At 62.9% G+C, this 55,154-nt stretch carries 57 protein-coding genes, 1 tRNA gene and 1 other RNA gene (2 of these 59 cut by a window edge); 19 read left to right on the plus strand and 40 right to left on the minus strand.

Going from position 1 to position 55,154, the window contains the following annotated elements; translation table 11 throughout:
• Positions 1-66: the 5' portion of an ArsR/SmtB family transcription factor gene (locus NKK50_RS21705; RefSeq protein WP_023668739.1), read on the minus strand. It extends 258 nt beyond the left edge of the window; the window shows 66 of its 324 coding nt (coding positions 1-66); its start codon is at positions 64-66; its stop codon lies beyond the left edge, outside the window.
• A 50-nt stretch (positions 67-116) separates the two neighbouring features.
• Here NKK50_RS21705 and NKK50_RS21710 point away from each other — a divergent pair, with 50 nt between their 5' ends.
• Genes NKK50_RS21710 through NKK50_RS21720 form a run of 3 tightly spaced genes read left to right on the plus strand, consistent with a single transcriptional unit; the run spans position 117 to position 1,494 of the window.
• A complete protein-coding gene (locus NKK50_RS21710; RefSeq protein WP_023668738.1) occupies positions 117-599 on the plus strand; it encodes an SRPBCC domain-containing protein in 483 nt (160 codons plus the stop codon).
• Entirely contained in the window at positions 596-982 is a 387-nt protein-coding gene (locus NKK50_RS21715; RefSeq protein ID WP_460221647.1) for a VOC family protein, read from the plus strand. Before NKK50_RS21710 ends, NKK50_RS21715 begins: the two co-directional genes overlap by 4 nt.
• 29 nt (positions 983-1,011) lie before the next feature.
• A complete protein-coding gene (locus NKK50_RS21720) occupies positions 1,012-1,494 on the plus strand; it encodes an SRPBCC family protein (RefSeq protein ID WP_023698429.1) in 483 nt (160 codons plus the stop codon).
• A 21-nt stretch (positions 1,495-1,515) separates the two neighbouring features.
• On the opposite strand, the gene NKK50_RS21725 is transcribed toward NKK50_RS21720, so the two are convergent.
• The 6 genes from NKK50_RS21725 to ssrS form a co-directional block, all read right to left on the minus strand.
• Positions 1,516-2,277: a TerC family protein gene (locus tag NKK50_RS21725; protein ID WP_023694576.1), complete on the minus strand. Its 762-nt coding sequence runs from the start codon at positions 2,275-2,277 to the stop codon at positions 1,516-1,518.
• Between the two features lie 73 nt (positions 2,278-2,350).
• Positions 2,351-3,175 carry a TIGR00282 family metallophosphoesterase gene (locus NKK50_RS21730; protein WP_023668734.1) on the minus strand — a complete coding sequence of 275 codons (825 nt, stop codon included), beginning with the start codon at positions 3,173-3,175 and terminating at the stop codon, positions 2,351-2,353.
• A 56-nt stretch (positions 3,176-3,231) separates the two neighbouring features.
• Entirely contained in the window at positions 3,232-3,474 is a 243-nt protein-coding gene (locus NKK50_RS21735) for a hypothetical protein (RefSeq protein ID WP_155923592.1), read from the minus strand.
• Positions 3,471-3,770: a hypothetical protein gene (locus tag NKK50_RS21740; RefSeq protein ID WP_023834631.1), complete on the minus strand. Its 300-nt coding sequence runs from the start codon at positions 3,768-3,770 to the stop codon at positions 3,471-3,473. Before NKK50_RS21740 ends, NKK50_RS21735 begins: the two co-directional genes overlap by 4 nt.
• 70 nt (positions 3,771-3,840) lie before the next feature.
• Positions 3,841-4,425 (minus strand): 5-formyltetrahydrofolate cyclo-ligase, encoded by a 585-nt coding sequence (locus tag NKK50_RS21745; protein WP_023698428.1) that lies wholly within the window; start codon positions 4,423-4,425, stop codon positions 3,841-3,843.
• 92 nt (positions 4,426-4,517) lie between these two features.
• Positions 4,518-4,673, minus strand: a non-coding RNA gene (ssrS, locus tag NKK50_RS21750) — 6S RNA.
• A 149-nt stretch (positions 4,674-4,822) separates the two neighbouring features.
• Here ssrS and NKK50_RS21755 point away from each other — a divergent pair.
• Positions 4,823-5,662 (plus strand): AAA family ATPase, encoded by an 840-nt coding sequence (locus NKK50_RS21755; protein WP_023694573.1) that lies wholly within the window; start codon positions 4,823-4,825, stop codon positions 5,660-5,662.
• 43 nt (positions 5,663-5,705) lie between these two features.
• Here NKK50_RS21755 and NKK50_RS21760 read toward each other — a convergent pair whose 3' ends face one another.
• Positions 5,706-7,244, minus strand: coding sequence for an MFS transporter (locus NKK50_RS21760; RefSeq protein WP_023834630.1), 1,539 nt, complete (start codon positions 7,242-7,244; stop codon positions 5,706-5,708).
• A 141-nt stretch (positions 7,245-7,385) separates the two neighbouring features.
• Here NKK50_RS21760 and NKK50_RS21765 point away from each other — a divergent pair, with 141 nt between their 5' ends.
• From NKK50_RS21765 to msrB, 6 genes are all read left to right on the plus strand, one after another.
• Positions 7,386-8,249 (plus strand): LysR family transcriptional regulator, encoded by an 864-nt coding sequence (locus tag NKK50_RS21765; RefSeq protein WP_023824273.1) that lies wholly within the window; start codon positions 7,386-7,388, stop codon positions 8,247-8,249.
• A 58-nt stretch (positions 8,250-8,307) separates the two neighbouring features.
• Complete coding sequence (locus NKK50_RS21770; RefSeq protein ID WP_023668728.1) at positions 8,308-8,754, plus strand: GNAT family N-acetyltransferase; 447 nt, start codon at positions 8,308-8,310, stop codon at positions 8,752-8,754.
• 35 nt (positions 8,755-8,789) lie between these two features.
• Positions 8,790-9,032 carry a type II toxin-antitoxin system HicB family antitoxin gene (locus NKK50_RS21775; protein ID WP_031204429.1) on the plus strand — a complete coding sequence of 81 codons (243 nt, stop codon included), beginning with the start codon at positions 8,790-8,792 and terminating at the stop codon, positions 9,030-9,032.
• Between the two features lie 26 nt (positions 9,033-9,058).
• Positions 9,059-10,249 (plus strand): vWA domain-containing protein, encoded by a 1,191-nt coding sequence (locus tag NKK50_RS21780; protein ID WP_023815246.1) that lies wholly within the window; start codon positions 9,059-9,061, stop codon positions 10,247-10,249.
• Between the two features lie 16 nt (positions 10,250-10,265).
• The gene (locus NKK50_RS21785) at positions 10,266-11,063 is read left to right on the plus strand and encodes an MBL fold metallo-hydrolase (protein ID WP_023704917.1); all 798 of its coding nucleotides are present in this window, start codon (positions 10,266-10,268) and stop codon (positions 11,061-11,063) included.
• Between the two features lie 100 nt (positions 11,064-11,163).
• Positions 11,164-11,568 (plus strand): peptide-methionine (R)-S-oxide reductase MsrB, encoded by a 405-nt coding sequence (msrB, locus tag NKK50_RS21790; RefSeq protein WP_013529102.1) that lies wholly within the window; start codon positions 11,164-11,166, stop codon positions 11,566-11,568.
• Positions 11,569-11,630: 62 nt separating this feature from the next.
• Here msrB and NKK50_RS21795 read toward each other — a convergent pair whose 3' ends face one another.
• The 13 genes from NKK50_RS21795 to NKK50_RS21855 all read right to left on the minus strand — a co-directional run bounded on the left by NKK50_RS21795 (position 11,631) and on the right by NKK50_RS21855 (position 26,546).
• Positions 11,631-11,942, minus strand: a complete 312-nt coding sequence (locus NKK50_RS21795) for a hypothetical protein (RefSeq protein ID WP_031196451.1) — start codon at positions 11,940-11,942, stop codon at positions 11,631-11,633.
• A 7-nt stretch (positions 11,943-11,949) separates the two neighbouring features.
• Complete coding sequence (locus tag NKK50_RS21800; protein WP_352462247.1) at positions 11,950-12,390, minus strand: hypothetical protein; 441 nt, start codon at positions 12,388-12,390, stop codon at positions 11,950-11,952.
• Positions 12,391-12,483: 93 nt separating this feature from the next.
• Positions 12,484-12,744 carry a DUF2312 domain-containing protein gene (locus tag NKK50_RS21805; protein WP_023668722.1) on the minus strand — a complete coding sequence of 87 codons (261 nt, stop codon included), beginning with the start codon at positions 12,742-12,744 and terminating at the stop codon, positions 12,484-12,486.
• A gap of 149 nt (positions 12,745-12,893) precedes the next feature.
• Positions 12,894-16,352, minus strand: coding sequence for a pyruvate carboxylase (pyc, locus tag NKK50_RS21810; RefSeq protein ID WP_352499925.1), 3,459 nt, complete (start codon positions 16,350-16,352; stop codon positions 12,894-12,896).
• Between the two features lie 279 nt (positions 16,353-16,631).
• Positions 16,632-17,753, minus strand: coding sequence for a branched-chain amino acid ABC transporter substrate-binding protein (locus NKK50_RS21815; protein WP_023668720.1), 1,122 nt, complete (start codon positions 17,751-17,753; stop codon positions 16,632-16,634).
• 137 nt (positions 17,754-17,890) lie between these two features.
• Positions 17,891-18,238: a DUF6867 family protein gene (locus NKK50_RS21820; protein WP_023668719.1), complete on the minus strand. Its 348-nt coding sequence runs from the start codon at positions 18,236-18,238 to the stop codon at positions 17,891-17,893.
• Positions 18,239-18,350: 112 nt separating this feature from the next.
• Positions 18,351-19,079, minus strand: a complete 729-nt coding sequence (locus tag NKK50_RS21825) for an ABC transporter ATP-binding protein (protein ID WP_023668718.1) — start codon at positions 19,077-19,079, stop codon at positions 18,351-18,353.
• Positions 19,079-20,206 carry an ABC transporter ATP-binding protein gene (locus NKK50_RS21830; protein WP_502896561.1) on the minus strand — a complete coding sequence of 376 codons (1,128 nt, stop codon included), beginning with the start codon at positions 20,204-20,206 and terminating at the stop codon, positions 19,079-19,081. The genes NKK50_RS21825 and NKK50_RS21830 overlap by 1 nt, the downstream gene beginning before the upstream one ends.
• Positions 20,206-21,801, minus strand: coding sequence for a high-affinity branched-chain amino acid ABC transporter permease LivM (livM, locus tag NKK50_RS21835; protein WP_023668716.1), 1,596 nt, complete (start codon positions 21,799-21,801; stop codon positions 20,206-20,208). The genes NKK50_RS21830 and livM overlap by 1 nt, the downstream gene beginning before the upstream one ends.
• A gap of 4 nt (positions 21,802-21,805) precedes the next feature.
• Positions 21,806-22,708, minus strand: a complete 903-nt coding sequence (locus NKK50_RS21840; RefSeq protein WP_023668715.1) for a branched-chain amino acid ABC transporter permease — start codon at positions 22,706-22,708, stop codon at positions 21,806-21,808.
• 459 nt (positions 22,709-23,167) lie between these two features.
• Entirely contained in the window at positions 23,168-24,169 is a 1,002-nt protein-coding gene (locus NKK50_RS21845) for a 4-hydroxyproline epimerase (RefSeq protein ID WP_023755542.1), read from the minus strand.
• Positions 24,170-24,182: 13 nt separating this feature from the next.
• Positions 24,183-25,601, minus strand: coding sequence for an NAD(P)/FAD-dependent oxidoreductase (locus NKK50_RS21850; RefSeq protein WP_352543844.1), 1,419 nt, complete (start codon positions 25,599-25,601; stop codon positions 24,183-24,185).
• A gap of 51 nt (positions 25,602-25,652) precedes the next feature.
• Complete coding sequence (locus NKK50_RS21855; protein WP_352543845.1) at positions 25,653-26,546, minus strand: dihydrodipicolinate synthase family protein; 894 nt, start codon at positions 26,544-26,546, stop codon at positions 25,653-25,655.
• A gap of 69 nt (positions 26,547-26,615) precedes the next feature.
• On the opposite strand from NKK50_RS21855, the gene NKK50_RS21860 reads away from it, so the two are divergent.
• A complete protein-coding gene (locus NKK50_RS21860) occupies positions 26,616-27,305 on the plus strand; it encodes a GntR family transcriptional regulator (RefSeq protein WP_050589759.1) in 690 nt (229 codons plus the stop codon).
• 36 nt (positions 27,306-27,341) lie between these two features.
• On the opposite strand, the gene NKK50_RS21865 is transcribed toward NKK50_RS21860, so the two are convergent.
• Together NKK50_RS21865 and NKK50_RS21870 are read right to left on the minus strand one after the other, a co-directional pair.
• Complete coding sequence (locus tag NKK50_RS21865; protein WP_023684132.1) at positions 27,342-27,641, minus strand: hypothetical protein; 300 nt, start codon at positions 27,639-27,641, stop codon at positions 27,342-27,344.
• A 202-nt stretch (positions 27,642-27,843) separates the two neighbouring features.
• Positions 27,844-29,340: a CoA-acylating methylmalonate-semialdehyde dehydrogenase gene (locus NKK50_RS21870; protein ID WP_023684131.1), complete on the minus strand. Its 1,497-nt coding sequence runs from the start codon at positions 29,338-29,340 to the stop codon at positions 27,844-27,846.
• 365 nt (positions 29,341-29,705) lie between these two features.
• Here NKK50_RS21870 and NKK50_RS21875 point away from each other — a divergent pair, with 365 nt between their 5' ends.
• The 3 genes from NKK50_RS21875 to NKK50_RS21885 all read left to right on the plus strand — a co-directional run bounded on the left by NKK50_RS21875 (position 29,706) and on the right by NKK50_RS21885 (position 33,298).
• On the plus strand, positions 29,706-30,587 hold the full coding sequence (locus NKK50_RS21875) for a LysR family transcriptional regulator (protein WP_023693153.1): 882 nt from the start codon (positions 29,706-29,708) through the stop codon (positions 30,585-30,587).
• A 123-nt stretch (positions 30,588-30,710) separates the two neighbouring features.
• A complete protein-coding gene (locus NKK50_RS21880; RefSeq protein WP_023693154.1) occupies positions 30,711-31,151 on the plus strand; it encodes a phospholipase A2 family protein in 441 nt (146 codons plus the stop codon).
• Positions 31,148-33,298, plus strand: coding sequence for a phospholipase D-like domain-containing protein (locus NKK50_RS21885; RefSeq protein ID WP_352543846.1), 2,151 nt, complete (start codon positions 31,148-31,150; stop codon positions 33,296-33,298). Before NKK50_RS21880 ends, NKK50_RS21885 begins: the two co-directional genes overlap by 4 nt.
• Before the next feature lie 103 nt (positions 33,299-33,401).
• On the opposite strand, the gene NKK50_RS21890 is transcribed toward NKK50_RS21885, so the two are convergent.
• The 3 genes from NKK50_RS21890 to NKK50_RS21900 form a co-directional block, all read right to left on the minus strand.
• Positions 33,402-34,658, minus strand: coding sequence for a D-amino acid dehydrogenase (locus tag NKK50_RS21890; RefSeq protein ID WP_023668705.1), 1,257 nt, complete (start codon positions 34,656-34,658; stop codon positions 33,402-33,404).
• A 93-nt stretch (positions 34,659-34,751) separates the two neighbouring features.
• On the minus strand, positions 34,752-35,861 hold the full coding sequence (alr, locus tag NKK50_RS21895) for an alanine racemase (protein ID WP_031197166.1): 1,110 nt from the start codon (positions 35,859-35,861) through the stop codon (positions 34,752-34,754).
• A 271-nt stretch (positions 35,862-36,132) separates the two neighbouring features.
• Entirely contained in the window at positions 36,133-36,645 is a 513-nt protein-coding gene (locus NKK50_RS21900; protein ID WP_023693158.1) for an RNA pyrophosphohydrolase, read from the minus strand.
• Positions 36,646-36,692: 47 nt separating this feature from the next.
• On the opposite strand from NKK50_RS21900, the gene NKK50_RS21905 reads away from it, so the two are divergent.
• Complete coding sequence (locus NKK50_RS21905) at positions 36,693-37,157, plus strand: DUF8220 family protein (protein ID WP_245261401.1); 465 nt, start codon at positions 36,693-36,695, stop codon at positions 37,155-37,157.
• Positions 37,158-37,176: 19 nt separating this feature from the next.
• Here NKK50_RS21905 and NKK50_RS21910 read toward each other — a convergent pair whose 3' ends face one another.
• The 5 genes from NKK50_RS21910 to rsfS form a co-directional block, all read right to left on the minus strand.
• The gene (locus tag NKK50_RS21910; protein WP_023815252.1) at positions 37,177-38,358 is read right to left on the minus strand and encodes a divergent polysaccharide deacetylase family protein; all 1,182 of its coding nucleotides are present in this window, start codon (positions 38,356-38,358) and stop codon (positions 37,177-37,179) included.
• 183 nt (positions 38,359-38,541) lie between these two features.
• Positions 38,542-39,867 carry a S41 family peptidase gene (locus NKK50_RS21915; protein ID WP_023668701.1) on the minus strand — a complete coding sequence of 442 codons (1,326 nt, stop codon included), beginning with the start codon at positions 39,865-39,867 and terminating at the stop codon, positions 38,542-38,544.
• 1 nt (position 39,868) lies between these two features.
• On the minus strand, positions 39,869-41,227 hold the full coding sequence (locus NKK50_RS21920) for a murein hydrolase activator EnvC family protein (protein ID WP_023668700.1): 1,359 nt from the start codon (positions 41,225-41,227) through the stop codon (positions 39,869-39,871).
• A 122-nt stretch (positions 41,228-41,349) separates the two neighbouring features.
• The gene (gene rlmH / locus NKK50_RS21925) at positions 41,350-41,832 is read right to left on the minus strand and encodes a 23S rRNA (pseudouridine(1915)-N(3))-methyltransferase RlmH (protein WP_023834623.1); all 483 of its coding nucleotides are present in this window, start codon (positions 41,830-41,832) and stop codon (positions 41,350-41,352) included.
• Positions 41,833-41,894: 62 nt separating this feature from the next.
• Positions 41,895-42,272 carry a ribosome silencing factor gene (gene rsfS, locus NKK50_RS21930; protein ID WP_023668698.1) on the minus strand — a complete coding sequence of 126 codons (378 nt, stop codon included), beginning with the start codon at positions 42,270-42,272 and terminating at the stop codon, positions 41,895-41,897.
• 241 nt (positions 42,273-42,513) lie between these two features.
• On the opposite strand from rsfS, the gene NKK50_RS21935 reads away from it, so the two are divergent.
• Positions 42,514-43,368 carry a mechanosensitive ion channel family protein gene (locus NKK50_RS21935; protein WP_023736854.1) on the plus strand — a complete coding sequence of 285 codons (855 nt, stop codon included), beginning with the start codon at positions 42,514-42,516 and terminating at the stop codon, positions 43,366-43,368.
• A 15-nt stretch (positions 43,369-43,383) separates the two neighbouring features.
• Here the strand turns inward: NKK50_RS21935 and NKK50_RS21940 are convergent, their stop codons facing one another.
• From NKK50_RS21940 to obgE, 5 genes are all read right to left on the minus strand, one after another.
• The gene (locus tag NKK50_RS21940; protein ID WP_502896562.1) at positions 43,384-44,652 is read right to left on the minus strand and encodes an MFS transporter; all 1,269 of its coding nucleotides are present in this window, start codon (positions 44,650-44,652) and stop codon (positions 43,384-43,386) included.
• 85 nt (positions 44,653-44,737) lie between these two features.
• Positions 44,738-45,370 carry a nicotinate-nucleotide adenylyltransferase gene (locus NKK50_RS21945; RefSeq protein ID WP_023700240.1) on the minus strand — a complete coding sequence of 211 codons (633 nt, stop codon included), beginning with the start codon at positions 45,368-45,370 and terminating at the stop codon, positions 44,738-44,740.
• Between the two features lie 203 nt (positions 45,371-45,573).
• Positions 45,574-46,860, minus strand: coding sequence for a glutamate-5-semialdehyde dehydrogenase (locus NKK50_RS21950; RefSeq protein WP_352543847.1), 1,287 nt, complete (start codon positions 46,858-46,860; stop codon positions 45,574-45,576).
• A 3-nt stretch (positions 46,861-46,863) separates the two neighbouring features.
• Entirely contained in the window at positions 46,864-48,042 is a 1,179-nt protein-coding gene (proB, locus tag NKK50_RS21955; protein WP_023744952.1) for a glutamate 5-kinase, read from the minus strand.
• Between the two features lie 2 nt (positions 48,043-48,044).
• Positions 48,045-49,076, minus strand: coding sequence for a GTPase ObgE (gene obgE / locus NKK50_RS21960; RefSeq protein WP_023693164.1), 1,032 nt, complete (start codon positions 49,074-49,076; stop codon positions 48,045-48,047).
• Between the two features lie 167 nt (positions 49,077-49,243).
• Here obgE and NKK50_RS21965 point away from each other — a divergent pair, with 167 nt between their 5' ends.
• Positions 49,244-50,107 carry an endonuclease/exonuclease/phosphatase family protein gene (locus NKK50_RS21965; RefSeq protein ID WP_023712015.1) on the plus strand — a complete coding sequence of 288 codons (864 nt, stop codon included), beginning with the start codon at positions 49,244-49,246 and terminating at the stop codon, positions 50,105-50,107.
• Between the two features lie 191 nt (positions 50,108-50,298).
• Here the strand turns inward: NKK50_RS21965 and NKK50_RS21970 are convergent, their stop codons facing one another.
• The 3 genes from NKK50_RS21970 to NKK50_RS21980 all read right to left on the minus strand — a co-directional run bounded on the left by NKK50_RS21970 (position 50,299) and on the right by NKK50_RS21980 (position 52,094).
• Positions 50,299-50,886, minus strand: coding sequence for a GNAT family N-acetyltransferase (locus tag NKK50_RS21970; protein WP_023684119.1), 588 nt, complete (start codon positions 50,884-50,886; stop codon positions 50,299-50,301).
• A gap of 131 nt (positions 50,887-51,017) precedes the next feature.
• A complete protein-coding gene (gene rpmA / locus NKK50_RS21975) occupies positions 51,018-51,287 on the minus strand; it encodes a 50S ribosomal protein L27 (protein ID WP_015315190.1) in 270 nt (89 codons plus the stop codon).
• A 99-nt stretch (positions 51,288-51,386) separates the two neighbouring features.
• Complete coding sequence (locus NKK50_RS21980) at positions 51,387-52,094, minus strand: 50S ribosomal protein L21 (RefSeq protein ID WP_023684118.1); 708 nt, start codon at positions 52,092-52,094, stop codon at positions 51,387-51,389.
• Positions 52,095-52,463: 369 nt separating this feature from the next.
• On the opposite strand from NKK50_RS21980, the gene NKK50_RS21985 reads away from it, so the two are divergent.
• Positions 52,464-52,553: transfer RNA gene (locus tag NKK50_RS21985), tRNA-Ser, on the plus strand.
• Between the two features lie 140 nt (positions 52,554-52,693).
• Here the strand turns inward: NKK50_RS21985 and NKK50_RS21990 are convergent.
• Positions 52,694-54,673, minus strand: a complete 1,980-nt coding sequence (locus tag NKK50_RS21990) for a putative bifunctional diguanylate cyclase/phosphodiesterase (protein ID WP_352543848.1) — start codon at positions 54,671-54,673, stop codon at positions 52,694-52,696.
• A 267-nt stretch (positions 54,674-54,940) separates the two neighbouring features.
• Here NKK50_RS21990 and NKK50_RS21995 point away from each other — a divergent pair, with 267 nt between their 5' ends.
• Positions 54,941-55,154: the beginning of a class I SAM-dependent methyltransferase gene (locus NKK50_RS21995; protein ID WP_023684116.1), read on the plus strand. It continues 833 nt past the right edge of the window; the window shows 214 of its 1,047 coding nt (coding positions 1-214); its start codon is at positions 54,941-54,943; its stop codon lies off the right edge, out of view.

The following is a 55,154-nucleotide window of genomic DNA, read 5'->3' on the forward strand; positions in this document are numbered from 1 at the left end:
CAATTCGCGACGGCGCGGATGCGCCAACGCCTTGAAAACGTGATCGTCTGCGGTTTGGCTTGACATGTTATGTTTCTATAACATATCGTCGAGCCAATCAAGGAGGAGCTGTGGATATGTCTCTTGGATTCAGAGTTTCCGGGCGCATCGGCAAACCGGTCGCCGAAGTCTTCGACGCCGTCGTCAATCCCAAAAAGCTGAGTGGCTATTTCACCACCATCGGCGGCGCCAGCGCGCCGCTGAAGGCCGGCACCGGGGTGGTCTGGTGGGGCAAGGTGCCCGTCGAAGTCGATGAGGTGATCAAGGACCGCCATATCGTGCTGCGCTGGGATGCCACCGATGCCGAAGGCAAGCCCGCCTACAAGACACGCATCGAGATGAACTTCGAGCCGCTGGACGATGGCGGCACCCTTGTGACCATTGCTGAATCCGGCTGGCCGGAAGGCGTGGTCGGCCTGCAGAAATCCTACCTCAATTGCGAGGGCTGGTCGCAGATGCTGGCCTGCATGAAGGCCTATGTCGAATACGGCATCAATCTGCGCGACGGCTACTACCGCGGCGAGATGAGGGGCGAGCCGGCCAACGAGACAAACAGATGAACAGCGCAACGGAGCCCGCAATAACCGCGAAAATGACAGGTGGAATCAACATCGCCATGAAAGTCCCGTCACATCAGTACGAGGCGACGATCGCCTTCTATCGCGACGTCGTCGGCTTGAATCCATTCACCGCCAAGACGCCGGCCATCGGCTTCGAGCTTGGCCCAAACCGTCTGTGGATCGACGAGGCGCCGATGCTGAGCCAGGCCGAAGTCTGGCTTGAGCTTTTCACCGACAATTCTGCAGCCATTGCGGATCATCTCGCCAAGGCCGGCGTCGTCCGTTGCGACGCGGTCGAGCCCCTGGGCGAAAGCTTTCGCGGCTTCTGGATCGCCAACCCGGCCAGCATCGTTCACATGGTGCGCGAGCCTTACGCCTGGTGAGCGCAAACCGGACAAGGAAAGGAGCATCGATGGAAATTCACAAAACGCCGACTGCCGAAGCCGGCATGCTGATCAGGCGGCCGGTCGCCGAGGTCTTCGAGGCGATCGTCGACCCGGCCATCACCACGAAATTCTGGTTTACCCACAGTAGCGGCCGGCTGGATAGCCGCAAAGAGGTTCGCTGGGAGTGGCGCATGTACGGGGCCTCGGCGATGGTCAATGTCAGCGAGATCGTCGAGAACAAGAAGATCGTCATGCAATGGAGCGATCCGCCGACCACTGTGGTCTGGACATTCACGGAGATGCCCGGCGCCGAAACGCCTGACGGTGCGACCTTTCTTGAGGTCAGCAATTTCGGCTTCGCCGGCACCGCCGACGAGCAGGTCAAGCAGGCGGTCGGCTCGACCGACGGCTTCGCACTCGTTCTTGCCGGCGCAAAGGCATGGCTGGAACAGGGCCTGTCGCTTGGCCTGATCGGCGACCGTTATCCGAAGGGCGTGCCGGGGCGCTAGGATCGCCCCGATCGCCCAGCCTCAATGCCCACCGCTGGATTTCTTCCTTCGCCGCGCCAGCATGTTGAGGCCCTCGACCAGGGCGGAAAAGCCCATCGCGGCGTAGATGTAGCCCTTCGGCACATGATAGCCCATGCCGTCGGCGATCAGCGTCATGCCGATCATCAGCAGGAAGCCCAGCGCCAGCATGACGATGCTCGGGTTCTTGGCGATGAAATTGGCCAGCGGCCCGGCCGCCAGCATCATCACGCTCACCGCCACGATCACGGCGATGTACATGATGGCAATCTCGTCGGTCATGCCGACGGCGGTGATGATCGAATCGATCGAAAAGACGAGATCGAGCAGCAGGATCTGGAAGATGGCGCCGGCAAGCGAGATCTGCAGCGTCTCGCCCATCATCGTATCCTTGTGGTCGTCGGGATCGACGGTGTGGTGGATTTCCTTGGTCGCCTTCCAGACCAGGAACAGGCCGCCGGCAATCAGGATCAGGTCGCGCCAGGAAAAGCCATGGCCGAACGCTGTGAACACCGGCGTCGTCAGCTGCACGATGATGGAGATGGTTGCGAGCAGCACCAGCCGCATGATCAGCGCCGCCGAGATGCCGAGACGGCGGGCGCGGGCGCGCTGCGCCTCAGGCAATTTGTTGGTCAGGATCGAGATGAAGATCAGATTGTCGATGCCGAGCACGACCTCGAGGACGATCAGCGTCAGCAACGCGACCCACGCGGTTGGATCGGAAACAAATTGAAAATGCGGCGCAAAGAACTCGATCAGCTGCATGGAGGTCGTCCCCTCTTTAACGATCTAGAGCAGTTTCGTCGCCAGTTAGGTACTTTACTCGACTATATCAATGTCAAGACCAGAAGGATGGCGCGGTTTCTTCGAGCCGCGGCCCGCGACGAAAAGGCGCGATCTTCTCGGTCAGGCCGGTGCGGTCGGAAATAGTGACGCCGACGCCGCACAATGTCGCCGGTCCGGTCGCCGCCTCGAAGCGGCCTTTCGGCACTTTCGACAGGAAGCGGTTGAGCGGCTCTTCCTTGTCCATGCCGAGCGAGGAATCATAGTCGCCGCACATGCCGGCATCGGACATGTAGCCGGTGCCGCCGTTGAGGATCTGGTGGTCGGCCGTCGGCTGGTGCGTATGGGTGCCGATGACGAGGCTGGCGCGGCCGTCGACGAAATGCGCGAAGCACATTTTCTCCGAGGTCGCTTCGGCATGGAAGTCGATGACCACGGCATCGGCCTGCTCGCCCAGCGGACAGGCGGCCAGCTCGCGCTCGCCGGCCTGGAACGGATCGTCGAGCTCGGGATGCATGAACACCCGGCCCATGATGTTGGCGACCAGCACGCGCGCGCCGTTTTTGGCGATATAGACGCCGGAACCGCGCCCCGGCGTGCCCTTGGGGAAGTTGGACGGGCGCAAGAAGCGCTCCTCGCGCGGCGCGAAGACCAGTGCGTCGCGCTGGTCCCAGACATGGTTGCCGGTGGTGACGACATCGGCACCGGCGGCGATGGTGTCGCGAAAAATGTCTTCGGTGATGCCGAAGCCGCCGGCGGCGTTCTCGCCATTGACGATGACGAAGTCGAGTTTGAAATCCGAGATCAGGCCGGGCAGTTGTTCCCACACCGCCGTACGTCCCGATTTGCCCACCATGTCGCCGAGGAAGAGAAGTCTCATCCCCACTTCTATCCAGAGGCACGGACGCTAGGCAAGCGCTACCCGGGCGATTGGCGCTAACGCCGGCCGAAAGTACCACGCTGCTGTTGAGACGGCTTTGCGCTCGCGCCCGCGACGCGAACTGCCGAAGGCATCATTGGTGACGCCGGCGGTGCGGCGCGTCCGCGCAGCCAGAAGAACCAGACGTAGAAACCAGTGAACCCACCAGTAGCGGCCAGGAGCAACAGCCCGCCGCGCCAGCCCTTCATCGCCGCGGTATCGAGGATAGATGGATTGGCAGGGTTGTAATACAACTTCACCGCGTCGCCTTGGACGCCGTGTAGAGGCCGATGTCCTTTCCCTTGCCGGACCACGTCATCGGTGCATCGTTCGCGACATAGGTGACAGCGACGTTGATGCCTTTCGCGGTGAGGCCATTACCCTGGGCTTCGCTGTAGGAACTGACATCCGTCACTGTGGCAACCGTCTGATGCCAGGCGAACTGGTGGTGCAGGGCCGTTCCGGAAATGTGCAATGCCATCGCGAACAGCGTTACCGCGATGAGGACGAACGGCATCAGCAGGAAGCGTGCGAAGACAAACATGATGGCCGCCATCGGCTCGGACTGTGTTGCCGGAATACTATCCGGCACGTCTTGGAAACGCGTTAAGCGGGATCGCGGTCTTTTAAGCGATGTCGAAGCGGCGCAAACCGCTCTCGGTCAGTATTTCCGGGATGATGACGTCGTGCGCCTCATCCGGCACCAGACCCACCTCCTGGCAATCGAAAGCGATGCCGATCAGTCGTGGCGGCTGGCCCTTGTCGATCAGCCTGGCGATGGCGCGGTCGTAATAGCCGGCGCCATACCCGATGCGATGACCGCGGCTGTCGAAGGCCGCGAGCGGCACCAGCATCACCGCGGGATCGAGAACCTCGGCCTCCGCATGCGGACCGACCGTGCCAAAACCCATCTCGACCATCGGCGCGCCGCGCACCAGTTCGCGAAAGACGATGGTGGTCTTGTCGAGGATGGCCGGCAGGCAAAGCCTGGCCCCGTTCTCGCGCAAGGCGAACATCAGCGGCCTGACGTCGACTTCCGATCGCATCGGCCAGAAAGCTGAAACGATCTGACCCGGCTCGATGGCGAGGTGGTCGCGCGCCGTCTCGGCCATTTCAAGCGCGATCTCCACCCGCCACAGCGGATCGAGCGCATCGCGACGGCCGAGTGCCTCGAGGCGCAACTGCTTTTTCAGGTCTTTGGGAGATGTCATGCGCGGCCGATAGAAAAGGTCGGATCTGGGTGACGTTTCATGAGCGACGTTTTCTACCACATCATCCGCCAAACTGGGCGGATAGAGGTAAGTGACGATCCACACAACCGGTGGAGAGAGCGATCCCGGGAACCTACAAAGTAGGTGGGCGCCGTATGAGAAAACCCACGGGTCTTCCCAGGGACAGCTCCCTAAGGATCGTTAAGGCCCCGGGGAAAATGTTCTCCTGCCGGGAAGCGCAGACCGCCAAGCCCAATATAGGCGGCTGGTCGGTCAAGCGCTAGTGACATGAGCCGATGTTTCGATTTCGATCTCACACGCTTTGGTCGCAGCCGGCTCGCCCTTGCACAGGTCAAGCAGCGTCCTTACGCTCGCGCTGACCAACCGAGGAGCAAGTATGCGTTTCGAAGGCACGGCGGCCTATGTCGCCGACAAGGATCTGATGGTGGCGGTGAACGCCGCGATCGCGCTGGAGCGGCCGTTGCTGGTCAAGGGCGAGCCGGGCACCGGCAAGACCGAGCTTGCCCGCCAGGTGGCATCGGCGCTCGGCCTCGACCTGATCGAATGGCACGTCAAGTCGACCACCCGTGCGCAGCAGGGACTGTATGAATATGATGCTGTCTCGCGGCTGCGCGACAGCCAGCTCGGCGATGCCAGGTTCAACGACATCAAAAACTACATCAAGCGCGGCAAGCTCTGGCACGCCTTCGCGGCCGGTAAGAAGGTCGTGCTGTTGATCGACGAGATCGACAAGGCCGATATCGAATTCCCCAACGACCTGCTGCAGGAACTCGACCGGATGGAGTTCTTCGTCTACGAAACCGGCGAAACGATCCGCGCCGCTGTGCGCCCCATCGTCATCATCACTTCCAACAATGAGAAGGAACTGCCCGACGCCTTCCTGCGCCGGTGCTTCTTCCACTACATCCGCTTTCCCGATGTCGACACGCTGCACAAAATCGTCGACGTGCACTATCCCGGCATAAAGCAGAATTTGGTGCGTGCTGCCCTGACCCAGTTCTACGAGATCCGCGACGTGCAGGGGTTGAAGAAGAAGCCGTCGACCTCCGAGGCGCTCGACTGGATCCGCCTGCTGGTCGCCGACGACATCGCACCCGAGGATCTGCGCGCCGACCCCAGGAACGCGCTGCCGAAACTGCACGGCGCGCTGCTGAAGAACGAGCAGGACGTGCATCTGTTTGAGCGCCTTGCTTTCATGGCCAGGCGGCAGGGATAAGGATCGTCGGGCGGGCTGAGCGCTATGAGCGGGCTTCGGCCGATCACTCGGCCGCCGCAAGCCCTGTCTCCTGCGGCGCGACGCGCTTCGGCCCGAAGATGGCGAAGCCGATGACCGACAGGGCGAGAACGCCGATCCCGCAATAGAGCATGACCCAGCCGAAACCGTTGACCAGGGCGGCATGCACGATGGCGCCGGATGGGTCGAGGGCTGCGAGCTTCGGCGTCCCCTGCGCAAGGCCCTCCAGATTGCCGGTGGCGACCCTTTCCGCCAGTGCCCGCAACTCATCCGGCTCCAAAGCCGCGCCGAGTGTGGCCCGCAGGTGGGAAACGATACCTTGCGTCAGCAGCAGGCCGAGCACCGCGATGTTGATGGCAAGCGTGATCAGGCGTGCGCTGATGTCGATGCCGGACGCCATGCCGGCGCGATCCGGCGATACCGCGCCGGTCGTGGTGTTTGTGGTCGGCGAATTGGTGAGACCGATGCCGATGCCGGCAATCAGCGTGCCCGGCAGCATGGTCAGCCAGGTGGCGCCCTCGAGCCTGGAGCCGATCCACATGGCGATGAAACCGATCCCTAGCGTCAGCAGACCGAGCGGGATGGCAATTCGTGCCTGATAGCGCGCGCGAATGCGCTCGGCGATCGGCGGCATCACCATGAAGGGCAGCGTGTAGACGAGCAATAGCAGGCCGGTCGTCGTGCTGTCGTAGCCGAGAACGCCGGAATAATAGATCGGCAGATAGATGATGAACGGCCAGTAGCTGAAATTCATGCCGATGGCGCCCATGATCGCGCCGGAAAACTGGCGGATGCGGAACACGGAGAAATCGAACATCGGATAGGGATTGACCCTCTCGGCCACAAGGAAAGCGATGAACGCAGCCACGGAGGCTGATATCACGCCGATGCGGGCGCTGGTCCCGAGATCCGCACCCTGCGTAATCAGATAGGAGAAGCCGAACACCGCCGCCGACAGCGTCAGCATGCCGGCCCAGTCGAGCTTCTGGGCGTTGTGATCGCGCGATTGCGTGACACCGGCGCCGATAAAGGCGAGCGCCAGGAGCGCCAGCGGCACGTGGATGAGGAACACCCATTGCCAGTTCGACAGCGCCACGATCAAGCCACCGATGGCGGGACCGAAACCAAGCCCGATGCCTGAGACGACGCTCCAGGCAACAAAAGCCTTGCCGCGTTCGCGGCCGTCCTGGAACTGATGCGACAGCACGGCGACGCTGCAGGTCAGCATCGCGCCGCCGGCGAGGCCTTGCAGGAAGCGGGCGGCGATCAGCAGCGCCGCACTCGGAGCCAGGCCGCACAGCAGCGAGGCGAGGCCGAAGGCGACGGTGGTGATCACCATCACGCTCTTGCGGCCGAAACGGTCGGCCAATGTCCCCGTCGCCATCAGCACCGTGGTGCAGGCAATGGTGTAGGCGTTCATGATCCATTGCAGGTCTTTGAAATCGGCGGCGAGCACGCTTTCGAGTTTCGGCAGGATCATCGGCACGCTGGAGATTTCGAGCCCGAACAAGAGCGACGCCAAGCACACGCCGGTGAGCGCGATGGTGTTTCGTTGAATTGGCATATCGATCTCTTTCCATCCGAGTATGAGGCGCTCTTCAAACCGCGACCAGTTTGACATAGAGGAGACTTGACCATGAAAAAAGACTATGCTCGGCTATATCAGAAATGACAAAATCGAATAGTTGGCCAATGGAGTGCTGCGATGACCAGTCTTGATGTGGACGCCGTACGAACCTTTGTGATGGTGGCCGATCTGCAGAGCTTCACCCAGGCGGCATCGGCGCTGGGCAGCACGCAGGCGACGATCAGCGTCAAGCTGCGCCGCCTTGAGGAGAAGCTCGGCGCGCGATTGATCGAAAGAACGCCGCGCCGCGTCAGCCTGTCGGCACGAGGCGCCGTCTTCCTCCCCGCCGCGCGTGACTTCCTTGCCGCGCACGAGCGCGCCATGGCGGAGTTTGCGTCAGCACCGTGCCGGCTTGCGCTCGGCTTTGTCGATCATGCCGCCGGTCCGGCGCTGTCCATTCTGATTGCCCAGCTCCATGCGCACGATCCATCGCTGACGCTCAGTTTGAGGATCGACACCAGCACGGTGCTCAAGGAAGCTTTCGATCACGGCGAGCTCGACGCAGTCATCGTGCACCGCGAAGGCGACAGCCGTCCTGGCCGGACCTTGTCGCGCAACCACTATGGCTGGTTCGCCGCACCTTCCTTCGAGTGGCAGCGCGGAACGCCGTTGCGCCTCGCGCTCTTAAGCACCGTGTGCAACTGTCCGGATCGTGTGCGGGCGCTCGAGGCGCTGGACAAAGCAGGCATCGCCTGGGAGGAGGCCTTCGTCGGCGGCGGCGGCGCGGCCGTCAACATTGCGATATCGGCGGGCTTTGCCGTTTCGGCGCTGGCTCACTGCGTCGCTCCGCCCGGCCTGATCGAGGTTGGCCGCAAGCTCGGCCTGCCGTCGCTTGACCCCTCCGAAGTGGTCCTGCATTCGCACAATCTGGCGCCGCGGGCGCGTGACGCGCTGCAAATGCTGGCGACCGCATTTCGCGAGTACAATTCGCCGGTGGATTAGGCGATGGTGTTTCCGATCTGATTCCGCCGGAATCCGATAAGGCCTTCGAGGAACCGAAATGACCGAGATCACCGTCCGCCCGCTGGCGCTGGCCGACCATGCCGACTGGCGGCGGCTGTGGACTGCCTACCTCACCTTCTACGAGACCAAGCTGCCGGACGAGGTCTACGACATCACCTGGAAACGACTGTTCACGGAAGGTGAATTCGAACCGAAGGGGTTTATCGCCACGCTCGACGGCAAGGCGGTCGGCCTGACCCATTATCTCTATCACCGCTCCGGCTGGTCGGAGAAAAACAACTGCTACCTGCAGGACCTGTTCGCAGACCCTGATGTGCGCGGCAAGGGCATCGGTGCGGCCCTCATTGAAGCGGTCAAGCAGGAAGCCGGCAAGATCGGCGTCAAGAACGTCTATTGGATGACCCACGAAACCAACGCCACAGCGCGCAAGCTCTACGACCATGTCGCGCGGCGGACAGGTTTTATCGAGTATGATCTGCTATGATGCGAGCGCGGTCGAAATAACGCGGAAGGAGCCGAATGATCCGCTATGTCGGAATCCTGGATGGCAGTGACGGCGTTTGGGGAGTGCGGATGCCCGATCTCGCCGGCTGCCACGGGGCCGGCGCAAACCCGGCGGAAGCGATAGCCGATGCCGCCTCGGCTATGCGCGAATGGGCGGAAGCCCGCATCGCAAAGCACTTGCCCATGCCCAACCCACGACTGTGGCAAATCTTCTGCAATCCGGCGAAATCGACAGTGCCCGTGGCGACTCCGCCGTGACCGTTCGGCATAGATAACGGCAAACCATGTTCCTCCCCTTCTTTCTCGAACTAAAGGCCGCGCGCGTTCCCGTTTCGCTCAGGGAATATCTGTCGCTGCTGGAAGGGCTGGAGGCCGGGCTGGTCGACTATGACGTCGAGGGTTTTTACTACCTCGCCCGCGCCGCGCTTGTGAAGGACGAACGCCATATCGACCGCTTCGACCAGGTGTTTGCGCATGTCTTCAAGGGGATCGAGGCGCTCACCGGCCCCGATGCCGTCGGTGTCGCCAACATCCCTGAGGAATGGCTGCGCCGGCTCGCCGAAAAGCACCTGACCGAGGAAGAGAAGAAACTGATCGAGGCGCTCGGCGGTTTCGACAAGCTGATGGAGACACTGAAGCAGCGGCTGGAGGAGCAGAAAGGCCGCCACCAGGGCGGCTCGAAATGGATCGGCACCGGCGGCACTTCGCCTTTCGGCGCCTATGGCTACAATCCCGAAGGCGTGCGCATCGGCCAGCATGAAAGCCGCAATCGCCGTGCGGTGAAAGTCTGGGACAAGCGCGAGTTCAAAAATTTCGACGACGCCGTCGAGCTCGGCACCCGCAACATCAAGGTGGCGCTGAAGCGCCTGCGTCGCTGGGTGCGCGAGGGTGCGGAGGAAGAGTTCGACCTGCCCGGCACCATCCATGCCACCGCCGAGCACGGCTATCTCGATGTGCAGACGCGCCCCGAACGGCGCAACGCCGTGAAGCTCTTGATGTTCTTCGATGTCGGCGGCTCGATGGACGACCACATCAAAAGCGTCGAGGAGCTGTTTTCGGCCGCCCGCGCCGAATTCCGCCAGCTCGAATATTTTTACTTCCACAACTGCCTTTACGAGGGCGTCTGGAAGGACAATCGGCGCAGGCATGCCGAGACCATCCCGACCTTCGATCTGCTTCACAAATACGGCCCCGACTACAAGGTGATCGTCGTCGGCGATGCCTCGATGAGCCCTTACGAGATCGCGCATCCCGGCGGTTCGGTCGAGCATTGGAACCCGGAAGCCGGCAGTGTCTGGCTTGGCCGCCTCATCCAGCAATGGCCGAATGCGGTCTGGCTGAACCCCGAAAACCAGAAAAACTGGGGCTTCACCCATTCGATCGCGATGATCCGCGATCTCTTCGGCGGCCGCATGTTCCCACTGACGCTGGCCGGGTTGGAAGCCGCGACGAAGCAGCTCTCACGCAAGCATTGATATGAGAGGAAAACCGATGACCTGCTTTCTTTGCCCGCAATGCGGCGTCCAGTTCGCGGCAACGCAGACCCCTCCAGAAAATTGCCCGATCTGCGAGGACGAGCGGCAATATGTGCGCTGGGAAGGCCAGGCCTGGATCACTGGGGAAGAACTCTCTGCCGGGCATAGGCTTGTGATGAAGGACGATGCCGGCGTTCTCGCTTTCGGCATCGAGCCGCGCTTTGCTATCGGCCAGCGGGCGCTGCTGGCGCAGACGCCGCACGGCAATGTGCTGTGGGATTGCATCTCGATGGTGAGCGACGAGGCGGTAGCCGAAATCAACCGTCGCGGCGGCCTGGCCGCGATCGCCATTTCGCACTGCCACTATTATTCGGTGATGGTCGAGTGGAGCGAGGCGTTTGGCGGCGTGCCGATCTATCTCCATGCCGACGACCGCCAGTGGATTATGCGGCCGCACAACGCCATCGTCAGCTGGGCGGGCGAGACGCTGGCCATAAACCCGTCGCTGACACTCGTGCGTTGCGGTGGCCATTTTGCCGGCGGCCAGGTGCTGCATTGGAAACGCGATGACGGTAACGCCCTGCTGTCCGGCGACATATTGCAGGTGACGCCGACGCGTCGCCATGTCAGCTTCATGTACAGCTATCCGAACTACATTCCGCTCAATGCGCCGGCCGTGCGACGCATCGCGGCGGCACTTGAGCCTTTCGAATTCGACGACATCTACGGCGCGTGGTGGCAGCAGAACATCATCGGCGACGCAAGAACGGCATTTCATGCGTCGATCGCCCGCTATCTTCAGGCGATTGGGTAGGAGCTCGGCTGAAAATGCGAGCAAAACACGTAACAAACGCCTATCTCTAAGCGAATATAGCTTGCAACCAACAACAAGCCGCCAAGGCTGAGGAGATCAAATGGACACCCACACCTACCCTGTCACCCGCACCGACGCCGAATGGCGCGCCCGCCTGACGCCCGAGCAATATGCGGTCATGCGCGGCCATGGCACCGAACGGCCCGGAAGCTGCGCGCTGCTCTACGAAAAGCGCGCCGGCACCTTTTCCTGCGTCGGCTGCGACCAGCCGCTGTTCGAATCCAAGCTCAAGTTCGAGAGCGGCACCGGCTGGCCGAGCTTCAATGATCCGGTGCCCGGTTCGGTCGAAAACACCGTCGACCGCAGCTACGGCATGGTCCGCACCGAATGCCACTGCGCCCGCTGCGGCAGCCATCTCGGCCATGTCTTCGAGGACGGCCCGCCGCCGACCGGCCTGCGCTATTGCATCAACGGCGTGGCGCTGAAATTCGAGCCGGCGGCTTAAGCCGCGGCTTGACCACCATCTTCAAAGGGCGGCTTCGGCCGCCCTTTTTCGTGTCAATCTTCTCAGACAACCACCACCAGGATCAGCCAAAGCGTAGCCCCGAGGGTCATCAACGAAGCCTTGGCGCCACTGGATTTTTCCGTGGTTCGCCAGACGGCAAAGGTCAGAAAGATGTTGTAGGGCACGGGCGCGAAATGCACCGCCAGGACGACGGCGAGCGGCAGCTTCAAGCCGAGCAGAATGAGCGCGGCCACCGACGAGGTGATGTTGATCGCCGTGCCGACAAGGACTAGATCGCGCCAGAACAACCGCTCGACCGGAACCGCGCCTTGCCAGCGCGAGCCGAAGAAGGATCCGATGCTTTGCACCAACACCTGATAGCTATCCCTCTCCCAGCACGTCGGTGACGGCGCGCTCGAAGCGCGAGCATTCCGTCACCAGCCAGTCGGCCATGGCCGGCCAGTTGTCCTCGGCATAGCAGTTCACCCGCCACATCGAATTGGTGCCGAGGGCCTCGCAGCTCTGCTCCGGCCTGAGCTTCAGCCTGTCTTCGATTGCCGGTTGGAACGGCTTCAGCCGCGACCAGACCCCGGTCGCGCCGAACTTCTCGTTACGGCCGAAAAAGACGCCAACTTGGCTTTGCGCCGGCGCGACATACATGGACAGGACCAGAGCGAAGTCGGGCAGCCCGCGCTGCCAGAACCAGGGTCCGCGCCGCGCCATGGAAGCGCGTTCCTCCGGATGCCGTTCGGCGAACAGCGCCCAGAAGCTGCGTTGGCGGAATTCAGAGGCGCGGCGGGCGCCGAAGTCGAATTCGCTCATGGTTCGATGCCCGTTCCAGCATCATTCCTTGGCCCGAGACTGTTTCGAAATTCGCTCCGGCGATATCAGCCGGAGTAGAATTTCCAGACAGCCTTACACCATGCCGAGCGCGGCCTTGTAGAGATCGAGGATGGTTTCCTCTTCCTGGCGCTCGGCCTGGTCCTTCTTGCGCAGCCGGATGATCGACCGCATCGCCTTGGTGTCGAAGCCGGTGCCCTTGGCCTCGGCGAACACTTCCTTGATGTCGTCGGCGATGGTCTTCTTTTCTTCCTCGAGCCGCTCGATGCGCTCGATGAAGGCGCGCAACTGGCCGGCGGCAACAGTCTGGCTGGTATCTGTGATGTCGTCGGCCATGTTTTTTCTCCGCTACTTTTTAAGCACCGCGATTCTGGGCGGTAAATTGGGAGCGGGTTCGATGCCCGAGCAGGCGCGGCGGGTCAAGCCATTATCGGCGCTTCGTGAACGGCTGCTGCCAGCCGTCCCCAGTGTGATGGATCCGCGCGTCAGCCAAACGCGATCAACAGATCCTTCGCATCGATCTGATCGCCGGCCTTGACCAGCACTTCGGCCACTGTGCCGTCGCGCTCGGCATGCAGGGCCGTCTCCATCTTCATGGCTTCGATCGACAACAGCACGTCGCCGGCCTTGACCGCTTGGCCGGCGGCAACCGAAAGGGCGGAGACCACGCCCGGCATCGGCGCGCCGACATGCGCCTCGTTGCCGGGCTCGGCCTTGCGCCGAGCCTTGGCCGCCGAGGCGCCATGCGCCCTGTCCGGCACCCGGACACGGCGCGGCTGGCCGTTGAGCTCGAAGAACACGGTGACCATGCCCTTCTCATCGACGTCGCCGATCGCAAGGCAGCGCACTACAAGCGTCTTGCCTTTTTCGATGTCCAGGAAGATCTCGTCTTCGGACTTCATGCCGTAGAAATAGGTCGGCGTCGGCAGCACACTGACCGGCCCGTAGGTTTCCTGCGCGGCGGCGAAGTCGGTGAACACCTTCGGATACATCAGCCAGGAGGCGAATTCGTACTCCGAGAGCTTGCGCTCCAGCTTCTGCTCGATCTCCTTGCGGCTGGCCTTGAGGTCGGCTGGCTTGAGCAGCGAGCCCGGGCGCTCGGTGATCGGCTTGCTTTCCTTCAGTGCCTTCTTCTGCAGCTTCGCAGGCCAGCCGCCGGGCGACTGGCCGAGATCGCCGCGCAGCATCGAGACGACCGAGTCCGGGAAGGCGATGTCCTTGGCTGGGTTTTCGACGTCGGCAACGGTCAGATCCTGGCTCACCATCATCAGCGCCATGTCGCCGACCACCTTGGACGACGGCGTCACCTTGACGATGTCACCGAACATCAAATTGACGTCGTGATAGGCTTGTGCCACCTCGTGCCAACGCGTTTCCAGCCCCAGCGAACGCGCCTGTTCCTTGAGGTTGGTGAACTGGCCGCCCGGCATTTCGTGCAGATAGACTTCCGAGGCTGGCCCCTTGAGGTCGCTTTCGAAGGCGGCATACTGGTTGCGCACCGCTTCCCAGTAGAAGGAGATTTTGCGGATCCATTGCGGATCGAGGCCGGGATCGCGCTCGGTTCCCTTCAGCGCCTCGACGATCGAGCCCAGGCAAGGCTGCGAGGTGTTGCCGGAGAAGGAATCCATCGCCGCGTCGATGGCGTCGACGCCGCTTTCCACGCCGGCCAGCACCGTCGCCGCCGACAGGCCTGACGTGTCGTGGGTGTGGAAATGGATCGGCAGGTCGGTCGCCTCGCGCAGCGCCTTGAACAGCACGCGGGCGGCAGCCGGCTTCAAAAGCCCGGCCATGTCCTTGACGGCGATGATATGGGCGCCGGCTGCCTGCAATTCCTTCGCCAACCCGACATAGTATTTAAGGTCGTATTTGGCGCGCGCCGGATCGAGGATGTCGCCGGTGTAGCAGATCGCCGCTTCGACCAGCTTGCCCTCCGCGCCCACCGCGTCCATGGCGACGCGCATATTCTCGACCCAGTTCAGGCAGTCGAAGACGCGGAACAGGTCGACCCCACCGGCCGCTGCCTGGCTGACGAAATGTTGCACGACATTGTCGGGATAGTTGGTGTAGCCGACGCCATTGGCGCCGCGCAGAAGCATCTGCAGCAAAAGGTTGGGGGCCGCTTCGCGCACTTTGCTCAACCGCTCCCACGGATCCTCGGTGAGGAAGCGCATGGCGACGTCGAAGGTGGCGCCGCCCCAGCATTCCAGCGACAGCAGCCGCGGCAGCGCGCGCGCATAGGTACCGGCAATGCCGGCAATGTCATGCGTGCGCATGCGGGTGGCGAGCAGCGACTGGTGACCGTCGCGCATCGTCGTGTCGGTGACAAGCACCTCTTTTTGCTCACGCATCCAGGCAGCGAATTTCTCCGGCCCCAACGCGTCTAGCTTCTGCTTGCTGCCATCAGGCACATTGCCGTTGAGATAGGGCACGACAGGCGCTGCCGCATCGGTCTTGGGCATCGGTCGGCCGCGGGTTTCGGGATGGCCGTTGACGCTGACGTCGGCCAGATAGTTGAGCAGCTTGGTGGCGCGGTCCTGCCGCTTCACCTGCGCGAACAGCTCCGGCGTCGTGTCGATGAACCTGGTCGTGTAGGAATTGTCGGCGAAGCGCGGGTGGTTGATGATTGCCTCGAGGAAGGTGAGGTTGGTGGCCACGCCGCGGATGCGGAACTCGCGCAGGGCCCGATTCATGCGGGCGATCGCCTCGGCCGGTGTCGGCGCCCAGGCAGTCACCTTCTCCAGCAGCGGATCGTAGAAGCGGGTGATGACCGCGCCCGAATAGGCGGTGCCGCCGTCGAGGCGGATGCCGAAACCGGCGGCTTCGCGATAAGCGGTGATGCGGCCGTAGTCCGGAATGAAACTATGCTCCGGATCCTCGGTAGTGATGCGGCACTGCAGCGCATGACCGTTCAGCCTGATGTCGGCCTGCGCCGGCACGCCCGACTCTTTCGTGCCGATGGCAAAGCCGTCCAGTATGTGGATCTGCGCCTTGACGATGTCGATGCCGGTCACCTGCTCGGTGACGGTGTGCTCGACCTGGATGCGCGGATTGACCTCGATGAAGTAGAATTTGCCGGTGTCGGCGTCCTGCAGGAATTCCACCGTACCGGCGCCGATATAGCTGGTCTCGCGCGCGATCTTGAGCGCATAGCCGCAAAGCTCCTGGCGCAATGCCTCGCTGAGATAGGGCGCCGGCGCCCGTTCGACGACCTTCTGGTTGCGGCGCTGGATCGAGCAGTCGCGCTCGAATAGATGTACAGCGTTGCCATGCGTGTCGCCGAGCACCTGGACCTCGACATGGCGAGCGCGCTCGATCAGCTTTTCGAGATAGACCTCGTCCTTGCCGAAGGCGGCCTTGGCCTCGCGCTTGCCTTCCATCACCTCGCGGGCGAGGTCGGCTTCCGCGCGGATGGCGCGCATGCCGCGCCCGCCGCCGCCCCATGATGCCTTGAGCATCACCGGATAGCCGACTGTCTTGGCGAGCTGCTTGACTGCTTCCATGTCGTCCGGCAGCGGTTCGGTTGCCGGCACCACCGGCACGCCGACCTCGATGGCCAGATTGCGCGCGGCGACCTTGTTGCCGAGCCGGCGCATCGTGTCGGGCTTCGGTCCGATGAAGGTGATGCCGGCCTCGGCGCAGGCATCTGCGAATTCAGGGCTTTCCGACAGAAGGCCATAGCCTGGATGGATGGCGTCGGCGCCGGACAGCCTGGCGACGCGGATCACTTCCTCGATCGACAGATAGCTTTCGATCGGCCCCATGTCCCTGGCCAGATGCGGCCCGCGCCCGACCTGGTAGCTTTCATCGGCCTTGAACCGATGCAGCGAATATTTGTCCTCCTCGGCCCAGATCGCCACGGTTTTGAGGCCGAGCTCGTTGGCCGCGCGAAAGACGCGGATGGCAATTTCGGACCGGTTGGCGACGAGGATCTTCGTGATGGCCAAGGAAGCAGGCTCCGGACAGGAGGGTGGGGCAGAGGCATGATTAACGCGAAAATGCTGCAGTGCAACCAAAATCGGGGAGAGGTTAAACCGATTTAAATGCGATTCTAGCACCACCGATCGAAAAGATGCGTGCGATTGGCGTCGCGAGCTGACGCTAATTGTCGTGCCCGCACAAATTCGACCCGGCTAGCGGCTTATCCAGCCACCCTCGCTGCGCCCTGTCACCAAAGAAAAATGCCCGGCGCGAGCGCCGGGCATTCCATAGAGCTGCGTTCCGAATTACGACTTCGGGAACCAGGAGATCTTGCCGTCCGGACCCTTCTTCCATTCGTACATGATGTAGCCCGGGAGCTTCGGATCGCCCTTCGCGTCATAGGCGAGATCGCCCAGAACGGTCTTGAACGGGCCCTTCTCGTGCAGCGCCTTGGCCACTTCCACGGGGTCGTTCGACTTGGCCACGGCAGCAGCCTCGGCGATCACCTGCATGGCGGCGTAGGAGTAGAGAGTGTAGGCTTCCGGCTCGAAGCCCTGAGCGCGGAACTTCTCGACTAGTGCCTTGTTCTCGGGGATCAGGCGCGGATCGGGACCGAAGGTGTTGAGCGTGCCGATAACCGCATCGCCGGCGATCGCAGCCAGCTCGTCGGTGACGATGCCGTCGCCCGACATCAGGGTAGCCTTGAGGCCCTGGTCCGCCGACTGGCGGATGATCAGGCCGGCTTCGGTATGCAGGCCGCCCCAATAGATCAGGGTAACACCGGCGTCCTTCATCTTGGCAATCAGCGCCGAGAAGTCCTTGTCGCCGACATTGACGCCTTCGTACATGACTTCGGTCAGGCCGGCTGCGTTCATCGCCTTCTTGGTCTCGTCGGCAAGGCCCTGACCATAGGGGGTCTTGTCGTGGATGACGGCAACCTTGGCGTCCTTGAAGTTGGTCGCGATATAGCCGCCGGCGATGCCGCCCTGCTGGTCATCGCGTCCGCAGGTGCGGAACACGTTCCACAGGCCGCGCTCGGTGAATTTCGGGTTGGTCGCCGCAGGCGTCACTTCGACGATGTTGTTGTCGACGTAGACTTCCTGCGAAACCGGGATCGAGACGCCCGAGTTGAAGTGGCCGATCACGAATTTCACGCCGTCGCCGACGAACTTGTTGCCGACCGAAATGCCCTGCTTCGGATCCGAGACGTCGTCGCCGACTTCGAGCTTGATCTGCTCGCCGTTCATGCCGCCTGCTGCGTTGATGTCGGCAACGGCCGCTTCCGCACCCTTCTGCAGCTGCGCACCGAAGGCCGCATTCGGACCGGTGATCGGACCTGCGACGCCGACGATAACGTCAGCCCATGCATTGCCACCGAACGCGACAAGCGCGGTCAGGGCAACGGCGGACAAAAGTGATTTCTTCATTTAAACGCTCCCATTTACGAGGTGGGCGTGGATGAAACTTTCATGCGATGCCCACCCTTATCGCAGAAAGCGTACTTTGCCGATTTTCAGGCCCTTGTCACGCCGATTCATCCCCGGAACGGCGTTAATGATGAACGTCAACCTTTCGGTTTCCAGCTTAAGATCGAAGCCCGTTCGTAAAGCCAATTATACTGCGTCACCATCTGGTTCGTACGCGTGTATTGATAGCCGACAAATCCCAATATCATGAGCACGATTGTGTCCACGACATAGTATTGCAGCGAAAACATCGTGCCGCCGAACAAGGCATGATGGATGAACCTGATGCCTATGCCGAGACCCAGCAGATAGGCGAACAGCGCCGGCAGGCTGCGCCATGTCTGGGCGCTGGCCTTGCCGGTCATCCATGCCGCCCAGCCGCCGAGCAGACAGGTGACGAAGAAGAACTGCCAGATGGAAGGTTCCTCGTGAAGAATGCCTTGCATGATGAAGACTCCCTAGCATGATCCCGAAAAGTTGCAGACTTTTCGGACAAAGGTCATGCGACAAACAAACAAGTTGGAGCGGAATACCGTATGCATACATTCCGCTCCAAAATCAGTGATGGCCGCCTTCGAGATAGGCCGCCCGCACTTCCGGATTGGCGAGCAATTCCTTGCCTGTGCCGCTCATGGTCACGTTGCCGTTGACCATGACATAGCCGCGCGTGGCGAGTTTGAGCGCGCCGAAGGCGTTCTGCTCGACCAGGAACACGGTCAGCCCTTGCGTGCGGTTCAGCTCGCGGATGGCATCGAAGATCTGCTTGACGATCAGCGGCGCCAGACCCAGCGACGGCTCGTCGAGCAACAGCAGCTTAGGCCGCGCCATCAGCGCACGTCCGATCGACAGCATCTGCTGCTCGCCGCCCGACAGCGTGCCGCCGCGCTGGGCAATGCGCTCCTTGAGGCGCGGGAACAGCGCGAACACCTTCTCAGCATCTTCGTCATAGTGCTTGAGATTGTCGAGACCGGCGCCCATCTGCAGGTTTTCCATCACCGTCATGCGCGGGAAAATGCGCCTGCCTTCCGGCGACTGCGCAATGCGCATGCGGGCGATCTCGTGCGTCGGCATCTGGGTGATGTCGGTGCCGGCGAAAGTGATTGAGCCGGCACGAGCGCGCGGCGCACCGAAGATGGTCATCATCAGCGTCGACTTGCCGGCACCGTTGGCACCGATCAGCGCGACGATCTCGCCCTGGTTGACGTGGACATCGACGCCGTTCAGCGCCTTGATGTTGCCGTAGTAGGTCTCGACGCCCTTGATGTCGAGGAGCGTTGTCTCGGCCATCACTTACGCCCTCCGCGCGGCTTGCCTGTCGGGGATTTGGTGGGCGCCGGCTTGGACTTGGCCGTTAGACGCTCGGACGGTGCTGTTGGCGCGGAGTTGGCTCTTGTATCGTATTGGGTGGCCTTTGAAGCACCCTTCGACACCGTGACCCGCTCGCCCTGGCTGTGCCCGATCGTGTCGCTTACCGGGCCGGCGAGATAGGAAGACGATGTGCCTGGTCCGTGAGCCGAATCCGGCCCGATGTCCAGCTGCTCGATGACGTCTTCATCGCCGACCTCGGTCAGCACCGTCTCGACCTCCTCGTCGTCGACGCCGAGATAGGCGGCGATGACGCGCGGGTCGGTACGCACCGATTGCGGGCTGCCGTCGGAAATCTTGCGGCCATATTCAAGCACCACGACATGGTCGGAAATCTGCATGACCACCGACATGTCATGTTCGATCAGCAGGATCGAGGTACTGCTCTTGATGTCCATCAGCAGCGAATTCAGCGCAGCCGACTCCTTCGGATTGAGACCGGCCGCAGGCTCGTCGAGGCACAGAAGTTCGGGCCCTGTGCACATGGCGCGCGCAATCTCGAGGCGCCGCTGCGCGCCATAGGGCAGGTCGCCGGCCGGATCGTCGGCGCGATCGACAAGATCGGCCTTCTCCAGCCAGTGCTTGGCAAGCTCCACCGATTCAGCCGAGGCTCTGCGGTAGCCGCCGATCCCGAACAGGCCCAGGATCGTATAGCCGGATGCCTTCATCAGCTTGTTGTGCTGGGCAACCAGCAGATTCTCCAGCAGCGTCATGCCCGAGAACAGGCGGATGTTCTGGAAGGTGCGCGCCACCTTGGCGCGCGCCGGGATCTCATGATTGGGCAGCCGTTCGAGCAGGAAGCTCGAGCCGTCGGCCCGGTTGAGCGTAATCATGCCTTCCGACGGCTTGTAGAAGCCGGTGATGCAATTGAAGACGGTGGTCTTGCCGGCGCCATTGGGTCCGATCAGAGCGGTGATCTCGCCGCGCTTGGCCTGGAACGACAGATCGCCGATGGCGATCAGGCCGCCGAACTTCATCGAAAGATGCTCGACCTGGAGGATGGCGTCTTTCATACCCGGATTGGTCTTCTGAATGGAGGTCGCGCTCATCAGCCGTGCCCTTCCTTGGTGAAGGAGGAGGAGACCGCTTTTCGTTCACTGAGGAAGGCCGTCGGTTCACGGCTGCCGACAAAGCCGCGCGGCTTCCACAGCATTACGATGACCATCGCCATGCCGAACAAAAGCATGCGGTAAAGCTCCGGCGTGAAATCTTTTCCGAAGACACTTTTCAGGAAATCGAGTTCGCGCAGTGCCTCGGTGCCGCCGATCATCACCAGCGCGGCGACCGCGATGCCGACCAGCGAGCCCATGCCGCCGAGCACCACGATGGCCAGGATGATCGCCGATTCCAGGAAGACGAAGGATTCAGGGCTGACGAAGCCTTGCCGTGCGGCGAAGAAGGCGCCGGCAAAACCGCCGAACATGGCGCCGGTGGCAAAGGCGGTGAGCTTGGTGGTGGTGGTGTTGATGCCAAGCGAGCGGCAGGCAATCTCGTCCTCGCGCAGCGCCTCCCAGGCGCGGCCGACAGGCATGCGCCTGAGCCTGATGGTGACGAAGGCGGTCAGCAGCGCCAGCCCGAGAATGAGATAGTAGAGGAAGATCTTGTAGTAGGCGCTTGACTGGGCGATGTGCAGCACCTTGCCGATATAGTTCGGGTCGGTCGAATTAAACGTCATCAGGCCGAAGAAGGTGACCTTCGGGATGCCGGAGATGCCGGCCGAGCCGTTGGTGACTTCACGCCAGTTGATCAGCACCAGGCGGATGATCTCGCCGAAGGCCAGCGTCACGATCGCCAGGTAATCGCCACGAAGCCTGAGCACCGGAAAGCCGAGCATAACGCCCCAGAAGGCGGCCATGGCGCCGGCGGCGGGCAGCAGGATCCAGAACGACAGGCCGTATTGCGAACCGAGCAACGCATAGGCATAGGCACCGACCGCGTAAAAGGCGACGTAGCCGAGATCGAGCAGGCCGGCGAGGCCGACGACGATGTTCAGCCCCCAGGCCAGCATCACATAGATCAGGATCTGGATGCCGAAATTGTCGACCCACTTCAACGAGCCCTGCAGGCCGCCGGTTATCGACCACGCGTAGATCGACAGCACCACGACGACGAGGATCGGGTATAGCACCAGCGCCGCAATCCCGAGCTTGGTGAAATTGGCGTGGATGAAGGAGCGGAAATAGAAGATCACGCAAGCGAGCGCGTAAATGACGGCCAATGCGCGCAGGAACTGAAGGTAGCCGGCCAGATCGGGTCCCACCAACACCGGCAGGGCGCTGCCGAACGCAACGAGGACAACCGCCAGCACAACGGCGACGATGAAGGCCGGAAGCAGGAAGAAGCGCGACGCGACGCTCGCCGGCAACAGGCCGGTGGCGACATTGGTGATCTTCTGATTGGCCATGAACGGCTGGCCATATGCAATGTAGAAGAAGCGGCCAAGCATGGTCAGCACGACCACGGTGATGAGCAGCAACCAGCGCTGCACCAGGATCAGCTGGTTGCTTATGTTCTGGTCGGTCTTCAGGCCGATGAAGAGAATGAACAACCCCAGCGAGATGGCGCCGGCATAGAACGCTTCGCGCAATGCACGCTGCACGGGGGAGGCGACGGTGTCGCGCTCCGAGGATACGGAAACCGCCATTGTCTCAGACCTTTTCGACTTCTGGCCGGCCCAAAATGCCGGAAGGCAGGAAGATCAGCACGATCGCCAGGATCGAGAACGCCGCGACGTCCTTGTAGTCGATCGAGAAATACGCCGACCACATGCTCTCGATGAAGCCGATCAAAAGCCCGCCAAGCACCGCGCCCGGCAGAGACCCGATGCCGCCGAGAACGGCCGCGGTGAAGGCCTTGACCCCCGGCACAAAGCCGTCGGAAAAGGCGATGACGCCGTAATACATCAGGAACAACGTGCCCGCGACGGCCGCAAGCGCTGCACCCATGATAAAGGTGATCGAGATCGTACGGTCGACATCGACACCGAGCAGCGCCGCCATCTTGCGGTCCTGCTCGCACGCCCTTTGCGCCCGGCCGAGGGAAGTCCTGTTGACCAGGTACCAGAACAGCGCCAGCAGCAGGGCGGTGACGACGACGATGATGATCTGCTTCAGCGACACGCTGATGCCGTTGATGTTGTAGACTTGGCTGACCATCGGCGGGATCGGCTTGTTGCGCGGACCTTGCGTCACCTGGATGAAGTTCGACAGCGCGATCGACATGCCGATGGCGGTGATCAGCGGCGCCAGCCGGAACGAACCGCGCAGCGGCCGGTAGGCCACCTTCTCGATCGTCCAGTTGTAGAGGCTGGTGAGCAGCATCGCCACGATCATCATGATCAGCAGCGCCAGGACGACCGGGACCGAATAGAACAAGGAGCCGAGGATGAGGAAGACAACGAGGGCGGCGAATGCCCCGACCATGAAAATGTCGCCGTGGGCGAAGTTGATCATGCCGATGATGCCGTAGACCATCGTGTAGCCGATTGCGATCAGCCCATAGATCGATCCCAGCGTCAGCCCATTGATAAGCTGCTGGACAAAGTACTGCATGTGTACATGGCTCCCCTGGAATGTCGCCCATGCAGACGCATTCCTTTTCGTATTTCCCCTAGTCGTAAAGTTTCGAGCCCGGATTGCAACGTGATTTTTCAAACGTCGAGCGTGTTTTGCCGGCACGCCTTCCGATTGCCCGTTTTTTTGCTCCCGACCCCTGGACTATCGCGGACCCTATCATTGGCATAACGCAATGTCTTTGACGATTCAGCCGGACCAGCGACCTCATTTCGAAGAAATCCCGGTCAAAATTAGGTGATGAGACGAATCTTTGCGTTGTTGGCGGGTTTCGTTTTTTAGCCACATTCCGTACTGACCAGCTGCAACATGGGTTACTTCCGACTATGGCGGTGGATGCCTCGCCCAACGCGCTAACCTTTCGCTGACTGGTTTCGCCAAGAGGTCCCGCTCTGGGTCCAAGTCTTCGTCTCGGTGGATGATCGGCAGCCTACCGTATCACTTAACCACAAAACCGTGCGCGAACGGATCGCGGTCGTCGATGAATATGGTGTTCAGGCCGGTCATCCGCGCCCAGCCGCCGATCGAGGGAATGATGGCCGGCTTGCCGGCAACAGTGACGTCCTTCTCGACCTTGCCCTTGAACAGCGAGCCGATGATCGATTCGTGGACAAAACTGTCGCCGGCCTTGAGCTTGCCCTTGGCATGGAGCTGCGCCATGCGCGCCGAGGTGCCGGTGCCGCAAGGTGAACGGTCGATCGCCTTGTCGCCATAGAAGACGGCGTTGCGTGCGTCGGCCCCCTCCACCGTCGGCTTGCCCGTCCACAGCATGTGGGACAGCCGGTTGATGCCGGGGTTTTCCGGATGCACGAACGAGTACTTCTCGTTAAGCCGCTGCCGCACCACAGGGCTCCAGGCGATGAAATCGCCGGCGGAATAATCAGCCATGTCGCGAAAATTCGCCTGCGGCTCGACGATGGCGTAGAAATTGCCGCCATAGGCGACATCGACAGTGATCTCGCCAAGCTGCGGGCAGTCGACCGTCAGTCCCTCGGCATAAAGGAAGGACGGTACATTGGTGATGCGCACCTCCTCGACATAGTCGCCGACCTGTTTGTATTCGGCGATAACCAGCCCGGCCGGTGTGTCGAGCCGGAGCACGCCGGGTGTCTTCGGCTTGATCAGCCCATGTTCGATGGCCATCGTCACCGTGCCGATCGTGCCGTGGCCGCACATCGGCAGGCAGCCCGACGTCTCGATGAACAGGATGGCTATGTCGCAATCCTCGCGCGTCGGCGGATAGAGGATCGAGCCCGACATGACGTCGTGGCCGCGTGGCTCGAACATCAGCCCGGTGCGGATCCAGTCATACTCCGCCAGGAAATGCGCCCGCCGCTCCATCATCGTCGAACCCTCGAGCAAGGGACCGCCGCCGGCGACCAGCCGCACCGGATTGCCGCAGGTATGGCCGTCGATGCAAAAGAAGGATTTTTTGGCCATGATTTCCTCGGACTCAAAACCGTTGCGGGCTGAAGGGGGCAAGATCGATCGGCGAAGTCTGCCCGAGAACAAGATCGCGGATCAAGCGGCCGGTGGCCGCCGCCTGGGTCAGGCCGAGATGGCCATGGCCGAAGGCGTAGACAATGTTGGGCGCGGTTCGCGCCGTGCCGATCACCGGCAGCGAATCCGGCAGCGACGGGCGATAGCCCATCCACTCGCGGCCACCTGACGCGTCCAGCCCCGGAAGGAATTGTCTGGCTTTTTCCAGCATGGCCTTCGAACGCGCAAAATTCGGCGGCCGGTCGAGACCGCCCAACTCGACGGCGCCGCCGACGCGCAAGCCCGTGTCGAGTGGCGTGATGACGAAGCCATGGCCGGAAAAGATCAGCATCCGCTGCACGTCGAAAGCGGTCTTCGGCAGTGTCGTGTTGTAGCCGCGCTCGGTTTCGAGCGGGATGGTGTCGCCAAGCGCCTTCGTCAGCAGATGCGACCATGCCCCGGCGGCCACGACAAGATGTCTTGCCTGCCTGGTCGTGCCGTCCGTCAGCGTCAGCGTCGCGCCATCAGGATTGGCGGCGACGCGCTCTATGCGCGCCTTTTCGAAACGCGCGCCCAGCCTTTCGGCATAGGCCCACACCCCCTTGCCGAGCAGTTTCGGATCGGCGACGGTCTTCCAGCCCGGCACGAAGGTGCCCTTGATGAAGCGCGGCGACAGTCCCGGCTGCAGCCGCGCCAGTTCGTCGCCTTCGACATGGCGAAAGCCGATGCCGAAGCGCTCGCGCGCCGCCCAGCCCGGCAGCCCGGCCTGAAATTCGGCCTCGCTTTCATAAAGCTCCAGCGAGCCGTCCTCGCGCAGCATCAGCCGCGTGCCGGAACGGTCGAGCAGGCCCATCCATTCAGCCTCGGCGAGCTTCATCATGCCTGCCTGAGCAGCAAGGCTCGCCTCATATTTTTCTGGTGCGCCAGCGCGCCAGAAGCGCAACAGCCAAGGCAACAGCTTCGGCAAGTAGGCCGGCGGGATGCTGAGTGGCCCGAGCGGATCGGCAAGCCATTTCGGCAAGTGCCGCATCATGCCCTTATGCGCCAGCGGCAGCACGTCGGAGAAGGCGAAGGCGGCGGCATTGCCGGAGCTCGTCTCCTCGCAGATGCCGGTGCGGTCGAAGACCGTGACGCTGCGCCCGGCCTCGGCCAGCATGGCCGCCGCGCAGATGCCGACAATGCCGCCACCGACAATGGCGATATCTACCCCTTCTCCCCGTTCACGGGGGTGAGGAGTGGTCCGCGAAGCGGTGGAAAAGCCGACTGCTTGGCTTTCCGAACGACGAACGCCCGGAGCGCCAGCGAAGGGCTGCGGGGCCCGAAGGGCGGATGAGGGGCGGCGGCCCTCCTCTGTGTCCCTGGAATTTCCTTGCACGTCGGCGCTGCCCCTCATCTGGCTGCCGCCATCTTCTCCCCGTGCACGTGCACGGGGAGAAGAAAGCCTTCAGAACTGCGGCAGCTTCGGCCGTACCGCCAGCGCGTCCTTGACGATCTTCTCGACCGCTTTGCGGCGCTCGCCCGACAGCGGCTGGCGCGGCATGCGCACGCGGTCATTTGTGTCGATCGCGAGCACTTCGGCAAGCTTGATGTTTTGGACCAGATAGGTCGAGACATCGAGATCGAGCAGCGGCCGGAACCAGCGGTAGATCGAAAGCGCCTCCTCGCGGCGGCCCTGCTTCATCAGCTGGTAGATGGCGACGGTCTCGCGCGGGAAGGCGACGACCAGACCCGCCACCCAGCCGATGGCGCCCACCGACAGCGCCTCGAAGGCGAGATTGTCGACGCCGGTGAACAAATCGTAGCGGTCGCCGAAGCGGTTGATGATCTCTGTCGAGCGGCGGATGTCGTCGGAGGACTCCTTGATGGCGACGAAGCGCTTGTCGGCGGCCAGTTCCTCCATCTGGTCGACGGTGACGTCGACGCGGTAGGCGAGGCGGTTGGAGTAGATCATCACCGGCAGGTCGCCGGCCTGAGCGACGGCGCGCAAGGCGGCGACCGTCTCTTCCGGGTTGGTGTGATAGATCGGGCTCGGTACCACCATCAGCCCGTTGGCGCCTTCCCGGCTCGCGCGCTTTGCGATGTTCGCCGCCTCGCGGGTGCCTGCCTCGTTGACGGTCAGCAGAACCGGCTTGCTGCCGGCAACTTTCTGCGCCGTCTTCAGCACCTCGATCTTCTCGTCATGCGACAGCATCGGGCCTTCGCCGAGCGAGCCACAGACGATGATGCCGTCGCAACCGGCATCCATCTGCAACGCAAAGCAGCGCTCCATCTCGGCATGATCGAGGCGGTCGTCTTCGGTGAATTTGGTCGTGACGGCGGGGAAAACTCCGGTCCACATGATCGTCTCTCCATCTGATATATCAGCCGTATATCTGTTGGAAAACCGGCTGTCAATGCGGAATTCGTTATGATATATGTGAGATATATCAGGAGCCCACCTTTGATATCCAGTGAGACAGCATACCCCGAGCCGGCCGCCGCCAAGGCCTACCATGTACTCGAGCATATGATCGTGACGTTGGAACTGGCGCCGGCGAGCTTTGTCACCGAAGGCGCCCTCATCGAGAAGCTGGCGCTAGGACGCACGCCGGTGCGCGAAGCGATCCAGCGCCTCGCCTGGGAAGGACTGCTGGATGTCAGGCCACGCGCCGGCATCGCCATTGCCCCGCTTCATCCCGGCGACTGGCTGCGCGTGCTGGATGCCAGGCGCGGCGTCGAGGTGGTGCTGGCGCGCTCGGCCGCCCGCTTCGTCACCCGTGAGGCCGCCGACCTGTTTCATGAGGCAGCCCTTGCCATGCAGAAGGCCGTCATCTCGGGCAATGTGCTGGCCTTCATCCAGGCCGACAAGGCGCTCGACGAGGCCTTGGCGATGGCCGCCGACAACCCGTTTGCGGCCCGTCTGGCCGCGCCCCTGCAGACCCACAGCCGCCGCTTCTGGTTCCGCTACAGGGCCGACACAGGACTGGCCGAATCGGCTGAGCACCACGTCGCGCTAATCCGCTCGATCCTGGCTGGTGACGAAGAGGCTGCCGCCAAGGACGCCAAACGCCTTATGGCACTGCTGCGCGGCCATGCCGAAGTGGCCGCCACACGCTGAACTCCGTCTCTGCTCCAGACTTCCGACCGGTCTTTATCAGGTGCCCGGCAAGACTGCGGCCATGGTCGCCCCGTCCCAGCCTTCGCCAGCCGTGATGATGCAGCTTTGGCCGTGTGTGTCGGTGGCCAGGATGGTCCAGGTGCCCTGGTCGGAGACGAATATCTCAAGCACCACATTCGGGTTCACCAGGCCACGAGCGGCTTGGTTTTCGTGGAACTTCTCGCCGAGCGCCTTGACCAAGTCGGTCCGCGCCGCGCATTGATCGGCTTTGGCCTCGGCGATGCCGGACATCGCGAACACCGCAAAGAATATCGCCGCCACAAGACGTCGTGTCATCTGACACCTCCTTGCGCCAGACGAGAACCCCGGCTGCAACCGGCGCTATTTTGATGGCCTGCACACGGCAGGAATGCAATTTAAGGCAGATGACAGGCTCTTGGTTCCATCGCTTGAACGTGATCGCCAATGTCGGTTTCGTACAAAGAACGGCCCGGGACGTTGAACCCGGGCCTTCTTGCCGATCTTCGAAATCGTCCGGTCAGTTCATCGTCGGGATGACGAACTCGGCACCGTCCTTGACGCCGGAGGGCCAGCGCGAGGTCACCGTCTTGGTCTTGGTGTAGAAGCGGAACGCGTCCGGACCATGCTGGTTGAGGTCGCCGAAGGACGACGCCTTCCAGCCGCCGAACGTGTAGTAAGCGATCGGAACTGGGATCGGCACGTTGATGCCGACCATGCCGACCTGGACGCGCGAAGCAAAATCACGAGCAGCATCCCCGTCACGGGTGAAGATGGCCACGCCATTGCCCATCTCATGATCGTTGGCGAGCTTGATGGCGCTCTCATAGGTCGGCGCACGCACCACCGACAGCACCGGACCAAAGATCTCTTCCTTGTAGATGCGCATGTCAGCGGTCACATTGTCGAACAGGCAGCCGCCCATATAGTAGCCATCCTCGTAGCCCTGCATGGAGAAGCCGCGGCCATCGACGACCAGCTTGGCGCCTTCCTTGACGCCGGTGTCGACATAACCCTTGACGCGTTCCAATGCCTGCGCCGTCACCAGCGGGCCGAAATCGGCGGACGAATCCGTCGACGGGCCGACCTTGAGGCTTTCGACACGCGGGATCAGCTTTTCCATCAGCCGGTTGGCGGTGTCGTTGCCGACGGGAACGGCAACCGAGATCGCCATGCAGCGCTCGCCGGCCGAGCCGTAGCCCGCGCCGATCAGCGCGTCGACGGTCTGGTCCATGTCGGCATCGGGCATGATGATCATGTGGTTCTTGGCGCCGCCGAAGCACTGCACGCGTTTTCCCGCGGCCGTGCCGCGCGAGTAGATGTAATGCGCGATCGGCGTCGAGCCGACAAAGCCGATAGCCTTGATATCAGGATCGTCGAGGATGGCGTCGACGACATCCTTGTCGCCATTGACGACGTTGAGAACGCCAGCCGGCAGGCCAGCCTCGAGGAACAGTTCGGCGATGCGCATCGGCACGCCAGGGTCACGCTCGGAAGGCTTCAGGATAAAGGCGTTGCCGCAGGCCAGCGCCGGGGCAATCTTCCACAACGGGATCATCGCCGGGAAATTGAACGGGGTGATGCCGGCAACGACGCCAAGCGGCTGGCGCATCGAATAGACATCGATGCCGGGGCCGGCGCCGTCGGTGAACTCGCCCTTCATCATGTGAGGCGCACCGATGCAGACTTCGACCACTTCGAGGCCGCGCTGGATGTCGCCCTTGGCGTCGGCGATGGTCTTGCCGTGCTCGCGCGCCAGGAGATCGGCCAGTTCGTCATAGTCGCGGGCAACCAGTTCAAGAAACTTCATCAGCACGCGCACACGCCGCTGCGGGTTGGTCGCAGCCCATTTGATCTGTGCTTCCTTGGCGTTCAGCACAGCCGCACGCAGTTCCGCCGGCGAAGCCAGCGCCACCGTGCCGCGCACCGAGCCGTCCATGGGCTGCATGACGTCCTGCTTGCGCCCGCTGGTCCCGGCGACATGCTTGCCGCCGATGAAATGACCGTATTCGATCATGGTTTCTCTCCCTGAGTTTGTGATGAAGCATTCAACGCCTTTGCAGGCGCGAAGGCAACGCGAGGGGAAACGCAACCGTTGTGCAAGAAATAGACAACGAAGGACGAGTGTGCATTAATTGCCGCAAATTACAGATTGCTGAAAGGCCCGAAGGTTGCGCTCCGTCACACCCCCCTCTGTCCTGCCGGACATCTCCCCCGCAAGGGGGGAGATCAGATGTGGCCGCCGCCTTCGCAAATCTTCAACGCAGCAAAAGAGACGCAGGTGGCGGAGCTGCCAATCTCCCTCCTTGCGGGGGAGATGGCCGGCAGGCCAGAGGGGGGTGGGCGGGAACGCCGCGTTCGCCGCTAGCCCGGACCACCCCCATGAACTGGGATGACGTCCGCATCTTCCTCGCCGTGGCCCGCGCCGGGCAGATCCTTGGCGCCGCCAAGCGGCTGGAACTCAATCACGCCACCGTCTCGCGCCGCATCGCAGCGCTTGAGGATGCGTTACGGACAAAACTGTTTCGCCGGCTTACCACCGGCAGCGAGCTGACGCCGGCCGGCCAGCGCTTTCTCGACATTGCCGAGCGCATGGAAGCCGACATGATCGCCGCGCGCTCCGCCGTGTCGGGCGAAGGCGACGATATCTCAGGCACCGTGCGCATCGGCGCGCCCGACGGGTTTGGCGTCGCATTCCTCGCCACGCGTCTTGGCGCGCTGACCGCGCTGCACCGCGAACTCACCATCCAACTGGTGCCGGTGCCGCGCTCCTTCTCGCTGTCGCGGCGCGAGGCCGACATCGCCATCACCGTCGAGCGGCCGAGCGAAGGCAGGCTGGTGGCGGGAAAGCTGGTCGACTACACACTCGGCCTGTTTGCCTCGCGCGCCTATGCGCAGGCGCACGGCTTACCCGAAACCGCTGCCGAACTCGGCCAGCATACGCTGATCGGCTATGTCCCAGACCTGATCGTCAGCCCGTCGCTCGACTATGCGGCAGAGTTCAGCCCGGACTGGCGCACCAGCTTCGCCATCTCCTCAGCGCTGGGCCAGGCCGAAGCGGTGCGGTCGGGCGCTGGCATCGGCATCTTGCACACCTTTGTCGCCCGCTCGATGCCGGAGCTGATCCCCGTCGACATCGTGACGCCGATCCGCCGCGCCTACTGGCTGGTCTATCATGAATCGGTCCGGCCGCTGCGCCGCGTGCAGATCGTCGCCAACTTCATCACCAAGGCGGTCGAGAGAGAGCGCGGGCTGTTTGTCTGATGGCCGCGCCGCCTTGGCTTCGCCACAAAATCGGCCAGTGTGGCAACAAGCGCGATGTCGCCTATCATTAGGGATTGGCTGCGCCGGGTGGGACACTTTTTTGCAAAGCTGGTGCGGATCAAAATGCGAGCGGTGCTCGCCATCTTGCCGCTTGTCGCGCTTTCCGCCTGCGCCAATCCATGGACCGCAGTTCCGGAAGCCGAACTGCCCAAGCCGGTCCGCATCGCAATGGCCCGCCCGTCGCCTTTCGTCTTCGGCAATTACTGCGGTCCCGGCACCCGCACCGGCGACCTCTCGGCTCGCCCTGTCAATCGCCTCGACAGCGCCTGCCAAATCCATGACGCCTGCTACATCGCGCGCCATAATCATTGCGACTGCGACGGCGCGCTCGTCGCCTCGGCAAAGGCGATCCGTGATGACAAGACAGCGCCGAAAAAGGTGCGCGGCGAGGCCGAGCTTTTGATCGCCACTTTCGCACTTCCCGTCTGCAAGGTCTTTCCGCAAGGCTTTATGCCGCCGCGCGACCCGGCTGAGCTGAAGACGATGAACGGGGCCACGGGATGAACCGCGCCATCTGCCTGGCTCTGGCCGGGCTGGGGCTGGCGGCCCTTGTCGGTTGCGCCGCCCCGATCCGGCACAGCTGCGATTTCTTCCGCGATGCGAAGGATTGCGGCCGGCCGTCGGTATCGGCCGGCACGCCCGGACCGCAGACTGCAGCAGCAGCGTTTTTCGGCGATGCCGGTGCCAGCGACTATGAAAGGCAGTTCCTGGCGCTGCTCGCCCACAACCAGATCGGCGCCATCGACAGGGCGAACGGCACCGGTCCGTTCGGCCATGACCGCCACGCCATCGCCAACCGCGATTTCCAGGCCACCTACCGGACGCTGGAACGGCTGGCGAAACCGGTCACCGCCGAACAGATGCCGGCAGAGGGCAAGCCCGGCGAAGGCCATTTTGACGGCCGCTGGCGGGTGTCGCGGCAGACGCTCTATGTCGACGCCGCCGCGCGGCCCTCCGCGCCAAAGACGTTCAGCTTTTCCGGCCTGCAGGCGCGCTCGATCGAGATCGTGATGCGCCAGGCGGGAAAGCAGCCGGTTGAGATATCTGGCGCCTGCGACGGGGCGCTGGCGATTCGCGCCGGCGGTGGCTCGCGCAGCGTGGCGAGCGGTGCCGCCTTCCGCCTCCGCCTGTCGGCCGGGCAAACCGCCAGCCTGTTCCCCAGCGATGGTTTGAACCGTTGCAGCCTCAAGCTCAGCTCCAGTCTGGCGCCGGCAGGCGCCCCGCTCACCATCCTGCGCGAAGAGGTTGCCTATCCGGCGATAGCCGCGCTCGACAGCCGCTACGAGCGTTGTCCAGTGCCCGATCCATCCCGCCTGGATAAGCTTGCCAGCGTCTTTTACGCCGGCCGCTGGCTGTCGCAGAGCTGTTCGCTGCCGCTCGGGTCACCGCGCCTGTTACGCAAGTCGCGCGACGGCTTTAACGCCAAGGTCGAAGCGCTGCTCGGCGCGCCTTTACCCGACAGCGCCTTCGACAAGGCCGACCCCGAACTGCCGCTCGATTTCTCGCGCGCGCCGAAACTCAAGCTGGTCTATCTGTCGTCGCTGGAGTTCAAGGCCGATTTTTCCGGCCGCGTCATCGAGCGGCTGATCCGCCATCACGCAGGCCTCGGCACCAAAGTGCGCATCATGGTCACAGACGTGCTGGAGCGCGACAAGGACGATGCCCTGCTGCACCGGCTGGCGGCCGATTATCCCAATGTCGAGTTGCAGGAATATCGTTGGCGGGCCGACCACGGCGCGCCGGTCGACGAGCAACTGTCACAGCTGCACAAGACCCATCACGTCAAGATGCTGGCGACACTTGCCGAGGATCCCGCCCGCTCGCGCGTCATCATCGGCGGCCGCAACATTCATGACGGCTTCCTGTTCCACAAGCCGATCGACTTGTCGCGCCACCCGAACCTGGAGCAATACGGCAAGACCGACGGCCTCTCGCTCAACTACTATTCGAACTGGAGCGATTTCGACATCGAGTTTGCCGACCCGGCCACGGTCGAGACGCTGGCCGCGCATCTCTCGACATTGTGGCTGCGCGACGCCGACACCAACATCGCAAGGCCCTTCTCCATTCCGGTGCGCTCCGACAGCCGGCGCCCGCCGGGCACGGTGCGCCATTTCATTTCCGTGCCCTACGAGGACAACCATGCGCTCGAGACCTATTTCGTCGAGCTGATCGACACTGCCCGGCACCATATCGAGATCGTCAATCCCTACCTTAATCTGACGCCGAAGCTCAGCCTGGCCATCGAGCGGGCGCTGGCGCGCGGCGTCAGGATCGACATTGTCGGCCGCATCGACCTCAAGGGCGATATTGGCGGCAAGCTGCTGACCGCGCTCAACAAGCTGTTCGTCGAGAAATATGGCGACCGCATTAACATCCGCGAATTCAAGGCGCCCGATGTCGTGCTGCACTCCAAGATCATGATGATCGACGAAAGGCTGGTGACGATCTCGTCGGTCAATCTCAACAACCGCAGTTTCTTCCACGATCTGGAGAACGGCATGACGGTGCTCGACCCTGCCTTCTACGCCAGGATGCAGCCGGTCTATGACGACTATGTCGCCCATTCGAACCCGGTATCGACCAAGGTGACGATACCGTGGGCCTACCGATGGCTGTTCTCGAAGGGTTGGGTGAAGGAGGCGTTTTGAGGGGCTGGCGAGGCTGAAGGAATGCCGTTCTGTAGCGATCCTTTACACCCCTCTGTCCGGTAGGACAGAGGGGGTGCTGGCCCGCCAGCTTTAAAAAGCACCCCTACCTCAAATACCGCTCCGGCCCCAGCTCCCGCACATCGATATCAGGCACCTTGCTGGAGATGATGTCGGACAGCACCTTGGCCGAGCCGCAGGCCATGGTCCAGCCAAGCGTGCCGTGCCCGGTGTTGAGATAGAGGTTGGAGAACTCGGTGCGGCCGACCAGCGGCGGCCCGTCCGGCGTCATCGGCCGCAGCCCGCACCAGAAGGACGCCGCCTTGAGGTCGCCGCCATCCGGGAACAGATCGCCGACCGAATGTTCGAGGGTGCGCCGGCGCGATTCATGCAGCCTGAGATCGAAGCCGGAAATCTCCGCCGTGCCGCCGACGCGGATGCGGTCGCCGAGCCTGGTGATCGCCACCTTGTAGGTTTCGTCCATTACCGTCGACACCGGGGCGGCGACCGCGTCCTTGATCGGAACGGTGATCGAATAGCCCTTGACCGGATAGACCGGGATCGGGCGCCTGAGCAGGCGCATGAAGCGCGCCGAATAGCTGCCCAGCGCCAGCACATAAGCGTCGGCCGCGCGCGAGCGCTGGTCGGTGCCGACGCTGACGATGCGATTGCGGTTCTTGGAGAAGCGCCGGATCTGCGTGCCGTACTCGAACGTGACGCCGCGCGCCACGCAGAGCTCGGCCAGCCGATCGGTGAACATCTTGCAGTCGCCAGTTTCGTCGCCGGGCAATCTCAGCCCGCCGACAAACTTTTCCCGCACGCCGGCCAGCGCCGGCTCGGCCCCAATGCAGCCTTCGGGATCGAGCAACTCGTAGGGAACGCCATATTTCTTCAGCACCTCGACATCGCCGCCGGTGCCGTCGAGCTGCTTTTGCGTGCGAAACAGCTGCAGCGTGCCCTTGGTCCGCTCATCATAAGCGATGCCGGTCGCCTCGCGCAGCGCCTTCAGCGTGTCGCGGCTGTATTCGGCGAGCGGCACCATGCGCGCCTTGTTGATGGCGTAGCGATCCGCGGTGCAATTGCGCAGCATCTTGATGAGCCATGTCCACATATACGGATCGAAGGCCGGCCGCACCACCAGCGGGCCGTGCTTCATCAACAGCCACTTGATTGCCTTCAGCGGAATGCCGGGGCCGGCCCAGGGCGAAGCATAGCCCGGCGAGATCTCGCCGGCATTGGCGAAGCTGGTTTCCAGCGCCGGCCCTTTCTGGCGGTCGAACACCGTCACCTCGTGGCCGGCCTCAGCGAGATAATAGGCAGTGGTGACCCCGATAACGCCGCCGCCCAACACGAAGATCTTCATCGCATCACTCTCCACGACGACTTCCGTCAGAGGGCCGCCGCCTCCTGTCTGCCGGATTCTGCGGCGTCCGCCAAGGGGAGGCGTGTCGCGGCTCTATTCGTTGATATAGCGGCGGTGGAAGCGGGGGCCGAGACTGGTCAGGATTTCATAACCGATCGTGCCGGCATGACCGGCGGCGTCATCGACGCTCTGCGAGGGGCCTAGGAGTTCGACAAGGTCGCCCTCGCGCAGCCGGCCGGCCGGCAGGGCCGAGATGTCGAGTATGATCGAATCCATCGACACCCGCCCGACAAAGGGCAGTCGCACGCCGTCGAGCCAGGCAGCCGAAGCCGCGCGCCGGTGCCAGCCATCGGCATAGCCGAGCGAGATCGTGGCCGCGCGCAAGGGACCGCTGGCCAGAAACGCATGTCCGTAGCCGACGCCCGCGCCCTTATCGATGCCGCGTGTCTGGATGATCTTTGCCTCGAGCCGCACCACCGGCAGCATCGGGTTCGCCTCATCAGGCGTCGGATTGATGCCGTAGAGCGCAGCGCCCGGACGCGCGAGGTCGTACTGATAGCGCGGCCCAAGAAAGATGCCGGAGGAATTGTCCAGCGACGCCGGCGCCTTGGGCAGCATTTTGCGCAGCCGTTCGAACTCCCTGAGTTGCGCGTCATTGGCCGCATTGGTCGGTTCGTCCGCACGGGCCAGATGGCTCATGACGAGAACGACATCGACGCCGGCGAAAGCATCGGCCGTAAGCGCCTCGACCTCTGCCGGCGCCATGCCCAGCCGCGACATGCCGCTGTCGACCTGGATGGCGGCCTTGAGCTTGCGGCCGGCCTTCTGGCCGGCTTTGCTCCACGCCTTCAATTGTCCGCCACTGTTGATGACGGGAACAAGGTCGGCAGCCACCGCTTCGGGTTCCGAGCCCGGCGGCAGCCCGTTCAGCACATGGATTTCCAGCTTCGGTCCGAGTGCGTCGCGCAGCGCGACACCCTCGGTGAGATGCGCGACAAAGAAGCTGTCGCAGCCTTCGGCAACCAGTGCCGCCGCCACTTGCCGCGCGCCGAGCCCGTAACCGTCGGCCTTGACGACGCCGGCGCAACGCACGCCGCCGAGCTTTGCCTTGAGCCGCCGGTAATTCTCTCGGATAGCGCCGAGATCGATGGTGAGAATGGCGCCGGCCGCCGCTTCGCTGATCGTATCTTTGGCTTTATGCATCGCAGACCCGCTGAAGTCGGCGCTGCCCCTCATTGTCCTGCCGGATATTTCTCCCCGGCCCTATACGGGGAGTTGAGGAGCGGTCGGCGTAAAGCGGACGAAAAGCCAACTGCTTGGCTTTTCGAGTGACGAAAGCCGGCAGGCGGGTGAGGGGCAGCCCAGACGCTGCGCTAAGAGGCCATTGCCCGGCGTCGTTCATATGGGTCTCGTGGCTGCGGGTGTCCCGATCAATAAAGCACGAATCAGGTGCCGTGCGAACCGTCACATCCAGCTAGGCAAGATGACGGAACGCCGCCACCACATCCTCATAGACCTTGCGTTTGAACGGCACTATCAGATCGGGCAGGTCCTGCATCGGCCGCCATGCCCATTCATCGAATTCGGCGGTGTGGCCGCCCGGCGGCGGATTGATCTGGATCTCTCTGGTCTCGCCGTGAAAGCGGTAGGCGAACCATTTCTGCGTCTGGCCGCGATAGCGGCCCTTGAGGGCGATGCCGACCAGATCGGGCGGCAGGTCGTAGTTGATCCAATGCGGCGCCTCGGCCAGCAGCGTGACCGAGCGCATGCCGGTCTCTTCATAGAGCTCGCGCCCGGCCGCCTGCAGCGGCTCCTCGCCCTCGTCGATGCCGCCTTGCGGCATCTGCCAGAGCTGCGTGGTCCCGGCAAATTCGCTGTCCGGTTCGGCGATGCGGTGCCCAACCCAGACCAGCCCGTCGCCATTGAGGATCATCAGCCCGACACAGGGGCGGTATGGCAGCGTCTCGGGATCGATCTTTTTAGCCATCGGAGTTTAAAGCCGTTCTGAGATTCGCTCCGGCGAGGCAGTGGCGAATGATTTCGAGAACCGGAGCGGAGCGTACTCAAAGTAGGCTTGCCCCGGAAGCGGAAAACGTGGGTTCGTTCCAGTCACTGCCACCCGGCCCCGTTGCCGCCGTTGCGGTCGAATGGCAGAGTAATTCCATGAAAAATATTCAAATCATCGACGGCGCCTTGAACGCAACCTTCAGCGTGTTCGAGGCAACAGAGGAGGAGTACGCCGCCATCTTCCCGGATGGAAGAGACATGGAACTGGCCGAAGATTTATTTGAGCGGCTTGGTGAAGACGAGGCAGGTCGCGTGCTGGCGCCGCTTTGGGGTCGTCCCATCCTGAAACGCGATGTGCTCGGAATCCACGGCACCCTGTTCTACAACAACGAATATCGGCGGAGACACATCCCGCAATCAAAGCGCGAGGTCGACTGGGATGATGGTTCAATCAATCAGGCCCAGAGAGAGCTCTTTTCTCGGCATCGTTGAAAATCGCCACAAGCGCCGGTCAGCCCTTTTCCGGGTCGATGGCCACCGCCGAGATCGGCACGATCTCGATGCCGCGCTTTTTCGCTTCGACCGCCCAGAACGCCACGGTGTCGACGGTGAGGTCGAAAGCCGAGCCGATGCCGACGGCGGAGCCTTTCGCACGCGCGGTCGCTTCCAGCGCGTCGAGCTTTTTCAGGATGGCGCCGCGGTCCTGCACGGCGTCGATTGCCGTATCGCCGGCGACGAACGGCACACCGTCCTTCAAGGCGAGATCGGACGCCAAGCTCCGTGCGGACGAGCCGTCATCGATATAGGCAAGGCCGCGCTTGCCAAGCTCGGCCATGAACGGCCCCATCGCTGTCGCGTCGGCCGAAAAGCGCGCCCCCATATAGTTCATGACGCCGGTATAGTTGGTGGTCCGCGACAGCGCCCAGCGCAGATTCTTCAGATTGTCGTCCTGGCTTGCCGCCACTGTCAGCGTGTTGCGGCCGGGATTGACATTGGGATAGTCGAACGGTTCGAGCGGCACCTGCATGACCACCTCATGCCCGCTCTGCCGTGCCGCCTGCATCCACCGGCCAATGCTGTTGCCTTGCGGCGCAAAAGCCAGCGTCACTTCGGCCGGCAGCTTGGCGATCGCCGCCTGCGTGCCGGTCTGCGACACGGCAAGCCCGCCGATGACGATTGCCACGCGAGCGCCGCGCGAACCCGACCACGGCCGCGCATAGACATCGAACGGCCGCCGGCCGTCAGCGGCGCGAACCGGGAGTGGGCCGGTGTCGCTGGCCTCGATCAGCGCCCTGTCGGGGACATGCGCGATCTTCAGGTTCTGGCCGATCGTCGACGGGTCGTGGATGACAATGGCTGCATTGGGCGGGCCGTCACCCTCCTGGGTTTGCACATGGATGATCTGCGGACCGCTGGCCTTGGGCGTTTCCGCCTTCGGCGCTGCCGCCGTCGCTTGAGCAGTGGGCGCTGCGGCCGCGGGCTCGGCCGCCGCCGTCACCTTTGGCGTCGAGACCGCGATTGCTTCCGGTTTGCGGAACGGCTTCTCGCGCAGCGCGATCGCGCCGGAGATGCCGACCGCGGCCAGCACGACCAGCGTCGCCGCGACGGCGCCAGCGCTGATCCCGCGCGACGCAGCACGCGGTCGGACGGTCTGTCCGAGCGGGCGTTCGATGTCCTTGCCGACGTCAGCCAAGCCGCATCCCCGGGCGCGTGATCAGCGAAATCTTTTCGCCATGCGCAGATCCAAAACTGAAGGCGCGTCCCCTGCGCCTTTTGAGGCGCAGCGCCCAGCTGCCCCCGAATCAAACTGCCGGAACCTCACGGTCCCGGCAGCATTGCATCGCTTCGATTGGGCAGCCAGAGCTACCAGTCGATTTTACTGGTTGAGCACTGCCTTTTCCGGATTCGGCGGGAATGCCGGATCGGTCTTCTGGCCGCGCAGCAGCTGTTCGGCATAGATCAGCTGCAGATCGTCCTTCGGATCCGGCGGCACATAGGCAGCCGAGCCCGAGCCGGTATCGCTCTCGTCGGCGCCCTTGATATGGCCCTTGAGGTCCGATTCGCCGCGCGTCAGGTCCCTGCCCTGCAGTTCGGGCGGCAGCGGCTGGTCGACCTTGATATCGGGTGTGATACCCTTGCCCTGGATCGACTTGCCGGACGGCGTGTAATAGAGCGCCGTCGTCAGGCGCAGCGCGCCGTTCTCGCCAAGCGGGATGATGGTCTGCACCGAGCCCTTGCCGAACGACTGCGTGCCGACCACTGTGGCGCGGCGCAGGTCCTGCAGCGCGCCGGCGACGATCTCGGAGGCGCTGGCCGAACCGCCATTGACGAGCACGATCAGCGGCTTGGCGCCGATGTCGTCGCCTGCCTTGGCGTCGAAGCGTGTGACGTCCTTCGGGTCGCGGCCGCGGGTCGAGACGATCTCGCCACGGTCGAGGAAGGCGTCGGACACGCTCACCGCCTGGTCGAGCAGGCCGCCCGGGTTGAGGCGCAGATCGAGCACATAGCCCTTGAGCTTGTCGTTCGGCACCTGCTTCTTGATGGTGTCGATGGCATTCTCGAGGTCGTCATAGGTCTTTTCGGTGAAGGAGGTGATCTTCATGTAGCCGATGTCGTTCTCGACCCGGAACTTGACCGCCTTGACCTTGATGATATCGCGCACCACCGTCAGCTCGATCGGCTTGTCGGCGCCTTGGCGCAGGATGGTCAGCTTGATCGGCGTGTTGACCAGGCCGCGCATCTTTTCGACTGCATCGTTGAGCGTCAGGCCGCGAACCTCTTGGCCGTCGATCTTGGCGATATAGTCGCCGGCCAGCACGCCTGCCTTGGCAGCCGGGGTGTCGTCGATCGGCGTGATCACCTTGACCAGGTCGTTCTCCATGGTGACCTCGATGCCGAGGCCGCCGAACTCACCCTTGGTCTGCACGCGCATGTCCTGCGCCTGCTCGGCGTTCATGTAGGAGGAGTGCGGGTCGAGCGAGGTGAGCATGCCGTTGATGGCGTTTTCGACCAGCGACTTGTCGTCCGGCGGCGTCACATACTGCGCCCGCACGCGCTCGAAGATGTCGCCGAAGATCGCCAGTTGCTTGTAGGTCTCGGAGCCTGCAGCGTTCGCCGTCGAGCCGGGCGCGCCATAGACCAGGCTCATCGCTGACGCGCCCATCAGCGCACCGGCAATAAGAAGCGACAGTTTCCGCATCATTTCACGTCCTTCCAGAGAAGCGGTCCGCCCACCATGGGGTCGGATCGACGGGTTTTCCATCCTTGCGGAACTCGACGTAGAGTTCCGGCGTGGCATTTCCATTCTTCGAGGCCGAGGTGCTTGCCACCCGGGCCTCTCCCATCGCGCCGACCGGCTCTCCTGCGAGCACCGACTGGCCAGACGCGACGCTGATTCTGCTCATCCCCGCCAGGACGACATGATAGCCGTCTCCCGCATTGAGGATCAAGAGTTGACCATAGGAGCGAAAAGGCCCCGCATAAAGCACATTTCCGTCCGCCGGTGCCGTGACGATGGCTCCCGATTGTGTCGCAACCATGTCGCCAAGCATCACCGCGCCGTTACCGTCATCGGCCCCGAAACGCAGCTTGATCTTGCCGGTGACCGGCAGCGAGACTTGTCCCTGAAGTGCCGAAAACGGCGCAGCGGCGGTGAGGCGGTTGCCTTCCGGCACGGGCAGCGAAGCCAGCTCCGTCGACGCGGTTGTGCCTGCATCGGCGTTATCGGCGTCCGGCTTATCGCTGTCGGCCGCTTTCTGTTCGCCTGCCTTGACGGCATCCGCCGCCTTGCGGCTCTTGTCGGCTTCAAGCGAAGCGATCAGCTCTTTCAGGCTGCCGGCCTTGGCCGCAAGCGCCTGGGACCGCTGCTTTTCAGCGGCCATCGCCGTCCAGGTGTCCGCCTCGAGCTTCTGCTTGGCTTCGAGCAGCATGGAGAGGCGTTTCTTTTCCGCCGTCTGCTCGCCGACCGCCGCCGTCAGCCGCGTCCGCTCGGCCTCGATCGAGGCCGTCACCCGGGTCTGTTCCCTGAGGTCGGCCAGCAATTTGTCGGTCTGCTGGCGCAGTTCCGGCACCACTGCGCCGAGCAGGATGGCGCTGCGCACCGACGACAGCGCGTCTTCCGGCTTGACCAGGATCGCCGGCGGCGGATTGAGCCCCATGCGCTGCAGCGCGCCCAGCACCTCGGCCAGCACGTCGCGCCGCGCCGCCAGCGAGACACGGATCTTCTGTTCCTCGCCCTTCAGTCCTTCGAGCCTGGCGCCGATATCCTCGATGTCCTGGCCGAGCTTCTGCTCGGTCATCGCCGACTGGATAAGCGCCGCGGTGATCGAGGCATGGTCCTTCTTGACCGAAGCAATGTCGGCGGCGAGCTTGGCCAGCCGTTCGGACGACAGCGTGATCTCGGCCGACACCTTCTCATATTCGGCACGGCTCAGATCGGGGTCGGGCGCCACGTCCAGCGTATTTTCGGCCCGCGCAAGCCCGAGCGACAGCAAAACCACCGCTGCAGCGATGCCGCAGCGCGCGTGCCGGAAGCCCGTTCGTGATTTCCCGTTGTCAGCCATTGAAGCCCGACTCTATGCGTGGCTTCGTTAACGAACCATCAACCATGATCGAACCGAAGCCTAGCACAAAACAGCCGCGCATTGGGGCGGAAATCCGGACGATTGACCCTCGACCCACTGATTTACGAACGGTGGTAGGGATGTCCCGAAAGAATCGTTGCCGCCCGATAGAGCTGCTCGCCCAGCATGACGCGCACCAGTTGGTGCGGCCAGGTCGCCGCGCCGAACGAGACTATCAGCTCAGCCTGATCGCGAATCGACTGGTCGTGCCCGTCGGCGCCGCCAATGCCGATGACCAACGCCTTGCGTCCGCCATCGCGCAGCTGGCCGATACGGCTGGCGAAATCGTCTGAGGACAGGTTTTTGCCGCGTTCGTCGAGCAGGAACAGCGCCGTGCCCGGCTGCAGCTGTGCCTGCAGCTTCTGGCCTTCCTCGCGGCGGCGCTCATTGGCGTTCTGGGCTCGTCCCTCGGCGATCTCGGCGACACCAGAGAATTCGAACCCGATCGCCGGGCCGCTCTTGGCGAAACGCTCGAAATAGCGGTCGGCGAGTTCTCTCTCGGGGCCGGCCTTCATCCGGCCCACGGCATGAACTGCTATCTTCATCCCTGCCTCGGCGAGCTTTCAATCCATGTCGCACCCCGGATGGTTACGACATGAGACGGAGCTCAGTGCAAGGTCTCTTCCTCAAGGTCCGGCGCCTGCCACATCTTTTCAAGATTGTAGAATTCGCGGACTTCTGGGCGGAAGACATGGACGATGATGTCGCCTGAATCGATCAGGACCCAGTCGGCGCCGGACAGCCCCTCGACGCGCGCCGTGCCGAGACCGGCATCCTTGAGCGCCTTGAGCAGGTGGTCGGCGACAGCCGAGACATGACGGTGCGACCGGCCCGACGCGATGACCATATAGTCGCCGAGGCTCGATTTCCGCTGAATGTCGATTGAGACAATATTTTCGGCCTTGGAGTCTTCCAGACTGGCAAGGACTGTCTTGATGGCACGGGACACGGCGTCATCTACGCTGATCCTGGCCGGCGAAGGCATGACGTCAGCCTTCTTCCGCAATGCTGTTCTCAGTGTATTTCCTTTCGCAGCAAGAACAACCAAATCACCCACGAAATCAGGTGACACCCTATAGATAGGCAGAGTTCCCTTGCAGTTTCAAGACGGGAGGCCCTGCCACCGCGAACGCAGTGCACGACTTCCGGTTCCGGAGCCTTGAGAAAAATCGGAACCCATGGCCGCGGCAGGGGTTATCGACACACCCCCCAAACGGATTTTCCTGATGCCAATCGACCCCCAGAACACGCTGCTCACCGTGCAGGCTGGCCTTGCGCAACTCAGCACACTGATCGTTTCCTATTCCTTCTCCGCCATCGGCGCCATCATCCTGCTGGTCGTCGGCTATCTCGTCGCCGGGCTCGCAGAACGATCGATCTCAGCCGGCCTCGGCCATATCCATGGTTTCGACGCGACGCTGCGCCATTTCTTCTCGAAGATCGTGCGCTACGCCATCCTGATCCTGGTGGTCATCATGGTGCTCGGCCAGTTCGGCGTTCAGACGGCCTCGATCATCGCCGCCATCGGCGCCATCGGGCTGGCAATCGGCCTGGCGCTGCAAGGCACGCTGCAGAACATCGCCGCAGGCATCATGCTTCTGGCGCTCAGGCCATTCCGCATCGGCGAATATGTCGAGGTCGGCGCCATTTCCGGCACCGTCGAGGAAATCGGCCTGTTCGCCACCAAGCTCCGCACGACAGACGGCGTCTATGTGCTGGCGCCCAATTCGACGCTGTGGAACCAGCCGGTGCGCAATTTTACTCGCAACGGTGTGCGCCGCGGAGACATCACGCTGAGCATCGGCTCCTGGAACGACATCGACCTGGCGCAGAAAACCATGCTGGGCGTTGCCGGCGGCGAGCGCCGCGTCAAGCGAGAGCCGGCGCCGATCGCCTTCGTCGCCACGGTGGGCGATGCCAGCGTCGCCATCACCTTGCGCTACTGGACCACGGCGGCGGATTTCTTCGCCACCCAGATCGATCTCACCAAACGCGTCAAGCAGGCGTTCGACGCCGAAGCCATTTCGGTTCCCGCACCTCCGCCGGAGGCTCGACAGGAAACTGCCGCTACCAGGCAGTAGGAGCTGTGAAACCGTTCAGCGCTTATCTTCCGGGGCGTAGGCGAGCTCCACCGGCAGCGGCGCCTGCGCCGACATCGGCGCGAAACTGCTGGTCTCCGTAGCGGGGACGGCGCGCGTGGTGGCCACTCGCCACAGCACGAACAGGCAGAAGACAGTGGCGATGACGATGGCCACATAAATGAAGGCCTGCGTGCCATAGACAGCCGACAGGGCCGTCACGATACCCGGCACGATGAACCCCGACAGCGACCAGGCAAACAGCAACGAACTCGACAGCGCCACCATGTCGTCCTTGCCGGCGCGGTCGGCGGCATGCGCGCTGGCCAGCGAATAGATCGATTCCGAGGCGCCGTCCCAGACGATGTAGATCACCACGAGCACCATCAGCGCGCCGCCGTCGAAGCCGATGGCCAGAATACCGGCGACGATGGCCAGTGCCGCAGCGCCGGCCAGCACGTAACGGCGATCGGTACGGTCGGAAATCCAGCCGAGCGGTATCTGCAGGATCAGCGTGCCGACGGGCATCGCCGACAAAAGCAGCGCCACATCGGCCTGGCTATAGCCTTTGGCCGTGGCATGGATCGGTGCGAACCCGGCGATCGCCATCGACAGACCGCCGACGGCCAGCATGCCGGCCACGCCGACCGGCGAGATCCGCCAGGCGCGGCCAAGCGCCACGGAGGCTGCGCGAGGTGGCGGCGGTTGAGCCAACCGCGTCATGCCGACCGGCAGGATCGACACTGCGGTGAAGGCAATGCCGATCAGCGGCGCCTGCGCCGTCGCGATGTCGACCGCCGCCAGCAGGGCATAGCCGACGCCAAGTCCGGCGACATAGGCGACGTAAAACACCGCCATCACCCGGCCGCGAATGGCGTTTGCGACGGCATCGTTGAGCCAGCTCTGGGCGACGATGAACAGGCCGCATATTGCAAAACCGTAAAGCGCGCGCGCCGCGATCCAAAGCAGCGGGTAGGTGCCGGCGCCAATGGCAGCATTCGACAGCGCTATCAGCGCCGACAGCACCATGAAGGCGCGGGCGTGCCCGACGCGGCGCACCAGCGGCCCGGTCAGGATGCAGCCGGCAAGGCCGCCGGCGGAAAGGCCGGTGATGATCAGCCCGGCCCAGGTCGGATCGAAGCGCTCGACGCCAAGCCGGACCGGGATATAGGCGAACATCAACCCGTTGCCGACCGCGATCAGCGCCATCGACACGATTACGCTGGCAATGGCGATCACGGGCGTCGGCGGGGCGCCATGATTGGGGTCGATGTCGGTCTGGTTCACTGAATTGGCCATATCCAGCGCAGCATCGCCCAGCGGATCGCGAAAGGCCGCCGTAAAAGCGACATCGGCGATCTGGCCTTACGAGTTACCCCTTGGCTTGCTTGCGAATAGCACTCGATGACAGCGACGAACGCGGGCCGTGAATAAAAGTCCAGGCCGGCGCCTTCATGCGGGCGAGCCGGGGCGCGTCACCCTCGTCGACGCGGGCATAGTCGAAGGTCTTGGCCACGACCGAGGACAGGAAGGACAGCGTCGCGCCCGGGCGGTCGATGACCGCGATGGGGAAGGTCATGACGATCTGGCGCCAGCGCTGCCAACGGTGGAAATCGCGGAGTGAGTCGGCGCCCATGATCCAGACGAAGTCGACGCCGGGATTGCGTGCCTTGACCAGCGCCAGCGTGTCGGCGGTGAAGCGAATATGATGCGCCGCCTCGAAGGCGGTGACCTTGATCTTCGGGTTCTTGGCGATCTGCTCCGACTGGAGCAGCCGGTCGCTCAGCGGCGCCAATTCCCTGGTGCTCTTCAGCGGATTGCCTGGCGTCACCATCCACCATAGCTGGTCGAGCGCCAGCCGCCTGAGCGCGATTTCCGCCACCAGCGCATGGCCGGCATGCGGCGGGTTGAACGATCCGCCGAACAGGCCGACGGCGAGGCCTTTCTCGGCATGCGGCATACGGAGGTAGTGCGAGGGGATGGCGGGCTGAAGGGACGACAGCATGGTGCTAGGCACCCCCCTCTGCCCTACCGGGCATCTCCCCCGCAAGGGGGGAGATCAGTAGCTTCGGCAAAGGCACTTTTCTTGCAACGTTAGTGATTGGCGAAAGCGGAAGAAAAAGCTGATCTCCCCCCTTGCGGGGGAGATGTCCGGCAGGACAGAGGGGGGTGTCTGGGCTCAATGCCTCAAGCCCTGACGCGAATGATTCAAGGCCTCACCTGTCCCGACCCGCGCACGCGGTATTTGAACGAGGTCAGCTGTTCGACACCAACCGGTCCGCGCGCGTGCATCTTGCCGGTGGCGATGCCGATCTCGGCGCCCATGCCGAATTCGCCGCCATCGGCGAACTGCGTCGAGGCATTGTGCAAAAGGATCGCCGAGTCGATCTCGTTGAAGAACCGCTCGACCGCTTTGGTATCCTCGGCGATGATCGCCTCGGTGTGGTGTGAGGAGAACGTCTCGATATGGTCGATGGCACCGGCAATTCCGTCTACCAGCTTTACCGCGATGATGGCCTCGAGATATTCGGTCATCCAGTCGGCATCGGTCGCCGGCTTGGCGTCGAAGAACAGCTTCATCACTTCCTGATCGGCATGGATCTCGCAGCCGGCGGCGCGTAGCGCGTCGAGGATCGGCACCAGATGTGTGGAGGCCACCGCGCGGTCGACCAGCAAAGTCTCTGCAGCGCCACAGACACCGGTGCGCCGCATCTTGGCGTTGACGGCGATCCTGACCGCCATGTCGAGATCGGCCGAGCGGTCGATGTAGAGATGGCAGATGCCTTCAAGATGGGCAAAGACCGGCACCCGCGCCTCGCTCTGGACGCGCCCGACCAGGCTCTTGCCGCCCCGCGGAATGATGACGTCGAGATTGCCGCCAAGCCCTTTCAGCATCTCGCCGACGGCGGCGCGGTCGGTGGTCGGCACCAGCTGAATGGCGTCTTCCGGCAGGCCGGCGGCCTTCAGCCCCTCGACCAGGCAGGCATGAATGGCGGCGGACGAATTGAGCGAATCCGAGCCGCCGCGCAGGATCACCGGATTGCCGGCCTTGAGGCAGAGCGCGCCGGCATCCGCCGTCACATTCGGCCGGCTTTCATAAATGACGCCGACAACGCCGAGCGGCGTGCGCACGCGCTCGATCTGCAGGCCGTTGGGGCGATCCCAGGCGGCAATCACATCGCCGACCGGGTCCCTGAGCTCGGCGATTTCACGGATGCCATCCGCCATGGCACGGGTGCCCGCCGGATCGAGCTTCAACCGGTCCATGAAGGAGCCGGACAAGCCCGATCCGTGTCCGTTAGAGACATCGATGGCGTTGGCATCGAGAATCTGCTGCTGGCGCGCGATGATCGCGTCGGCCATGGCGAGAAGTGCGGCATCCTTGGCGGCGGCGGTCGCAATCGCCAACGGTCGGGCGGCCGCGCGGGCGCGGCGGCCGATATCAGCCATCAGCGCGACGGTGTCATCCCCGGATTGTTCATGCAACTTCAGCATGTCTCATCCTCCGCTTACCTCGCCCCCGGCCCATAGCTGGCCGGCAGGCCGTATCTGGTCACCCGGATCGCTCACCACCAGATCGTCCCTGTGGATCATCGCCGAGCGCGCCTCGTAGCCGAGCACGGTTTCGATCTCGGCGGTCTTCAGGCCTGCGATCCTTACGGCATCGGCGGCATCGTAGGCAACAAGCCCGCGCGCGATCTCGCGCCCTTCCGGCGACAGAATGGCCACCGTGTCGCCGCGCGAGAAATTGCCGCTGACCAGCCTGACGCCGGCCGGCAGCAAAGATTTGCCGGACAGCAGCGCACCGATGGCGCCGGCGTCGACGGTGAGCCGCCCGGCCGGTTCGAGCTGGCCGGCGATCCAGGTCTTGTAGCCTTTCACCGGATTGGCGCTCGGCCTGAAGAAGGTGGCGCGCTCGCCACGTTCGATCGCCATCAGTGGCGACAGCCTGGTGCCCGAGGTGATGATCATGGCGGTGCCGGCGGCGGTGGCGATCTTGCCGGCATCGAGCTTGGTGCGCATGCCGCCGCGCGACAGTTCGGATGCGGCCGCCCCGGCCATAGCCTCGATATCGGGCGTGATGCGGTCGACCACCGGAATGAATTTTGCATCGGGATCGCGCGCCGGCGGCGCCGTATAGAGCCCGTCAATGTCGGAGAGCAGCACAAGCAGGTCGGCGCCCATCATCGTCGCCACCCGGGCCGCCAGCCGGTCATTGTCGCCATAGCGGATTTCGGAGGTCGCCACCGTGTCGTTCTCATTGATGACCGGCACCGCCTTCATCTTGAGCAGCGTCGAGATCGTCGCGCGGGCATTCAGATAGCGGCGGCGCTCTTCGGTGTCGCCCAGCGTCAGCAGGATCTGGCCCGATTTCAGCGAACCCTTGCCCAGCGCATCCGACCACGCGCCGGCCAGCGCGATCTGGCCGACGGCCGCAGCCGCCTGGCTTTCTTCCAGCTTCAGCGCCCGTTTGCCGAGACCGAGAATGGTGCGGCCGAGCGCAATGGCGCCGGACGATACGACCAGGATCTCGGCGCCGCCATTGGCGAGCACCGCAATATCCTCGGCAAGCGAGGCAAGCCAGTCGCGCTTCAGGCCGCTGGTGCGGTCGACCAGCAAGGCCGAACCGATCTTGACTGTGATGCGCCGGTATTTTGTCAGCGATTGCGCCGTCATCGCTATTGGTCCCAGCGGGTCTCGACGGGAGCGGCAGCCCTGTCGCGCGCTTCGCCGACAACCGCCATCAGCGCCCGCAGCACCGCTTCGACGCCCTCGCCGGTGGCCGCCGACAGCAGCATCGGCGCGCGGCCGGCAGCGCGTTTGAGCGACGCAACCTTCTTCTTGCGCTCATCGGCATCGAGGATATCGACCTGGCTGAGCGCCACGATCTCGACCTTCTCGATCAGCCCATTGCCATAGGCGTCGAGCTCGGCGCGCACGGTCTTATAGGCTTTGCCCGGATTTTCCTCCTGCGCCGAAACCAGATGCAAAAGCACACGCGTGCGCTCGACATGGCCGAGGAACCGGTCGCCGATGCCGACACCCTCATGCGCGCCCTCGATGAGGCCCGGAATGTCGGCGATGACGAATTCGCGCGCATCGATGCGGGCAACGCCGAGACCTGGATGCAGCGTGGTGAAGGGGTAGTCGGCGATCTTTGGCTTGGCTGCGGTGACGGTTGCCAGAAAAGTCGACTTGCCTGCATTGGGCAGCCCGACCAGGCCGGCGTCGGCAATCAGCTTCAGCCGCAGCCAGACATTCATCTCTTCGCCGGGCTGGCCGGGATTGGCGCGGCGAGGCGCCTGGTTGGTCGAGGTCTTGAAATGCTGGTTGCCGAAACCGCCATTGCCGCCCTTGGCCAGCAAGAAGCGCTGGCCGACCACGGTCAGGTCGCAGATCAGCGTCTCATTGTCCTCGGCAAACACCTGGGTTCCGGCCGGCACCTTGAGCGTCACATCGGCGCCCTTGGCGCCGGTCATGTTGCGGCCCATACCGTGGACACCGGTCTTGGCCTTGAAGTGCTGCTGGTAGCGATAGTCGATCAGCGTGTTCAGCCCATTGACCGCTTCCAGCCAGACATCGCCGCCGCGGCCACCGTCGCCGCCATCCGGGCCGCCGAACTCGATGAATTTTTCGCGCCGGAACGACACAGAGCCGGCGCCACCGTCGCCGGAGCGGATATAAACCTTGGCTTGATCGAGAAATTTCATTGGACTACGCAGTTTCTGTTGGCCTTGCGGCTTTGCTTTAGATCTTGCGCCTTGCTCTAAACCAAGGCGCGGCCAAGGGCGAGGCCGTTTTGCGACTAAAGCGCCGGATGCCCTTTTGCCGGGGACGCGGTAGCAGTGTTCGCGGACGGAGCTTGAGGGGCGCGGGAATGAAGGTTGTAAGCTACAACATCCAGTACGGTATCGGTCTGGATGGCCGCTACGATCTCGGCCGCATCACCGCGGCGGTTCGCGGCGCCGACGTGATCGCGCTGCAGGAAGTGACCCGCAACAATCCGAGGAACGGCAACCGCGACATGGTCGCCGAGATCGGCGAGGCGCTGCCCGAATATTTTGCCGCCTACGGCAGCAATTTCGAGGTCAATGTCGGCTCGCGCCTAGAGGCCGGCCGCGCCATCACCACCACTTTCCAGCTCGGCAACATGGTGCTGTCGAAGACGCCGATCCATCTGTCGCGCAATCTGCTTTTGCCGCGCAGTCGCAGCCTTGAGGCGATGAACTTCCAGCGCGGCGCACTCGAGGCGCTGGTCGAGACCCCGCTCGGCTTCATCCGCTTCTATTCCACGCATCTCGACCATCGCAGTCCGGTTGAGCGCGCCAGCCAGATCCGTTTCCTGCGCCAGCGCCTGTTGAACTATGCCTTCGAGGGCGGCGGTCTCTCCGGCATTCCCGAGATCGGCCTGCCGGACCTGCCCTATCCCGAAGCCTTCATCGTCATGGGCGACTTCAACATGCTGCCCGGCTCGCCCGAATATGTCGAACTCGTCGGCCGCCCGGACCATGAATTCGGCATGCCCTTGACCGCCGATCTCGCCGTCGACGTCGCCCAGCGCCTGAACACACCAGACGTCGTCACCTGGGTCGATCCCACGCGACCCGAAGACACAAGCCGCCACAAGCGCATCGACTACATCTTTACCTCGGCCTCGCTCGCCGGATCGCTGAAGCGCCTGTGGGTCGACCCGCAAGCGGTCGGTTCGGACCATCTCCCGATTTGGGTCGAGATGGGCTGAGTTGAGCCCGATCCACAACCAACGTTTCCAAACCTGTCGTTTGGAGGCACGCGCCTAGGTGTTGAGATTCAGGTCAGGCCGAGCCGAAAACACTGGTTTTCGAGAACCGGAGCGGAGTGTACTTAAGTACGTGCACCGGAAGCGCATAAGACCCGCGTTTGCAGGCCGGCCTCACCTGAATATCAAAACACCTAGAAATGCACCCAGTTTCGAAGACTGATCCAGGTCTTTCTGTCCAGCCGGTACCGCTCGACCGGCACCTGGCCGGCGACGATCGAGTTCAGCATGCCCTGGCCGGCATACTGGAAGCCGCATTTGTGGATGACCCGGCGCGAGGCCGGATTGATCACCCGCGTCGAAGCCTGCAGCACGTGGATCGACGTCCGTTGGAAGGCAAGGTCGACCAACGCGTGCGCGGCCTCCGTCGCATAGCCGCGCTTCCAATAGGGCTCGCCGATCCAGTAGCCGAGTTCCAGCCCTCGATCGGTCATGTTGAGGCCGGCGCAGCCGACGAAAATGTCGGTGCCGGCGAGCGTCAGGGCGTAGGCGATGCCGGCCCGGCGCGACCGGGTCATAGCCAGGAAGGCGCGTGCCTCGGCCTCGCCATAGGGGTGCGGCATGCGGGCCAGCATCTCGGCGACGTGACGGTTGTCGGCAAGCTCGACCAGTTGCGCGATGTCGGCTTCACACGGGGCGCGCATCACCAGCCGCTCCGTGGCCAGCACCGGGCAATCTATCGCGTAACTTTCGTCTTCGGTGTCTTCCGCTTCGGCAACCATTCGACGTCCTCCAGGCAAGAAAAAAGGGGAGATGGAAACCCATCTCCCCTGATCCTTTTCCTGGCTCCATTCACTGGTTTGGCCAGACACCGGTTCCCGAGATGGGCGCCGGTTTTATAGTGCGGAACCGGCTACTCCGCGGCTTTGGTAATCGGGTTGACCGATACGTAGGTTCGGCCGTTGGCTTTTTTGTTAAAGGTGACTGCGCCGGTCTCGAGCGCAAAAAGGGTGTGGTCCGTGCCCATGCCGACATTGACGCCGGGATGCCAGGTGGTGCCGCGTTGACGGATGATGATGTTGCCCGGGATGACGGCTTCGCCGCCGAACTTCTTCACGCCCAGACGCTTGGAATGCGAGTCGCGACCGTTGCGCGACGAGCCGCCAGCTTTCTTGTGTGCCATCTAACTAACTCCGATGCGCCCTGGGGCGCTTGAATGGTCTTATGAACGCGTTCGCGTTCCGTTTCAAGTCCGATCCGGCGACCTTGTCGCCGGTTCGTTTTACTTCTTCGCCAGTTCCTTGGCCTGCTCGCGCCAGTCGTTGATCTGGTCGGTGCTGAAGGGCATGTGCGCGTCGATCTTGGCCACGTCCTTGTCCGACAGCTTGGCAAGCTGGGCGAAGGTGGTGATGCCCTGCTCGTGCAGCTGGCCGGCGGCAACCGGGCCGATGCCCTTGATCACGGCCAAATCGTCCGGCTCGCCCTTCGGCGCCTTGAACAGCGGCGCGGCGACGGCGGCCTCCGTCTTGGCTTCATCCTTCGGAGCAACCTCGGCTTTGGCTTCCTTCTTCGCCTTGGCTTCCTTCGTCGCGGCCTCGGCCTTCGCCTCGGGCGCTACGTCAGCCTTGACTTCCTTGGCTTCCACCTTGGCTGCGGCCTTCTTGGAAGGCTTGGCGCCACCCAGCAGGATCTCGGCGATCCGCACGGTGGTCAGAAGCTGGCGGTGGCCGATCTTGCGGCGCGAATTCTGCCGGCGGCGCTTCTTGAAAGCGATGACGGTGCGGTTCTTGCCCTGCTCGACGACTTCCGCCGTGACCAGAGCGCCATCGACGAACGGGGCGCCGAAGGTGACATTTTCGCCTTCGCCATGGGCGAGGACGCTGCCGATTTCGACGATATCGCCGACATTGGCTTCGAGCTTCTCGATCTTCAGGAGATCGTTGGCGGCAACGCGATACTGCTTACCGCCCGTTTTAATGACTGCGAACATTTTTTGCCTTTCGCTGTTCGGTCGGCCTCGATGAGCCGCGTCACGCGGTTCGGCCGTCTTTTTGTCAGTCTGCGGGTTCGAAAAACAAGCGGCGTGGAAGAACCCTCCACGCCGATTGCGCGCTTCCCCTAACCGAAGGTTCGGTACGAGTCAAGGCAAACGGGCGGAATCCTTGGACACGCCGCCTCCTTGCCGCCCCCGATCTCTCCGGTCGAGGACCGGTTGGCCCCATCTGCCGACGTGGCCGCAACGCAGCCCTCCAGACAGAGCCCGCACAGGAAGCTGAATTCCCCCGCGGATTTGGCCTTGTAACCTGCCCGCCCAGCCGTTATCTAGTGCGCCGCGCCGGCAACGGCCGACCATGACCGCGGAGAGGTGGCAGAGTGGTCGAATGCACCGCACTCGAAATGCGGCATGGGTGCAAGCCCATCGGGGGTTCGAATCCCTCCCTCTCCGCCACCCTACGCCCTGCGGGCTTCGGGTGGCAGGCCACCCGGAACCGCATCTGGGCGTAGGAGTGTCGCCCGAAGCTACGAAGTAGCGTAGGGGGACCGGAACGAAGCAGGATGCCCTCCGAAGCTTCAGCGAAGGGGCTGCCGCTAGGCAACAAGGCCTTGCCTCATTTGGTTTACCTCTTCGATCGGGACTGGATGCCCGGTGAGGAAGCCCTGCATCAAATTTACCCCCAGGCGCTGCAGCAATATGTACTGCTCCTCCGTTTCGACGCCCTCGGCGAGCACGACATGGCCGAGATTGCGAAGCAGCCCGACCATGTCCCGCAACAGGCTCAAGCCACGAGACGTCTGGCAATCGTGGAGGAAGCTGCGATCAATCTTGACCACGTCGAATTTGAAGCGGCGGAGCCATGTCAAGCCGGCAAATCCCGTTCCGAAGTCGTCCAGCCAGATCTGAACGCCGAGTTTTCGCAGCCGCTCCACGTTTCTGACCGCTTGCGCCTCCAGAAAGATGTCACTGCCTTCGGTGATTTCGATGGCCAGTTTCTGGGGCGCAAGGCCGTGCCTGCCAAGGATTTCGGTGATCCGGAGTGAAAAGTTGGGAGCCTTGAGCTGAAGAACGGATACGTTCACCGTCACGACCGAGCCCAATCCGTATTCCGCCATGTCACCGCAGGCTCGATCGATCAGCCATGTACCCAGTTCCACGATCGCTCCGGTCTGCTCGGCAACGGGTATGAATACGGACGGACTGATCATGGTGCCGTCGAAGTCGCATACCCGCATCAGACTCTCGTGGCCCAGCACGCGTCCCGACGCCAGCTCGCGAATTGGCTGGTAGGCGACAGAAACGAGCTGGTTGGAAACTGCCACCTTCAGCAGTTCTGAAAGATTTTCGCCGGAGCGATCCTTGCTGGTGGCATGCGGGTCGTAAATCGTGAACGTAGCCCGACCGGCAAACTTGGACGCGTAGAGCGCGCGGTCAGCTTCCTGCAGCAGGATTCTAAGCTCTATGCTCTGATCGGCGCGCGTCAACGACGCCCCGGCACTGATCGTTACGATGTTGAGCTTGTCGCCCCGATCAGGGTGGTAGATATCCAAATCCTCTACAGCGCGACAGAATTTCTTCGTTATCTCATGAAGGTGAGCCCGCCCGGTGACCTTGCAGAGAATGACGAATTCTTCTCCGCCATAGCGGGCCGCGATGGCGTTGTTGGCAGCCGCCATCTCGGAGAGGACATGGGCGAGTTTGATCAGGCAATCGTCGCCGGCCTGATGACCAAGTCCGTCATTGAACCTTTTGAAGTAGTCGACGTCGATCAGAATGAGCCCTATCTCGTCGTCGTCCGCGGCCCAGTCTTCGCGCAGCTCCGAGAATTCTCGAATGATCGCCCTGCGGTTCTTCATTCCCGTGAGCGGATCGGTGTCGGCGATTTCGGTTAGCTTTTGCCCCTTCTTGATAGCAGCCTGCTCCTGGAATTGTGCCCGAAGCGCGTGCAGGAAGGTCTGGTAACGCTCCAGGCTCAGCCGCCACGAAAGATAAAGCGACAAGACGAGGCAGTTCACGAAATAGGCCGACAGCACGATGCGGCCGGCGATGTCGGCCTGAAGGGAGAACATCGCGGCGTACACAAAGCTTGCGGCGACCGTCGCGGAGGCAAGGGCTGAAAGCCAAAAACGGAAGTTGAAGAACAGATTCGCACCCAGGATGAACACTGTGCCAAAAACCATGAAATGGGAGAGGGCATCCTGATGCTCTGTTCCAACAGCGGAGACGAGCCACCCAAGGGCACCGGAGACAATCGCCAGCGCTGCTACAAGGTGCAAGGTGGCAAGGGCAAAGCCCCGTCGGGCGACAAATTCGACAAGCGCCAGGGAAGTGACCCCTAGCGTAACGCGCGTCAAAACAAGCCGGCCGGCGACATCCGGAAAGAGAAACCAATCGAAAAGGCCATAGGCCACATAGCTGAATACAGCAGCCGCAATACCCCATCGCACAAGACTGCGATTCTCATCGGCATCCTTCTGCAGGAACAGTGTCAGGAGTTCCGGATCGGCGGAATGCCACCGCGGACGTCCAATCGCTGCCGCCACCTTCTGGGCAACGTCCTCGCTCAGTTGCATCGCAACGCTCCTCCGCGATCTGCAGTAGCGAATGCAACAGCCGACGTCGCCTGCGGTCGGGGAATGAAGACGTCCCTGTCCGCAAGAAAAGTCAGATGTCGCTAACCGAGGGTAAACGGGCGGTTCGGATTTAGCCAGTTTGCAGGATTGATGGCCATTCCGTTGATTCAAATTTTACTAAAATTTTATTAAAATTGTTAGCATTGGTTGGCGGCGCACCTATGCTGCTGGCCGGGGACCGGGGCGGTAAACCGGAGAGTAAACGGCATGCCTATCAAGCCAAAACTGCAGCTCGACCAATACAGCCTGGTCACCACCAGGCTGATGAAGAAACATGTTGCGACCTCCGAAGAGGCGGCTGACTCCGACGAGTTGAGGGACAGCACGGCCCAGCTCGCCCTGATACTGGACCTTGCTCATCAAGCCTTTGCGCGAAACAAACCGGCCGCCCCCGTCGTCCATCGTTTGGCGGGGCGACTCC

The sequence above is a fragment of the Mesorhizobium sp. M0001 genome, assembly GCF_040324255.1.
Taxonomy (GTDB): domain Bacteria; phylum Pseudomonadota; class Alphaproteobacteria; order Rhizobiales; family Rhizobiaceae; genus Mesorhizobium.

What these genes read in the sequence shown, in the direction of transcription:
- NKK50_RS21710 (WP_023668738.1), top strand. Translation starts at nt 117, where the DNA reads ATGTCTCTTGGATTCAGAGTTTCCGGGCGCATCGGCAAACCGGTCGCC.
- NKK50_RS21715 (WP_460221647.1), top strand. Translation starts at nt 596, where the DNA reads ATGAACAGCGCAACGGAGCCCGCAATAACCGCGAAAATGACAGGTGGA.
- NKK50_RS21720 (WP_023698429.1), top strand. Translation starts at nt 1,012, where the DNA reads ATGGAAATTCACAAAACGCCGACTGCCGAAGCCGGCATGCTGATCAGG.
- NKK50_RS21725 (WP_023694576.1), bottom strand. Translation starts at nt 2,277, where the DNA reads ATGCAGCTGATCGAGTTCTTTGCGCCGCATTTTCAATTTGTTTCCGAT.
- NKK50_RS21730 (WP_023668734.1), bottom strand. Translation starts at nt 3,175, where the DNA reads ATGAGACTTCTCTTCCTCGGCGACATGGTGGGCAAATCGGGACGTACG.
- NKK50_RS21740 (WP_023834631.1), bottom strand. Translation starts at nt 3,770, where the DNA reads ATGGCGGCCATCATGTTTGTCTTCGCACGCTTCCTGCTGATGCCGTTC.
- NKK50_RS21745 (WP_023698428.1), bottom strand. Translation starts at nt 4,425, where the DNA reads ATGACATCTCCCAAAGACCTGAAAAAGCAGTTGCGCCTCGAGGCACTC.
- NKK50_RS21755 (WP_023694573.1), top strand. Translation starts at nt 4,823, where the DNA reads ATGCGTTTCGAAGGCACGGCGGCCTATGTCGCCGACAAGGATCTGATG.
- NKK50_RS21760 (WP_023834630.1), bottom strand. Translation starts at nt 7,244, where the DNA reads ATGCCAATTCAACGAAACACCATCGCGCTCACCGGCGTGTGCTTGGCG.
- NKK50_RS21765 (WP_023824273.1), top strand. Translation starts at nt 7,386, where the DNA reads ATGACCAGTCTTGATGTGGACGCCGTACGAACCTTTGTGATGGTGGCC.
- NKK50_RS21770 (WP_023668728.1), top strand. Translation starts at nt 8,308, where the DNA reads ATGACCGAGATCACCGTCCGCCCGCTGGCGCTGGCCGACCATGCCGAC.
- NKK50_RS21775 (WP_031204429.1), top strand. Translation starts at nt 8,790, where the DNA reads ATGATCCGCTATGTCGGAATCCTGGATGGCAGTGACGGCGTTTGGGGA.
- NKK50_RS21780 (WP_023815246.1), top strand. Translation starts at nt 9,059, where the DNA reads ATGTTCCTCCCCTTCTTTCTCGAACTAAAGGCCGCGCGCGTTCCCGTT.
- NKK50_RS21785 (WP_023704917.1), top strand. Translation starts at nt 10,266, where the DNA reads ATGACCTGCTTTCTTTGCCCGCAATGCGGCGTCCAGTTCGCGGCAACG.
- msrB (WP_013529102.1), top strand. Translation starts at nt 11,164, where the DNA reads ATGGACACCCACACCTACCCTGTCACCCGCACCGACGCCGAATGGCGC.
- NKK50_RS21800 (WP_352462247.1), bottom strand. Translation starts at nt 12,390, where the DNA reads ATGAGCGAATTCGACTTCGGCGCCCGCCGCGCCTCTGAATTCCGCCAA.
- NKK50_RS21805 (WP_023668722.1), bottom strand. Translation starts at nt 12,744, where the DNA reads ATGGCCGACGACATCACAGATACCAGCCAGACTGTTGCCGCCGGCCAG.
- NKK50_RS21815 (WP_023668720.1), bottom strand. Translation starts at nt 17,753, where the DNA reads ATGAAGAAATCACTTTTGTCCGCCGTTGCCCTGACCGCGCTTGTCGCG.
- NKK50_RS21820 (WP_023668719.1), bottom strand. Translation starts at nt 18,238, where the DNA reads ATGCAAGGCATTCTTCACGAGGAACCTTCCATCTGGCAGTTCTTCTTC.
- NKK50_RS21825 (WP_023668718.1), bottom strand. Translation starts at nt 19,079, where the DNA reads ATGGCCGAGACAACGCTCCTCGACATCAAGGGCGTCGAGACCTACTAC.
- NKK50_RS21830 (WP_502896561.1), bottom strand. Translation starts at nt 20,206, where the DNA reads ATGAGCGCGACCTCCATTCAGAAGACCAATCCGGGTATGAAAGACGCC.
- livM (WP_023668716.1), bottom strand. Translation starts at nt 21,801, where the DNA reads ATGGCGGTTTCCGTATCCTCGGAGCGCGACACCGTCGCCTCCCCCGTG.
- NKK50_RS21840 (WP_023668715.1), bottom strand. Translation starts at nt 22,708, where the DNA reads ATGCAGTACTTTGTCCAGCAGCTTATCAATGGGCTGACGCTGGGATCG.
- NKK50_RS21845 (WP_023755542.1), bottom strand. Translation starts at nt 24,169, where the DNA reads ATGGCCAAAAAATCCTTCTTTTGCATCGACGGCCATACCTGCGGCAAT.
- NKK50_RS21850 (WP_352543844.1), bottom strand. Translation starts at nt 25,601, where the DNA reads ATGAGGGGCAGCGCCGACGTGCAAGGAAATTCCAGGGACACAGAGGAG.
- NKK50_RS21855 (WP_352543845.1), bottom strand. Translation starts at nt 26,546, where the DNA reads ATGTGGACCGGAGTTTTCCCCGCCGTCACGACCAAATTCACCGAAGAC.
- NKK50_RS21860 (WP_050589759.1), top strand. Translation starts at nt 26,616, where the DNA reads ATGATATATGTGAGATATATCAGGAGCCCACCTTTGATATCCAGTGAG.
- NKK50_RS21865 (WP_023684132.1), bottom strand. Translation starts at nt 27,641, where the DNA reads ATGACACGACGTCTTGTGGCGGCGATATTCTTTGCGGTGTTCGCGATG.
- NKK50_RS21870 (WP_023684131.1), bottom strand. Translation starts at nt 29,340, where the DNA reads ATGATCGAATACGGTCATTTCATCGGCGGCAAGCATGTCGCCGGGACC.
- NKK50_RS21875 (WP_023693153.1), top strand. Translation starts at nt 29,706, where the DNA reads ATGAACTGGGATGACGTCCGCATCTTCCTCGCCGTGGCCCGCGCCGGG.
- NKK50_RS21880 (WP_023693154.1), top strand. Translation starts at nt 30,711, where the DNA reads ATGCGAGCGGTGCTCGCCATCTTGCCGCTTGTCGCGCTTTCCGCCTGC.
- NKK50_RS21885 (WP_352543846.1), top strand. Translation starts at nt 31,148, where the DNA reads ATGAACCGCGCCATCTGCCTGGCTCTGGCCGGGCTGGGGCTGGCGGCC.
- NKK50_RS21890 (WP_023668705.1), bottom strand. Translation starts at nt 34,658, where the DNA reads ATGAAGATCTTCGTGTTGGGCGGCGGCGTTATCGGGGTCACCACTGCC.
- alr (WP_031197166.1), bottom strand. Translation starts at nt 35,861, where the DNA reads ATGCATAAAGCCAAAGATACGATCAGCGAAGCGGCGGCCGGCGCCATT.
- NKK50_RS21900 (WP_023693158.1), bottom strand. Translation starts at nt 36,645, where the DNA reads ATGGCTAAAAAGATCGATCCCGAGACGCTGCCATACCGCCCCTGTGTC.
- NKK50_RS21905 (WP_245261401.1), top strand. Translation starts at nt 36,693, where the DNA reads ATGATTTCGAGAACCGGAGCGGAGCGTACTCAAAGTAGGCTTGCCCCG.
- NKK50_RS21915 (WP_023668701.1), bottom strand. Translation starts at nt 39,867, where the DNA reads ATGATGCGGAAACTGTCGCTTCTTATTGCCGGTGCGCTGATGGGCGCG.
- NKK50_RS21920 (WP_023668700.1), bottom strand. Translation starts at nt 41,227, where the DNA reads ATGGCTGACAACGGGAAATCACGAACGGGCTTCCGGCACGCGCGCTGC.
- rlmH (WP_023834623.1), bottom strand. Translation starts at nt 41,832, where the DNA reads ATGAAGATAGCAGTTCATGCCGTGGGCCGGATGAAGGCCGGCCCCGAG.
- rsfS (WP_023668698.1), bottom strand. Translation starts at nt 42,272, where the DNA reads ATGCCTTCGCCGGCCAGGATCAGCGTAGATGACGCCGTGTCCCGTGCC.
- NKK50_RS21935 (WP_023736854.1), top strand. Translation starts at nt 42,514, where the DNA reads ATGCCAATCGACCCCCAGAACACGCTGCTCACCGTGCAGGCTGGCCTT.
- NKK50_RS21945 (WP_023700240.1), bottom strand. Translation starts at nt 45,370, where the DNA reads ATGCTGTCGTCCCTTCAGCCCGCCATCCCCTCGCACTACCTCCGTATG.
- NKK50_RS21950 (WP_352543847.1), bottom strand. Translation starts at nt 46,860, where the DNA reads ATGCTGAAGTTGCATGAACAATCCGGGGATGACACCGTCGCGCTGATG.
- proB (WP_023744952.1), bottom strand. Translation starts at nt 48,042, where the DNA reads ATGACGGCGCAATCGCTGACAAAATACCGGCGCATCACAGTCAAGATC.
- obgE (WP_023693164.1), bottom strand. Translation starts at nt 49,076, where the DNA reads ATGAAATTTCTCGATCAAGCCAAGGTTTATATCCGCTCCGGCGACGGT.
- NKK50_RS21965 (WP_023712015.1), top strand. Translation starts at nt 49,244, where the DNA reads ATGAAGGTTGTAAGCTACAACATCCAGTACGGTATCGGTCTGGATGGC.
- NKK50_RS21970 (WP_023684119.1), bottom strand. Translation starts at nt 50,886, where the DNA reads ATGGTTGCCGAAGCGGAAGACACCGAAGACGAAAGTTACGCGATAGAT.
- rpmA (WP_015315190.1), bottom strand. Translation starts at nt 51,287, where the DNA reads ATGGCACACAAGAAAGCTGGCGGCTCGTCGCGCAACGGTCGCGACTCG.
- NKK50_RS21980 (WP_023684118.1), bottom strand. Translation starts at nt 52,094, where the DNA reads ATGTTCGCAGTCATTAAAACGGGCGGTAAGCAGTATCGCGTTGCCGCC.
- NKK50_RS21990 (WP_352543848.1), bottom strand. Translation starts at nt 54,673, where the DNA reads ATGCAACTGAGCGAGGACGTTGCCCAGAAGGTGGCGGCAGCGATTGGA.